General features: G+C 65.7%; 54 protein-coding genes, 1 tRNA gene and 1 pseudogene. 37 read left to right on the forward strand and 19 right to left on the reverse strand.

All coding sequences use genetic code 11. From position 1 onward, the window contains the following. On the reverse strand, positions 1-538 hold a 538-nt coding region (locus VW23_RS29520), incomplete at its 3' end, for a hypothetical protein (protein ID WP_244513611.1). A gap of 93 nt (positions 539-631) precedes the next feature. Between VW23_RS29520 and VW23_RS29525 the strand changes: the two are divergent. Both VW23_RS29525 and VW23_RS29530 read left to right on the forward strand, forming a co-directional pair. Continuing rightward, positions 632-1,057, forward strand: a pseudogene (locus VW23_RS29525) (GMC family oxidoreductase N-terminal domain-containing protein); the annotation flags it as partial. Positions 1,058-1,206: 149 nt separating this feature from the next. Further along, on the forward strand, positions 1,207-1,917 hold the full coding sequence (locus tag VW23_RS29530; protein ID WP_244513613.1) for a GMC oxidoreductase: 711 nt from the start codon (positions 1,207-1,209) through the stop codon (positions 1,915-1,917). Between the two features lie 17 nt (positions 1,918-1,934). Here VW23_RS29530 and VW23_RS15595 read toward each other — a convergent pair whose 3' ends face one another. The 6 genes from VW23_RS15595 to VW23_RS15620 all read right to left on the reverse strand — a co-directional run bounded on the left by VW23_RS15595 (position 1,935) and on the right by VW23_RS15620 (position 6,052). Next, positions 1,935-2,243, reverse strand: a complete 309-nt coding sequence (locus VW23_RS15595; protein WP_069910469.1) for a type II toxin-antitoxin system RelE/ParE family toxin — start codon at positions 2,241-2,243, stop codon at positions 1,935-1,937. Further along, on the reverse strand, positions 2,243-2,518 hold the full coding sequence (locus tag VW23_RS15600; RefSeq protein WP_176730417.1) for a ribbon-helix-helix domain-containing protein: 276 nt from the start codon (positions 2,516-2,518) through the stop codon (positions 2,243-2,245). The genes VW23_RS15595 and VW23_RS15600 overlap by 1 nt, the downstream gene beginning before the upstream one ends. Positions 2,519-2,676: 158 nt before the next feature. Continuing rightward, positions 2,677-3,114: a BA14K family protein gene (locus tag VW23_RS15605; RefSeq protein WP_069910471.1), complete on the reverse strand. Its 438-nt coding sequence runs from the start codon at positions 3,112-3,114 to the stop codon at positions 2,677-2,679. A 102-nt stretch (positions 3,115-3,216) separates the two neighbouring features. Next, positions 3,217-3,849 (reverse strand): outer membrane protein, encoded by a 633-nt coding sequence (locus VW23_RS15610; RefSeq protein ID WP_069910472.1) that lies wholly within the window; start codon positions 3,847-3,849, stop codon positions 3,217-3,219. Positions 3,850-4,028: 179 nt separating this feature from the next. Beyond that, positions 4,029-5,381 (reverse strand): sensor histidine kinase, encoded by a 1,353-nt coding sequence (locus VW23_RS15615; protein WP_069910473.1) that lies wholly within the window; start codon positions 5,379-5,381, stop codon positions 4,029-4,031. After that, positions 5,378-6,052 carry a response regulator transcription factor gene (locus tag VW23_RS15620; RefSeq protein WP_069910474.1) on the reverse strand — a complete coding sequence of 225 codons (675 nt, stop codon included), beginning with the start codon at positions 6,050-6,052 and terminating at the stop codon, positions 5,378-5,380. Before VW23_RS15620 ends, VW23_RS15615 begins: the two co-directional genes overlap by 4 nt. Before the next feature lie 234 nt (positions 6,053-6,286). On the opposite strand from VW23_RS15620, the gene VW23_RS15625 reads away from it, so the two are divergent. Beyond that, the gene (locus VW23_RS15625; protein WP_084646194.1) at positions 6,287-6,883 is read left to right on the forward strand and encodes an HdeD family acid-resistance protein; all 597 of its coding nucleotides are present in this window, start codon (positions 6,287-6,289) and stop codon (positions 6,881-6,883) included. Between the two features lie 147 nt (positions 6,884-7,030). Here the strand turns inward: VW23_RS15625 and VW23_RS15630 are convergent, their stop codons facing one another. Together VW23_RS15630 and VW23_RS15635 are read right to left on the reverse strand one after the other, a co-directional pair. Further along, positions 7,031-8,122 carry a fatty acid desaturase family protein gene (locus VW23_RS15630; protein ID WP_069910476.1) on the reverse strand — a complete coding sequence of 364 codons (1,092 nt, stop codon included), beginning with the start codon at positions 8,120-8,122 and terminating at the stop codon, positions 7,031-7,033. 23 nt (positions 8,123-8,145) lie between these two features. Beyond that, on the reverse strand, positions 8,146-9,135 hold the full coding sequence (locus tag VW23_RS15635; protein WP_141728355.1) for an aldo/keto reductase: 990 nt from the start codon (positions 9,133-9,135) through the stop codon (positions 8,146-8,148). Positions 9,136-9,245: 110 nt separating this feature from the next. Here VW23_RS15635 and VW23_RS15640 point away from each other — a divergent pair, with 110 nt between their 5' ends. From VW23_RS15640 to ilvC, 3 genes are all read left to right on the forward strand, one after another. Continuing rightward, complete coding sequence (locus VW23_RS15640; RefSeq protein WP_069910478.1) at positions 9,246-9,791, forward strand: isochorismatase family protein; 546 nt, start codon at positions 9,246-9,248, stop codon at positions 9,789-9,791. A gap of 140 nt (positions 9,792-9,931) precedes the next feature. Continuing rightward, the gene (locus tag VW23_RS15645) at positions 9,932-10,573 is read left to right on the forward strand and encodes a TetR/AcrR family transcriptional regulator (protein ID WP_141728356.1); all 642 of its coding nucleotides are present in this window, start codon (positions 9,932-9,934) and stop codon (positions 10,571-10,573) included. A gap of 45 nt (positions 10,574-10,618) precedes the next feature. Then, positions 10,619-11,638 carry a ketol-acid reductoisomerase gene (ilvC, locus tag VW23_RS15650; RefSeq protein WP_069910480.1) on the forward strand — a complete coding sequence of 340 codons (1,020 nt, stop codon included), beginning with the start codon at positions 10,619-10,621 and terminating at the stop codon, positions 11,636-11,638. A gap of 147 nt (positions 11,639-11,785) precedes the next feature. Here ilvC and VW23_RS15655 read toward each other — a convergent pair whose 3' ends face one another. The 4 genes from VW23_RS15655 to VW23_RS28625 form a co-directional block, all read right to left on the reverse strand. Further along, positions 11,786-12,418, reverse strand: a complete 633-nt coding sequence (locus tag VW23_RS15655) for a LysE family translocator (protein WP_069910481.1) — start codon at positions 12,416-12,418, stop codon at positions 11,786-11,788. 62 nt (positions 12,419-12,480) lie between these two features. Further along, positions 12,481-12,963 (reverse strand): DUF1003 domain-containing protein, encoded by a 483-nt coding sequence (locus VW23_RS15660; protein WP_084646196.1) that lies wholly within the window; start codon positions 12,961-12,963, stop codon positions 12,481-12,483. A gap of 138 nt (positions 12,964-13,101) precedes the next feature. Further along, positions 13,102-13,272, reverse strand: a complete 171-nt coding sequence (locus VW23_RS28295; RefSeq protein ID WP_084646198.1) for a YjiS-like domain-containing protein — start codon at positions 13,270-13,272, stop codon at positions 13,102-13,104. An 88-nt stretch (positions 13,273-13,360) separates the two neighbouring features. Next, on the reverse strand, positions 13,361-13,507 hold the full coding sequence (locus VW23_RS28625) for a DUF1127 domain-containing protein (protein ID WP_141728357.1): 147 nt from the start codon (positions 13,505-13,507) through the stop codon (positions 13,361-13,363). Positions 13,508-13,609: 102 nt separating this feature from the next. Between VW23_RS28625 and VW23_RS15665 the strand changes: the two genes are divergently transcribed. From VW23_RS15665 to VW23_RS15725, 13 genes are all read left to right on the forward strand, one after another. After that, a complete protein-coding gene (locus tag VW23_RS15665) occupies positions 13,610-14,083 on the forward strand; it encodes a GFA family protein (protein WP_069910482.1) in 474 nt (157 codons plus the stop codon). A 98-nt stretch (positions 14,084-14,181) separates the two neighbouring features. After that, a complete protein-coding gene (locus tag VW23_RS15670) occupies positions 14,182-14,694 on the forward strand; it encodes a heme-degrading domain-containing protein (protein ID WP_069910483.1) in 513 nt (170 codons plus the stop codon). A gap of 65 nt (positions 14,695-14,759) precedes the next feature. Beyond that, on the forward strand, positions 14,760-15,257 hold the full coding sequence (locus tag VW23_RS15675) for a heme-degrading domain-containing protein (RefSeq protein WP_069910484.1): 498 nt from the start codon (positions 14,760-14,762) through the stop codon (positions 15,255-15,257). 77 nt (positions 15,258-15,334) lie between these two features. Next, positions 15,335-16,222: a PhzF family phenazine biosynthesis protein gene (locus VW23_RS15680; protein WP_069910485.1), complete on the forward strand. Its 888-nt coding sequence runs from the start codon at positions 15,335-15,337 to the stop codon at positions 16,220-16,222. An 81-nt stretch (positions 16,223-16,303) separates the two neighbouring features. Continuing rightward, entirely contained in the window at positions 16,304-17,302 is a 999-nt protein-coding gene (locus VW23_RS15685) for an aldo/keto reductase (RefSeq protein ID WP_069910486.1), read from the forward strand. Further along, positions 17,302-17,880 (forward strand): TetR/AcrR family transcriptional regulator, encoded by a 579-nt coding sequence (locus VW23_RS15690; RefSeq protein WP_069910487.1) that lies wholly within the window; start codon positions 17,302-17,304, stop codon positions 17,878-17,880. Before VW23_RS15685 ends, VW23_RS15690 begins: the two co-directional genes overlap by 1 nt. Before the next feature lie 106 nt (positions 17,881-17,986). Beyond that, positions 17,987-18,412, forward strand: coding sequence for a hypothetical protein (locus VW23_RS15695; protein ID WP_069910488.1), 426 nt, complete (start codon positions 17,987-17,989; stop codon positions 18,410-18,412). A 24-nt stretch (positions 18,413-18,436) separates the two neighbouring features. Continuing rightward, complete coding sequence (locus VW23_RS15700; RefSeq protein ID WP_069910489.1) at positions 18,437-18,841, forward strand: hypothetical protein; 405 nt, start codon at positions 18,437-18,439, stop codon at positions 18,839-18,841. Next, positions 18,841-19,218 (forward strand): VOC family protein, encoded by a 378-nt coding sequence (locus tag VW23_RS15705; RefSeq protein WP_069910490.1) that lies wholly within the window; start codon positions 18,841-18,843, stop codon positions 19,216-19,218. Before VW23_RS15700 ends, VW23_RS15705 begins: the two co-directional genes overlap by 1 nt. A 338-nt stretch (positions 19,219-19,556) precedes the next feature. After that, complete coding sequence (locus VW23_RS15710) at positions 19,557-21,122, forward strand: 2-isopropylmalate synthase (protein WP_069910491.1); 1,566 nt, start codon at positions 19,557-19,559, stop codon at positions 21,120-21,122. 8 nt (positions 21,123-21,130) lie between these two features. Beyond that, complete coding sequence (locus VW23_RS29010; protein WP_069910492.1) at positions 21,131-21,907, forward strand: GNAT family N-acetyltransferase; 777 nt, start codon at positions 21,131-21,133, stop codon at positions 21,905-21,907. Then, the gene (locus VW23_RS29015) at positions 21,897-22,343 is read left to right on the forward strand and encodes a GNAT family N-acetyltransferase (RefSeq protein WP_069910493.1); all 447 of its coding nucleotides are present in this window, start codon (positions 21,897-21,899) and stop codon (positions 22,341-22,343) included. Before VW23_RS29010 ends, VW23_RS29015 begins: the two co-directional genes overlap by 11 nt. An 85-nt stretch (positions 22,344-22,428) precedes the next feature. Further along, a complete protein-coding gene (locus tag VW23_RS15725) occupies positions 22,429-23,373 on the forward strand; it encodes an endonuclease/exonuclease/phosphatase family protein (RefSeq protein ID WP_069910494.1) in 945 nt (314 codons plus the stop codon). Here VW23_RS15725 and VW23_RS15730 read toward each other — a convergent pair. Both VW23_RS15730 and rocF read right to left on the reverse strand, forming a co-directional pair. After that, a complete protein-coding gene (locus VW23_RS15730; protein ID WP_069910495.1) occupies positions 23,354-24,457 on the reverse strand; it encodes an ornithine cyclodeaminase in 1,104 nt (367 codons plus the stop codon). The genes VW23_RS15725 and VW23_RS15730 overlap by 20 nt on opposite strands. A gap of 43 nt (positions 24,458-24,500) precedes the next feature. Continuing rightward, positions 24,501-25,451, reverse strand: a complete 951-nt coding sequence (rocF, locus tag VW23_RS15735; RefSeq protein ID WP_069910496.1) for an arginase — start codon at positions 25,449-25,451, stop codon at positions 24,501-24,503. Positions 25,452-25,560: 109 nt separating this feature from the next. Here rocF and VW23_RS15740 point away from each other — a divergent pair, with 109 nt between their 5' ends. The 4 genes from VW23_RS15740 (at position 25,561) to VW23_RS29020 (ending at position 26,826) form a co-directional block, all read left to right on the forward strand. Next, positions 25,561-26,010 (forward strand): Lrp/AsnC family transcriptional regulator, encoded by a 450-nt coding sequence (locus tag VW23_RS15740; RefSeq protein WP_069910497.1) that lies wholly within the window; start codon positions 25,561-25,563, stop codon positions 26,008-26,010. Positions 26,011-26,084: 74 nt separating this feature from the next. Then, on the forward strand, positions 26,085-26,372 hold the full coding sequence (locus VW23_RS15745; protein ID WP_069910498.1) for a type II toxin-antitoxin system Phd/YefM family antitoxin: 288 nt from the start codon (positions 26,085-26,087) through the stop codon (positions 26,370-26,372). A gap of 1 nt (position 26,373) precedes the next feature. Then, positions 26,374-26,586 (forward strand): hypothetical protein, encoded by a 213-nt coding sequence (locus VW23_RS15750; RefSeq protein ID WP_069910499.1) that lies wholly within the window; start codon positions 26,374-26,376, stop codon positions 26,584-26,586. A gap of 63 nt (positions 26,587-26,649) precedes the next feature. Then, positions 26,650-26,826 (forward strand): hypothetical protein, encoded by a 177-nt coding sequence (locus VW23_RS29020; RefSeq protein ID WP_176730416.1) that lies wholly within the window; start codon positions 26,650-26,652, stop codon positions 26,824-26,826. 6 nt (positions 26,827-26,832) lie between these two features. Here VW23_RS29020 and VW23_RS15755 read toward each other — a convergent pair whose 3' ends face one another. Then, positions 26,833-27,933: a pyridoxal phosphate-dependent aminotransferase gene (locus VW23_RS15755; RefSeq protein WP_069910500.1), complete on the reverse strand. Its 1,101-nt coding sequence runs from the start codon at positions 27,931-27,933 to the stop codon at positions 26,833-26,835. A 160-nt stretch (positions 27,934-28,093) separates the two neighbouring features. Between VW23_RS15755 and msrA the strand changes: the two genes are divergently transcribed. Next, complete coding sequence (msrA, locus tag VW23_RS15760) at positions 28,094-28,738, forward strand: peptide-methionine (S)-S-oxide reductase MsrA (RefSeq protein WP_069910501.1); 645 nt, start codon at positions 28,094-28,096, stop codon at positions 28,736-28,738. Between the two features lie 55 nt (positions 28,739-28,793). Here the strand turns inward: msrA and VW23_RS15765 are convergent, their stop codons facing one another. Next, positions 28,794-29,663 carry a mechanosensitive ion channel family protein gene (locus VW23_RS15765; RefSeq protein WP_069910502.1) on the reverse strand — a complete coding sequence of 290 codons (870 nt, stop codon included), beginning with the start codon at positions 29,661-29,663 and terminating at the stop codon, positions 28,794-28,796. Between the two features lie 126 nt (positions 29,664-29,789). Here VW23_RS15765 and VW23_RS15770 point away from each other — a divergent pair. The 4 genes from VW23_RS15770 to VW23_RS15785 all read left to right on the forward strand — a co-directional run bounded on the left by VW23_RS15770 (position 29,790) and on the right by VW23_RS15785 (position 33,419). Further along, positions 29,790-29,865: transfer RNA gene (locus VW23_RS15770), tRNA-Lys, on the forward strand. Between the two features lie 264 nt (positions 29,866-30,129). Further along, entirely contained in the window at positions 30,130-30,828 is a 699-nt protein-coding gene (locus VW23_RS15775; RefSeq protein WP_069910503.1) for a TerC family protein, read from the forward strand. Positions 30,829-30,936: 108 nt separating this feature from the next. Then, positions 30,937-32,094, forward strand: coding sequence for a lipid II:glycine glycyltransferase FemX (locus VW23_RS15780; RefSeq protein ID WP_069910504.1), 1,158 nt, complete (start codon positions 30,937-30,939; stop codon positions 32,092-32,094). After that, a complete protein-coding gene (locus tag VW23_RS15785; RefSeq protein WP_069910505.1) occupies positions 32,091-33,419 on the forward strand; it encodes a lipopolysaccharide biosynthesis protein in 1,329 nt (442 codons plus the stop codon). Before VW23_RS15780 ends, VW23_RS15785 begins: the two co-directional genes overlap by 4 nt. A 5-nt stretch (positions 33,420-33,424) precedes the next feature. On the opposite strand, the gene VW23_RS15790 is transcribed toward VW23_RS15785, so the two are convergent. After that, a complete protein-coding gene (locus VW23_RS15790; RefSeq protein WP_069910506.1) occupies positions 33,425-33,991 on the reverse strand; it encodes a hypothetical protein in 567 nt (188 codons plus the stop codon). 177 nt (positions 33,992-34,168) lie between these two features. Here VW23_RS15790 and acs point away from each other — a divergent pair, with 177 nt between their 5' ends. The 8 genes from acs to VW23_RS15830 all read left to right on the forward strand — a co-directional run bounded on the left by acs (position 34,169) and on the right by VW23_RS15830 (position 43,000). Continuing rightward, positions 34,169-36,112, forward strand: a complete 1,944-nt coding sequence (gene acs / locus VW23_RS15795) for an acetate--CoA ligase (protein ID WP_069910507.1) — start codon at positions 34,169-34,171, stop codon at positions 36,110-36,112. A gap of 219 nt (positions 36,113-36,331) precedes the next feature. Next, complete coding sequence (locus tag VW23_RS15800) at positions 36,332-37,435, forward strand: glycoside hydrolase family 3 protein (protein WP_069910508.1); 1,104 nt, start codon at positions 36,332-36,334, stop codon at positions 37,433-37,435. Then, the gene (locus tag VW23_RS15805) at positions 37,419-37,919 is read left to right on the forward strand and encodes a cupin domain-containing protein (protein ID WP_069910509.1); all 501 of its coding nucleotides are present in this window, start codon (positions 37,419-37,421) and stop codon (positions 37,917-37,919) included. The genes VW23_RS15800 and VW23_RS15805 overlap by 17 nt, the downstream gene beginning before the upstream one ends. Positions 37,920-38,065: 146 nt before the next feature. Then, entirely contained in the window at positions 38,066-38,881 is an 816-nt protein-coding gene (locus VW23_RS15810) for a UDP-2,3-diacylglucosamine diphosphatase (RefSeq protein ID WP_069910510.1), read from the forward strand. 133 nt (positions 38,882-39,014) lie between these two features. Continuing rightward, positions 39,015-40,040, forward strand: a complete 1,026-nt coding sequence (locus VW23_RS15815) for a glycosyltransferase family 4 protein (RefSeq protein ID WP_069910511.1) — start codon at positions 39,015-39,017, stop codon at positions 40,038-40,040. A gap of 103 nt (positions 40,041-40,143) precedes the next feature. After that, the gene (locus VW23_RS15820; protein ID WP_069910512.1) at positions 40,144-41,361 is read left to right on the forward strand and encodes an MFS transporter; all 1,218 of its coding nucleotides are present in this window, start codon (positions 40,144-40,146) and stop codon (positions 41,359-41,361) included. An 8-nt stretch (positions 41,362-41,369) separates the two neighbouring features. Continuing rightward, positions 41,370-42,569, forward strand: a complete 1,200-nt coding sequence (locus VW23_RS15825) for an MFS transporter (protein WP_069910513.1) — start codon at positions 41,370-41,372, stop codon at positions 42,567-42,569. A gap of 50 nt (positions 42,570-42,619) precedes the next feature. Then, entirely contained in the window at positions 42,620-43,000 is a 381-nt protein-coding gene (locus tag VW23_RS15830) for a cupin domain-containing protein (protein WP_069910514.1), read from the forward strand. Between the two features lie 61 nt (positions 43,001-43,061). On the opposite strand, the gene VW23_RS15835 is transcribed toward VW23_RS15830, so the two are convergent. Then, a complete protein-coding gene (locus tag VW23_RS15835; protein ID WP_069910515.1) occupies positions 43,062-48,350 on the reverse strand; it encodes an apolipoprotein A-IV repeat region-like domain-containing protein in 5,289 nt (1,762 codons plus the stop codon). Between the two features lie 409 nt (positions 48,351-48,759). Between VW23_RS15835 and VW23_RS15840 the strand changes: the two genes are divergently transcribed. Further along, positions 48,760-49,003, forward strand: a 244-nt coding sequence (locus tag VW23_RS15840; RefSeq protein ID WP_141728359.1) for an Hpt domain-containing protein, incomplete at its 3' end; no start/stop codon positions are given.

Here is a 49,003-nt window from a genome sequence, read left to right on the forward strand (position 1 = left end):
GCCCAAGCTGGGCGCGGCGATTGCCGCCGATCTCAGCGCGCTGCCGGCTGACTTCGCCAGCAGCACCAACGCAGAAAAGGACACCGCTCTCGCTGGCCTCGGCGCGCCCGGGTGGTTCCGCGAACTCTGCGAACTGGTGGCCGAGGGCGTCTATGCCGATCCTGATAATGGCGGTAACCCGGATGCTGCGTCGTGGCGGATGCTTGGCTACGAGCACGGCCTGCCCGAGGGGCCGACCGGGCCGGCAGCTCGCGACGGACAGTCGCCGCAGCCCTTCTCCGGCACGCTCGACTATGACGTGATCATCGTCGGTGCCGGTGCAGGCGGCGGCGTCGCGACAGGTGTGCTCGCCGAGGCCGGCAAGCATGTGCTGCTGCTCGAGCGGGGGCTTGAGCGCAACTATGCCGATAGCGGCCACCGCGATCACCTGCGCAACCATCGCCTGGCGCTCTATGGCCACAACACCGGCCCGGACCTCTACGGCAATCCGCGCGTGCTCGTCGGAGCCGATGGCATCGAGCGCGTGTTGCGCCCGCATGAAAACGGCTACCAAAACCTAGCGGCGGCGGTCGGCAGCGGCACGCTGGTCTATGGCGCCCAGGCCTGGCGCTTCCACCGCGATGATTTCCGCATGGCCAGCCTGTACGGCGTGCCCGAGGCCTCGTCGCTCGTCGACTGGCCGTTCGGTTACGACGAACTGGCGCCATGGTACGAGCGCGCCGAGTGGGAGATCGGTGTATCGGGACAGGGCAGCGCCCATAGCCATGAGGGCCCGCGGGCCCGCGATTATCCGATGCCGCCATTGCCGGACAGCCCGGCCACCTCGGTGCTCAGGCGCGGCGCCGCGGCGCTCGGCATCTCGACCACACGCCCACCGCTCGCCATCAACAGCCAGCCGCGCCACGGCCGCGGCGCCTGTATGGGCTGCGGCACCTGTGTTGGCTTTCCGTGTCCGAGCGATGCCAAGAACGGCACCCAGAACACCATGATCAAAAGGGCGCTCGCCACCGGGCGCTGCCACCTCGTTACCGGCGCCATGGTGCTGCGGGTCGAGACCGACGCCGCCGGCAAGGCCACCGGCGTACGGTTCGCTGACAGCACTGGCGCCGAGCATTCGGTCGCGGCAAGGCGATCGTCCTCGCCGGCGGCGCCATCGAGACGGCGCGGCTGCTGCTCAACTCACCCTCATCACGCGAGCCGGATGGCTTGGGTAACGGTCACGACCTCGTCGGCAGGAACCTGCAGGGGCATGTCTACGCCACGGCTTATGGCCAGTTCGACGCGGAGGTGCATGGCTCGCGCGGGCCGGGTGTCAGCATCGCCACCACGCAATACAACCACGGCAATCCAGGCTTCATCGGCGGCGGCATGCTGGCCGATGATTTCGTCCAGCCGCCGATCATCTTCTGGAAGAACGTGCTGCCGCCGGGGCTGCGCCGCTGGGGGCAGGGCGCCAAGGATTTCATGCGCGACAGCTTCCACCACGTGCTGCGCATCGCCGGCCCGATCCACGAGATCCCCGATCCAACCGCCCGCGTTCGGATTGCCGGGCACGTCCGCGACAAATGGGGCTTGTCGGTGGCGATGCTGTCAGGCCGGGTCCATCCGGAAACGGTGCGGACCGCGGGGCATGTGCATGGGAGAGCCCACGAGTGGCTCGCCGCCTCCGGCGCCAGCAGCACCTGGGGCGCCGCGCCCAATCCCGGACTGTCAGGCGGCCAGCATCAGGCCGGCACCTGTCGCATGGGCACCGACCCGTCGAACTCGGTGACCGACTCCTATGGCCGGATCTGGGGCCACGACAACCTGTTCGTCTCGGATGGCGGTCTGCATCCGACCAATGGCGGCTTCAACCCGGTGCTGACCATCATGGCGCTGGCGTTCCGCAACGCCGATCATCTGGCTCGGTCGCTGTAATGGGGCGCATCACCATGTCAGCCGCGTAGAATGGCTTCGTAATCTCGCCCGCCATAGAACACGTTGACGATCTCGACGCCGGCATCAAGCACTCGATAGGCGATGACAGCCGAACGTTCAAACGGCGCAATGCGGATGGCCGGACCTAAATCCGGTCGTGCCGGGTAGCCTTCAGGCAGTTCGCCGATCGCCTCACATCGCTTGCGGATGCGGTCGACAAACCCCAGCGCCACGCCAGGGTCGGCGCCCTGCTCGATGAGATAGTCGAGAACCTCGACCAGGTCGGAAACAGCCTCCTCGCGGAACCGGACCGACAGGCGATGCATCAGCGGGCAATGGGCGTGCGACGCGCTTGGGCTTCGAGGCGATCAAAGACATCGGCGGAAGATACCGCAGGCCGGGGATCAGCCAGCGACCGGCTGATGCGCGCCCGGATGGCGGTCAAACGCTCGGCGTGCTCTTCCTCGTCGCGCATCCAGGCCCTCATCGCCACGCGCAGCACCTCGCTGGTCGAAGCATAATGGCCGGCCTCGACCTGCTGCTTAATCAGAGCGACCATCTCCGCCGGGAGCGTGATGCTGAGTTTTTCCGACAATTCCACAACCTGCGCATTTTGGACGTTCTCAAGGTAGGATAAAATCCTACCACCGACAAGGCGAAAACCTGTTGCGCGGCGCAAACGAGCGCCACCGCACTTGGCAGGCTGTCGGCTTGGGAGCGAGCGCCGGCCCGGATTGCTCCGGACCGGCCGGACGCCGCTCACCGGCAAACGTAGCGACGTCCGTTGCTGGCCCGATAAGTACCGGTTTCCGGGTCGAAGCTGCGGTACTTGCGACTGCAGTAATCGAGCCAGCGTTCGTATTCGGCGTCATAGCGATCGCGCTTGCTGCGCTCCTTCTCGGCCGAGCCGGCGATGATGGCGCCGAGCGTGAGGCCGATAATGCCCGCGCCGATCGCAGCGCCGATATCGTCGTCATTGTTCTTCTTCTTGTCCGGGCGACCGCCCCAGTGGTCGCGCTCGCACCGTTCGCGCTCGCGCCGGTTGTCGATGGCGCTGCAATTGGCCCAACGCTGGTCATCGGCCTGGGCGAGGTGGATGCGGTTATCGGCCGGCGACTGCGCCAGAGCGGGCGAAATCGCTGATAGGGCAAGGCAAGCCGTCATGACGACGGCAGTCAGGGTTCTGGCGAGAGCCATTTTGCTTTCCTCGGGGGTGTGGATGGGCGGTCCGGGTGGCCGCGGGCCGCCCTGGGGACCGACGGAATGGGTGACAGGTCCGTCGATCCCGATACGATATGGTTAGAAGCGGAAGTTGAGGCCCGCCTTGACCGCATGGTTGGTCAGGTCGTCGGTGCGGTGGATATTGCCGGTAAGGGTGGAGTCGACGTCGTTGAAGCGGGCCTGGGTATATTCCACTCGGGCCGACAGGCCATTGCCGAAGCTCTGCTCGAGCCCGGCCCCCCACAACACGCCGCCAACCCACTGGTCGTCCGAGACGACGTTATTGCCGGCGTCGAGTCGCGCCACAGCGTAGCCGGCCGTGCCGTAAACCAGAGTGCCACCAAGGGCGAGACCACCGCGGACCTTGGCGGCGCCGCTCCAGTTCTGCTCCAGCTCGCCATTGCCGACGCCATAGACGATGCCGCGGGCATAGGTGCCCTCGAGTTCGGCGCCAATCACCGCGGGCCCCAGCTGCATGGTGTAGCCGGCCTGCACGCCGCCCACGAGGCTCGAGTCCTTGAAGATGTTGAAGTCGGATGCTTTGGGCGCGAGGCCACCGTGGATACCGGCGTAGAAGCCGGTCCATTCCGAGGCCGGCGCCGGTGCGTAGGGCTCGCTCCAGCGGCTGTCCTGCGCGTCAGCCGCAGTCGCCGGCAGCGCGCCGAGCAGCAGGGCGGCGACCAGGCCATAGGAGGAAAACTTCGAGAACATGGGAACTCCGCGAAAAACGAGGCCCCGCAACCAGGGAGGTGGTTGCCGGGCAGTGGAGGATGCGCCGGCATGCACCTTGCAACCGGACGAGGTCAGTCACTGACCTCGCGGTCATTCATTGACCGCATCGCCCATTTTCACTGTCGGGATTGCGCGAGCATTGCGCGGCGTCGAAATCGCTATCGCGCGACAGCGGCAGGCAGTTCGACGCGGAAGCACACCCCGCCGAGATGGCTGGGCAGCACGGAGATATTGCCGCCGTGCTGGCGCACCACTTCGCGCACCAGGTTCAGCCCGAGCCCGGCGCCGCGATCCAGCGGACGGATGCGATAGAACGGCTCGAAGATCTTCTCCCGATGCTCCGGCGCGATGCCGGGTCCGCTGTCGTGCACCTCGAACACCCCGTTGCCGGCGATCTCGATCTCGATGGTGCCCTGGTTGCCGCCATGCACCACCGCATTCTGCGTCAGGTTCGCCAGCAGCCGCTCGATGGCGCCGCGATCGCCCAGCACCCAGGATGACGGATCGGGCGCCCTGAGCGAAATGTCGTAGCCGGCCGAGATGGCAAGCGGCGCATGGTCGGCGACGACGCGCTCGGCCAGCGGCACCAGGTCGATCGGCTGGAAGTCGATCTGCGATTGGGCCAGTCGCTGCAGGTCAAGCAACTGCTCCGCCATTGCCGCCAGCCGCGCCGTATCGGTGAGCAAGCGGGTCCGCTCCGGGCCGGTATCGAGATTCTCCACCCGGGTCTGGAGGATGGCGATCGGCGTCTTCAACTCGTGCGCCGCATCGGCGAGGAAGCGGCGATGCCGCTCATAGCCTTCGTCCAGCCGAGTGAGGGCCTCATTCATTGCCGTCACCAGGCCGCGGACCTCGTAGGGTACCTTGTCGAGTGGCAGCCGTGTACCGTGCTGGTCGAAGTTGATGCTGCGGGCCTGCACCTCGGCGGCGTCCAGCCCGCGCATCACCTTGCGGACGATCAACGGAATGGCGATCACCGTGGCGATGATCAGCATCAGCAGCAATGGCAGGATGAAGATATTGCCGACCAGGATCGCGGCGAAGATGGTGCTGACGAAGGCGCCCCCTCCCGCCAGCACATAGAGCTTGCCGATCGGTGTATCGCCGCTGTGGAATGCAGCCGCCAGGTCTTCTTCACCACCCGAGTCGCGAATGTCGACAAACCACAACCGGTTGAGGCTGGCGGCCATCTCGCTGTAAGCGGCGGGCACTGGGCCATCCTCGAACGTGTGCCCATGGTCGTCGGTCACGATCATCCAGACCGTAGGCGACTCAGTCCTATAGCGGTCGAGATCGGCGTTGCGGCCGAGGATTAGCTCGCCGTTTGGTCCGCGTTGCATTGCGGCAGCCACCGCCTCGGCCAGCGAGCTGTCGACGATCTGCTCGCCCGGATTGAGCTGCAGGATGAGGATGGTGAGGAGCGCGGATGCCAGCGATAGCGTAATGGTCTGCAGCAGCACCAGGCGCCAGGCAAGGCGCCGGCGGAGCGAGTGGGGGCGCCAGAACTTCATGCTGCGGCCTTGATCAGGTACCCGACACCGCGAATGCCGTGGATCTCGACACCAGACCTCGCGTCGGCGAGCTTACGCCTGAGCCGCGAGATATGGGCATCGAGCGAGTTGGACTGGATCTCGTCGCCATAGCCGTAAACTGCGTCTTCGAGCGAGGTGCGGAGCACGGTTCGACCGGCCCGCCGCAGCAGGCACTCGAGCACCAGCAGTTCGCGCCGCGGCAGTTCGATGGTGCTGTCGCCGACCCGCGCCTCGCGGCTGTCGAGATCGAACGACAGCGCTCCCAGCTGGACCGACTCCGGCGCCACCTGCATCGGCCGGCGCAACACCGCACGCAGCCGCGCCAGCAGTTCCTCAACGGCGAAGGGTTTTGGCAGGTAATCATCGGCGCCGGTATCGAGCCCCTCGATCTTGTCGGCAATCGAGCCACGCGCCGAGATGATGATCACCGGCACGCCGGCATGCCGCTTGCGCAGCAGCGGCACCAGGTCGATGCCATCACCATCGGGGAGCTTCCGATCCAGCAGCACTGCGTCATGCGCGTGGCTGAGGATCGCCTCCTCGGCGATGAGCTTGGTGCGGGCATGATCGACCACCGTGTCATAGCGCAGCAGCACGGCGCTCAGCGCCGCGGCCATCTCCGGCTCATCTTCGACTAGTAGCAATCGCATAGAGGAATCCCCGCGCCACGATTTGCCATATGCGACATGCATTGCGCCAGGATTGCGCCGCGGCCGAGCGGCCCGGGGCCGGCCGAATGAGGCCGGAACGGCTAACTAACCCATTAGATATTCGAGCCATTTCGGCCCGAGTTTGGCTTTTTCGGCGCCCCGGGACTCTGTTACTGTCATTGCGGGAGCTCTCGGAGGTTCCGGAGCTTTCCCGCGCAACAGTGGAGAAGCATGATGGCCGAGACAGAGACTTCTACGCCTTCCGATTTTCCCGCGGGGCTCCGCGCCATGCTTGGCGACAATTGGTGGTTGCTGCTGCTGCGCGGCATTGCCGCCATTGCCTTCGGTGTGCTGGCCATCTTCTGGCCTGCCATCACGCTCATCTCGCTGACCCTGCTCTGGGGCGCCTATACCCTCGTCGACGGCGTCTTCGCGCTGTGGGCGGCGATCTCGGGTCGTGCCAATTCGCCGGCCATGGGGCCGCGCTGGTGGATGGCGATCAGCGGCGTGGTCAGCATCCTCGCTGGCCTTGCCGCCTTCTTCTGGCCGGGCATGACGGCTTTCATCCTCGTCATCTTCATCGGCATCTGGGCGATCATCATCGGCGTGTTGACCATCTGGGGCGCCATCCAGGCCCGCAAGGAGATCGAGGGCGAGTGGGTGCTTGGCCTGTTCGGCGCGCTCAGCATCCTGTTCGGCCTGCTGCTGCTGTTCCAGCCGGGGGCAGGGGCGCTGTCACTGGTCTGGACCATTGCCGGCTACTCGATCTTTGCCGGCGTGCTGCTGATCATGCTGGCCTTCCGGGTGCGGAAGTTCAAACGGCCAGCCTGAAGCTGGAACCAAGCGAGGCAAGCCACGTTCAAAGGGCAAGGTGAAAGCGCCGGTAAGAACGCGAAGCCCTCTGTTCAATGCCCCGGCTCCACTGATGGACCGGGGCATTTTCTTGCCCGCGATCTTGCTGGGAAGGCCTTCCGTTACCTACTCCGCCGCTCCCGCGCCACTCATCGGCGCATCGACCTGCAGGTCTTCGCGATAGGGCTTGGCCGACGGCGGGAGCTCCTTACGCAGGAAGATGTCTTCGCCCCGGAGCTGGCGCAGCCAGATCGGGATCATCTCCCGATAGCCGGCGATGATCGACGGGGTCGGCGGGGGCAGGTCGTGCTTGATGGCCTCGTGCAACCTTTCGAGCGCATGGTAGGGCACCACCGGAAACATGTGGTGTTCGACGTGGTAGTTCATGTCCGAATAGAGGAAGCGGCTGATCGGGTTCATCAGTACGGTTCGCGTGTTCAGCCGATGGTCGGTGACGTCCTCGGCCAGCGCGCCATGCTGCAACAGCCCCACCATCACCATGTGCCAGCAGCCGTAGAGGCGGGGTAGCCCGATCAGCATGAACGGCAGGATCGACTGCATGGCGATGGCAACCACCGCCGTCGCCGCGTAGATCGCTACCCAGATGCGCGCTACGCGCACCACCTTGGGCCACTCGCCCTTGGGAATGAAGCTCTTCTCGGCATCGCTGACATTGCCCAGAGCGTTCCGCACCATGTCGCCCAGGGCGTACCAGACGTCGACAATGCCGACGAAGCTCAGGATTACCCGCGCCAGCACCGGCGGTCGCATCACCGCGATCTCGACGTCGCGGCCGACGATGATGGTGTCGGCGTGGTGGCGAGCGTGGCTCCATTTCCAGGTTGTCGGGTTACGGATCAGCATGAAGCAGGCGATCTGGTAGATCACCTTGTTCATCCACGCTGTCTTGAACGCCGTGCCGTGCCCGCACTCATGCCAGCGGCTATCGCTGGCCGAACCATAGAGCACGCCATAAACGAAGAAGAACGGCACGCACCACCAAGTGCCCCAGAACGCGATGCCGCCAATGCCGGTGACCAGCAGCAGGCCAAGCCAGATCAGGTTGTCGCGAATGGCCGGGCCGTCGGAGCGTTGCATAAGCTCCTTCATGACGGCGCGTGGCACCTCGGTGTGATACCACTCGGCTGCCGCGAGGCCGCGATCGATGGCGCGCTGCGCCTCGGGCCCGGTGATGCTGTAGTCGCGCTTCGTGATCATCGGCTCCCCCCTCCGACGTGCACTTACGGCCTGACCGGCCCCTGACCGGCGCCGGTGGCGCCAATAGTGCCGGCGATGGCGTCGAGATCGGCGGCATCGAGCTCGATGGTGGCCGCGTCGATCCAGCCATCGACCTGCGCCGGCGAGCGGGCGCCGACGATGGCGGCGCTGAGGCCCGGCCAGGCCAGCACCCAGGTGAGGGCGATGCTGGAGATCGAAGTGCCGTGTTTGTCGGCCACCGGCTTCAAAGCCGCCGCGAGCGCGAGGTTGCGGTCGAGCCGCTCGCCGGTGAACTCCGGGTTGGTCTTCCGCCAGTCATTGTCGGCGAGGGTTGCGGCGCGCTCTTTGGTGAAACTGCCGGTAAGCAGACCCGCCTGCATCGGGCTGTAGCAGATGACGCCGGTGCCATGTGCCGCGCACCACGGCAGGATCGCCTCTGCGGTCTCACGCTTGATCATCGAAAACGGCGGCTGCAGCGTCTCGACATGGCCCATCGCCTCGGCCCGCGCCAGCTGCTCGGCATTGTGGTTCGAGAGCCCGATATGCCGAACCTTGCCCTCGGATTTGAGCTCCAGCATCGTCGCCCAATAGTCCTCGAGCGGCACGTCGTCGGCCGGCCAGTGCACCTGGTAGAGGTCGATCGCCTCCACCTGCAGGCGCTTCAGCGAATTCTCAAGTTCGTTGCGCAGGCTCTCCCGATTGGCGAGGCGGCGTGGGTTCTGCCCGTTGGCGTCGCGGATCACCCCGCCTTTGGTGAAGACGAACGGCCGCCGATCGGCCGGCAGCGCCTTCAGCGTCTGGCCGATCACCTCCTCGGAATGGCCGACGCCATAGGCCGCCGCGGTATCAATCCAGTTGATGCCGAGCTCGATGGCGTGACGGATCGCGGCATCGGAATCAGCGTCGTCCTGCGGCCCCCACATATTGCCGCCCATCGCCCAGGCGCCGACGCCGAGACGGGTGATCTCCATGCCGGTCTTGCCAAAGGCGCGGGTGGGCAGCGACGTCTTCATGTTCATCCTCCAACTTTGGGGTGCACCATGCCTGCCGCGCCATTCGTACGCACCCCCGACATCAGACTTATCCCGATTGCCGAAACCGCGGCCACGGCTAAAGTGCCGGCATGAACCAGCCCTCCGCGCAAGCCCCAGTAATCGTCGTCGATCTGCAGACCGGCATGTTCGACGGCAAGGTAGCGCCCCCACTGCTCGATGCCGATGGCATCGTCGCGCGGGTCAGAACGATCCTTGAGTGGGCGCGCGTTACCGGCCGCAAGGTGGCCTTCATCCGGCAGAACAGCCCGGTGGGCGATCAATTGGAGCCCGGTGCCCCGGGCTGGCACATCTGGCCGGCGCTCGGCCAGGCCGCCGACGAACGAACGTTCGACAAGACCGTCACCAACGCCTTCAGCAATCCCGATCTGCTGTCGTGGGTCCGGGCGGCGAGTGCCGGCGACGTCATTGTCGTTGGGGCGGCTACTGGCCATTGCGTAGCTGCGACGGTTCGGGGCGCCGCAGCCCTTGGCCTCGCCGTCACTGTAGTCGCCGACGCGCACAGTACCGGCGATCGCGACGGCGCGGCGGCACTGATCGCCGACCACAACCGCGCTTTTGCTGCCGAAGGTGCCACAGTCATCACAACTGCCGAGCTGACTGGCGCCGCCCCATAGCGGGCAGAAGTTGATGCCGTTCGCCCAGACTTCACCGACCCGCGGGACATCGTTGTTCGCGGTGTGGCATCCCGTCTCAAAATCCCACTTGATCCGAACCGTACGGTACGGTACGCCTCTTTCACGAAACGCAGGGGATGATGGTGGCGTCTGCCGTTGCCAATAGCGAAGAGGTGTTCACGCCGCGTCAGCAGCAGGTGCTGACCGCGGCGCTGGATCTGCTCGTCGAGCAAGGCGACCGGCTGACCATGACTTCGGTGGCGCGCCGCGCCTCGTGCTCCAAGGAAACGCTCTACAAGTGGTTCGGCGATCGCGACGGACTGCTCACCGCCACCGTGCAGTGGCAGGCCGCCAAGGTGAAGGCGCCGCAGGTCGATCGCTGGCGGCTCGATGCCGCCTCGCTGCGCCAGAGCATCGAGCAGTTCGCCCGCGACCTCCTCGGCACCATCGTCGGCGATGTCTCGGTGACGCTCAACCGTCTCGCCATCGGCCATGCCGGGGCCGAAAAGCACGGGCTCGGGGCGATCGTCCTCGAGAACGGTCCGCTCGCCATCCGCAAGCGGCTGAAGCCGGTGCTGGAAGCCGGCAGGGAGGCGCGGTTGCTGCGCTTCGACAGCTCCGAGGAGGCCTATCGCAGCTTCTTCGGCCTCGTCGTGCGCGACGCGCAGATCCGCCTGCTGCTCGGCGAAACCTTCACCCCCGCCGAAGCGGAGATCGCGCGCGACGCGGCCCGGGCGACGGAACAGTTTCTTGCCATCTACGCGGTCCACCAGGCCGCCTGAGTTCAAATCGGCCGCACCGGCCCAACGCACAAAGAGGAGACTTCCATGCGCGTCTATTACGATCGGGATGCCGATCTCAACATCATCAAATCCAAGAAGGTCGCGATCGTCGGCTACGGCTCGCAGGGTCATGCGCACACGCTGAACCTCCGCGATTCCGGCGTGAAGGACATCGTGGTGGCGCTGCGTCCCAACTCGCCGTCGGCCAAGAAGGCCGAGGGCGAAGGCCTCAAGGTGATGTCCGTCGCCGATGCCGCCAAGTGGGCCGACGTCCTGATGATGCTGACACCCGATGAGCTGCAGGCCGACATCTACAAGAAGGACATCGAGCCCAATATCCGTGACGGCGCCGCCATCGCTTTCGCGCACGGCCTCAACGTGCACTTCAACCTGATCGAGCCCAAGAAGACCGTCGACGTGATCATGATCGCGCCGAAGGGCCCGGGCCACACCGTGCGCGGCGAATACCAGAAGGGCGGCGGCGTGCCGTGCCTGATCGCGGTGCATCAGGATGCCTCGGGCAATGCCCATGACATCGCGCTGGCCTACGCCTCGGGCGTTGGCGGCGGCCGCTCGGGCGTCATCGAGACCAACTTCCGCGAGGAATGCGAGACGGATCTCTTCGGTGAGCAGGTTGTGCTCTGCGGTGGCCTGGTCGAGCTGATCCGCGCCGGCTTCGAGACGCTGGTGGAAGCCGGCTACGCTCCGGAAATGGCCTATTTCGAGTGCCTGCACGAAGTGAAGCTGATCGTCGACCTGATCTACCAGGGCGGCATCGCCAACATGAACTACTCGATCTCGAACACCGCCGAGTGGGGCGAGTATGTCTCGGGTCCGCGCATCATCACCTCGGAGACCAAGGCCGAGATGAAGCGCGTGCTCAAGGACATCCAGTCCGGCAAGTTCACCTCCGAGTGGATGCAGGAATACAAGGGCGGCGCTTCGCGCTTCAAGGCGACCCGTCGCCTCGCCGACGAGCACCAGATCGAGGAAGTCGGCGAGAAGCTCCGTGGCATGATGCCGTGGATCAAGGCCGGCGCCCTCGTCGACAAGGCCAAGAACTAAGCGGGGCCTTGCTCCACGCTTAGTCTGAGGCGCGCTGGCGCGCCGCCGTGATCAAGGCCGGCGCGCTGGTCGACAAGGCCAAGAACTAATCCAAAGATCCTTCGCAGGATGTATGCGCAGAGGGGCCTCCGGGCCCCTTTGTCGTTTCTACCGACTGCTGTCGGTGGCCATACGGATGGCGAGGAAGCCGAGCGCCGTGCCCATCAGCCAGCGCTGCAGCCGGGCCCAGAACGGCCGGCCGGTGAAGAACAGCGCCACGGTGCCGGCGGTGACGATGAAGATGGCGTTGACCGTCATGCTCACGGCAATCTGCGTGGCGCCCAGCACCAGCGTCTGGCCGAGCACATTGCCGGCCGACTTGTCGATGAACTGCGGCAGCAGTGACAGGTAGAGCGCCGCGACCTTGGGGTTCAACAGGCTGGTGAACAGGCCCATCGCGTAGAGCCGCTTCGGCGAATCCGGCGGCAGGGCGCGCAGCTCGAACGGCGAATGCCCGCCCGGCCGCAACGCGTTCCAGGCCAGCCAGCCGAGATAGAGTGCCCCGGCGATGCGGATCGCGTCATAGGCGAACGGCACCGCGAACAGCAGCGCCGTGAGGCCGAGTGCTGCGGCCAGCATGTAGACGATAAAGCCAGTAGCAACGCCGAGCAGCGAGATCAGACCGGCGGTACGCCCTTGGGCGATCGAGCGCGACACCAGATAGGCCATGTTCGGGCCAGGTGCGATCACCATGGCAAAGGCGACGCCGGCGAAGGCGAGAAGGGTGGTGAGCGCGGGCATGACGGGTCCCCGATTGGCTGTTCATCTGCATGCCACGGGCGATGAACTTCCGCCAGCCGCTCCTACGCCTTGTCGCCGCCCTTCTCCATGCGCTCGCGGGTGAGCATCTCGAGCAGGCCGACCAGCCGGGTGATGTCTTCCTGGCGGAGCAGGTCGATCTTCTGATGCAGGGCCTCGATGTCGAGTTCGGCACGCAGGTTCACATCGTAATCGAGCTGCGCCTTCTGGCGATCGATGGCGGACTGGCGGTTCTGCGCCATCATCAGTATCGGGGCGGTGAAAGCGGCCTGGAAGCTCAGCACCAGATTGAGCAGAATGAACGGGTAGGGGTCCCAGTGCTGGACCCAGGCGACGACGTTGAGCACGATCCACAGCGCCAGCAACACCGATTGCGTGATGATGAAACGCCATGAGCCGACAAGCGCCGCGATCTGGTCGGCGAGGTACTCGCCATAGGTGCGGGGGAGGCTGACCGGCTTGGCCTGTCGCAGCGTGAATCGCCGCGCCATCTCGGTGCCGTCGTGGTGGGGTTTGGTTTCGCTCATCGCCGCCTCTTACTGGCCATGCCATGCGGCGGTTCTATCAGGTCCGGCGGTTGGCGCCGATCGGCTGTGGTCAGCCTCGAATCAAAAGGGCCCCGATCATCTCGGGGCCCTCAGTTTGGGATATCGCCTACCGCGGGATCATTCATGGCCGCGGGAGGGCGAGGCGTGGTGGCGGCCGGCGCGCATCGCGGCGAGGTCGCCACGGGTGAGGCCGATATCGCGCAGCAGATGGTCGTCGAACTTCATCAGGTCGGTGAGGACCCGCTTCCGCTCTGCGCGACGGAACATGGACGTCAGGCTGAAAGCCATTTCTCATCTCGTCAGTTGGGTGGTGCCGGGATCGGCGGAGTGGGCTTATGCCCACGGATCGATGAATGCCGGATGAACCGTTTCGCCTTTAGCGGGGCTTGCGGCCGAACCAGGTCTTCTGCTTCCTGAGCTCTGCGCGCGTCATCCCGATATCGGCCAGCAGGCGGTCTTCGATCTGCTGGTTGGGGGTACGGGCACGCAGGTGGTCCGACAGTAGTAGCAATTCGGGGATCATGTTGGGTTCCTTGGTTTGGGAGCCGGCTCGTTCCGGCGTTGCGGCGCTCAATGACCGAGGACGGTTGAACCGGTTCTGAACGAGGGCTTCAGGGAGAAACCAATGACTGAAATCGCGCTGCCGGCATTCCCGGTCGAGGGAGGCTGCATCTGCGGCGCGGTGCGCTACCGCATCACCGGCGCGCCGCTTGCCGTCTACAACTGCCACTGTCGCGACTGCCAGCGCCTGAGCGGCGCCACGCACTCGATGTCGATGCCGATCGCCCGCGACCGGCTGCAGCATCTGCGGGGCGAGCTCGTCGCCCATGACAAGCCGGCCGATAGCGGGCGGACGGTGCGCATGCTGGCCTGCGCTCGTTGCGGCACCAAGCTCTGGAATGAGCCACTCGCCTCTCCGGCCATGCTGGTGGTCAAGCCCGGCACGCTCGACGACCCGAGCTGGGCCCTGCCTATCGGCAACATCTGGACCGCCAGTCGCCTGCCATGGGCGGTGATCGACGAGACGCAGGTCAATTTCCCGGGCCAGCCGCCCGACCGCCAACCGCTCTATGACGCCTGGAGCGCGGCGACGACCTGAAGCCGCCCATCGCAATTTGCCGGAAGGAATCGCTGCGCTGCCGGAGGGAGCGGCACGCCGTGTCGTGCTAGCAGAGGGCCAAATGCCTGGAGGGGATGATGAGTTTCGACAGTGATATCGCGCTGGTGGCCGAGCAGGAGCGGCAGCTGGTGTTCAGCCGGTTCGACGAGGCCACGGCGCTGCAATTGGGCGAGGATATTCGTGAGCTGGCGGTGGCGGCCAAGGCGGCCCTGGTGATCGACATCCGGTTCTGGAACCGGCCGCTCTACTACTATGCGATGGCGGGGACCGGTCCCGACAACTTCGAGTGGGTCCGCCGCAAGAGCAACTGCGTGCGGCGCTTCAATCGCGCCTCCTATGCGCTGACCCTGCGCCAGCAGCGCGACAAGCGTGGTTTCGCGCCGGACGACAATGTCGACCCCACCGAGATTGCGGCGCATGGCGGCTCGTTCCCGATCCGCATCGAGGGGGTAAGCGTCGTCGGCACGATCACCGTGTCGGGCGTCCCCGGCAGGCACGATCATGGCTTCGTCGTGACGGCGATCGCTCGGCATCTCGGGCTCGATCCGACCCCGCTCATGCTGCCGCATGAGGAACCGACCGCCGACTGACGGCCCGGCTTGCGGCGGCACCGCACCGCTGGCTATATCGCCCGCGACCACAGGGAGCGGACGATATGGCTACGGCAGACGACATCGCCAAAATCATCGAGCAGGAGCGCGGGCTCGAGTTTACCGAGTTCAACGAGAACGTAGCGTTCTCGATCGGCGTAAGGGTGCGTGAGCGCGCCCTGCGCGAAAAGCTCGGGTTGGTGGTCGACGTTCGTACCTGGGACCGGCAGATGTTCTACGCCGCCATGCCCGGGACCACGGCCGACAATCCGAACTGGGTGCGCCGCAAGATCAACACCGTGCAGCGCCTGCTCAAGTCGAGCTATCGCGTGGCGCTGGAGCAGAACCGCGAAGATCGGCTGTTCGCGCCGAATCGGGCGCTCGACGGTGCGGACTTTGTCCTCGCCGGCGGCGCCTTCCCGATCCGCATGAAGGGCTTCGGCCCCATCGGCTGTATCACCATTTCGGGCCTACACGAGCGCGACGACCACCAGGTTGGAGTGGACGCCGTGGCCGAAGAGCTTGGGCTCGACAAGGCGGCTTTCGCGCTCGCCAAGATTTAGTTCGAGGCGCCCCACGGAGGCGGCTTGACACCACGAACCGGGCTGCCGCAACTGCTGCCCGGTTGCGGAGCCCGATTATGAAACTCAACTACATGCTGCTTGATGTTTTCACCACCGAGCGGCTGAAGGGCAATCCTTTGGCCGTCGTGCTTAAGGCCGATGGCCTGCTCGACGATCAGATGCAGGCGATCGCCGCCGAGTTCAATCTGTCCGAGACGGTGTTCATCCAGAAGGCGCAATCGGAGCGCCACGCGGCGGCCGTGCGTATTTTCACCCCGACCGTGGAGCTGCCCTTTGCCGGCCACCCCACCGTTGGCGCCGCCGTCGTGCTCGGGTTGCAGAATCGCAGCACCGCGGTGCGGCTCGAGGAGAAGGTCGGCGTCATCACCTGCGTGATCGAGCGCGTCGAAAAGGATATCGGGCTCGCCCGCTTCGCCCTGCCGCGGCTGCCCGAAGAGATCGGCAAGGCGCCCTCCGCCCAGGCAATCGCCGCCACCCTCGGGCTCGAGGCCGACGATATCGGCTGTGGTCCCTACCAGCCGGCGCTGTTCTCTGCCGGTGTGCCCTACTACCTGTTGCCGGTCCGCGACGCGGCGGTGCTGAAGCGGATCCGGCTCGAGCGGCGTGGTTGGGACGAGACCTACCCGGAGGGGCGCGGCTCCATCTACGTCTTCACCCAGACGCCGGAAGAGCACGACAACGACTTCGCCGCGCGCATGTTTTCGCCTGGCATGGGCCATGGCGAAGATCCAGCCACCGGCTCGGCTGCCGCCGCGCTCATCGGCCTCCTGGCGCGCCACAGCGATAGCGGCCAGCACGAGTTCCGCCTGCGCCAGGGGCACGAGATGGGCCGCCCAAGCCTCATCTCGATGCAACTGCGCAAAGACGACGACAAGCTCACTCACGGCGGCATCGGCGGCCATGCGGTGATCGTCGGCGAGGGCACACTCAATCTCGGCGACTAGTGCCAACAGATATCAACTGACAGACTTGTAATTCTGTCAGCAGCCATCCACATGAGCAGTCTCACCACAAGGAGACTGGTCATGGATCATCGCACGCTTGGAACATCGGGCCCCGTCGCTTCCGCCCTCGGCCTGGGCGCCATGGGGATGTCGGGAGCCTATGGGCCGTCCGATCGCAGCGAGAGCATCGCCACCGTGCATGCGGCGCTCGAGGCCGGCATCACTCTGATCGACACCGGCGATTTCTACGGCATGGGCCACAACGAAATGCTGCTCGGCGAAGCGCTGAAGGGGCGGCGCGACAACGCCGTGCTCAGCGTCAAGTTCGGTGCGCAGCGCGGCCCGAACGGGGCGTGGTTTGGCTTCGATGGTCGTCCGGCAGCGGTGAAGACGGCGCTGGCCTACACACTCGAGCGCCTGGGCGTCGACCACATCGACATCTACCGGCCGGCGCGCCTCGATCCGAACGTGCCGATCGAGGAGACGGTCGGCGCCATCAAGGACATGATCGACGCTGGCTACGTCCGCCATCTCGGTCTCTCCGAGGTGGGGCCGGAGACGATCCGCCGCGCCAATGCAGTGCATCCGGTGGTCGACCTGCAGATCGAATACTCGCTGATCTCGCGCAGCATGGAGCGCGCGATCCTGCCGGTGACGCGCGAACTGGGTATCGGCATCACCGCCTATGGCGTGCTGTCGCGCGGCCTGATCAGCGGCCATTGGAGCAAGGGCGGTCTCGCCGCCGGCGATTTCCGCGGCCACAGCCCGCGCTTCAGCGCCGAGAACGTCGATCACAACCTGCAACTGGTCGAAAAACTGCGCGACATTGCCGCCGACAAGGGCATCAGCGTCGCCCAGCTGGCGATCGCCTGGGTGCTGGCGCAGGGCAGCGATATCGTCCCTGTCATCGGCGCGCGCCGGCGGGATCGGCTCACCGAGGCGCTTGGTGCGCTCGATGTGGTGTTGACGGAGGCCGATCTGTCGGCCATCGAAGGAGCGGTGCCACCCGACGCGGCGCGCGGCGAGCGTTACCAGCCGGCGCAGATGGCGATGCTCGACAGCGAGCGAACTGGAGCCTGATGAACGAGGTCTTGACCCGCGAACGCATTCTCGAAGCGGCGGAACAGGTGTTTCGCCGCTTTGGTCCGCATAAGACCACGGTGGTCGATGTGGCGCGGCTGCTTGGGGTCAGCCACGGCAGCGTCTACCGGCATTTCGACAGCAAGATTGCGCTGCGCGACGCCGTGGTCGAGGGCTGGCTGAAGCGCACTTCGGATCCCCTGGCGGCAATCGCAACCTCCGGGCAAGCGCCGGCGCAGCGGCTGCGCCTGTGGTTCAGCACGCTGCTCATGCTGAAGCGCGAGAAGGTCAAGGGCGATCCGGAGCTGTTCTCGGTATCGCGCACCATCTTCGCCGAGGCACGCGAGGTGGTGGCCCGGCATGTCGACACTCTCGTCGGCCAGCTGGAGACCATCATTGTCGACGGTATCGCCAGCGGCGACTTCCGGCCGGTCGACCCGCGAGCCACCGCGCAGGCGATGTTCGACGCCACCGCCCGCTTCCACGACCCGGCCCACGGCGCCGAGTGGAGCGCGCCCGATGTCGATGCAGGCTTCGAGCGCGTTTATGCGCTGATTACCGCCGGCATAGTGGTCTAGACTTGGGCCCACGCCCGCCTTCACAATTGTACCCCGTCGCGCGCCGACGCTAGTGCCGCGTGCCCAACTCAGCTAGCCTTCCCCTGGGCATTTGGAGGGCTAAGCCGTGTACGTTGTCACACTTCTGATTTTCTTCATCCACATCGTCGCTTTCATCGCCGGCGGCGCCAATCTGGTGCTGATGCCGATCGTCGGCGCCAAGTTGCCGACCGCCACACCGGAGCAGCGCGGCCTCTTATTCTCGATCATCGAGGGCTTCGCCAAGGTTGGCAAATACGCCTTTGCGACGCTGCTGGTCACCGGCATTCTGACGCTGTGGCTGAAATGGAACTGGGTCGTTCCGAACGGCTGGTTCTGGCTCAAGATGCTGGGCATCCTCGGGATGATCGTGTTCATCAGCCTCAACGAGGTGAACCGCAAAAAGGCCATCGCGGGCGATGCCGAGGCCGGCAAGCGCTCGAAGATGTTCGGCCAACTGACCGGCGTCGCCTTCCTCGTCGTGGTGTTCTCCGCCGTATTCGCCTTCAACTGAACTACCCCTGCAACTGAGGTCAGCTTGGACGTCGCCTTTTCGCTTCTGCTCATCGCCCATCTTTTCGGTCTCATGCTGGTCGCAGCGGCGTTCCTGCCGCTGCTGGGGATGATGGGGCAGGGCGGGGCGGCGCCCCAGACCAACCGGCTGCTGACCCGCTTCGGGCACTACGGCATCATCGTGCTGCTGCTCAGCGGACCATTGATGATCTGGCTGCGCAATGGCGGCTTCGAGGGGGTCAGCCATTGGTTCTGGGCCAAGATGGCGTTCGTCGTGTTGCTTGGCGCCGGGGTTGTCATGTCGGCCATCTCGGCGCGAAAGATGCGCGCCGGCGACGCCGCGGCCACCGTCCGGGTCCGGGCGGGCCGCATCATTGCCGTCGTTTCACTGCTGGCGATCGTGGTGTTCGCGGTCCTGGCGTTCAACTGATGCCACGGCTCGACCATATCAATATCGACGTGTCGGACGGCGCCCGGATGGCGCGGTTCTTCGCCGAGGTGCTTGGCGCTGAGGATGGCTTTCGTCCGCCCTTCGATTTTCCCGGCCACTGGATCTATGTCGATGGCCATCCCGCCATCCACCTGAACGTTGTGGCGAGACAGAGCGATTTCCCGCGCGGCATGGTCAATCATGTGGCCTTCGGGGTCTATGAGTTCGAGCCAACCAGGGCCCGCATCGAGGCGGGCGGATGGCCGTACCGGACCACCGGCATCCCCGATTCGGAGATCGGGCAGTTCTTCGTAGAAGGTCCGGAGGGGCTGCTGCTCGAGGTGCAGTTTCGCCGCGAGCGGCCCGCGCGCGGCTAGGGTCGCTTCACCTTCCGTTAGCCGCCGCTGCGCAAAGGCTTGCGCAAGCGGCGGAATTCGCGCAGTATTTGCGCCGTAGCAAGTTTTGGTCTGACGAATGCAGCGCAACCGCGCCATTGCCATAGCCGCCGCCCAGCAGAAGGCTCGTGAGAGCCGGCTGATGTTTGCGGCCGCTTTGCTGCTGCTTCCGGCCGCTCTGCTCCTCCTTCTTATCAGCCCCTGATAACCGACAGCTCGTCCAGCGAGCGGGTGGTCAGGGGAGCGCGCAGGTTAACCGAACAACGATTTGTCCGGTCGCGACGGTTTTCGAACCCCGGCCGTTTGATAGGAAAACAGCAATGAGCACCCAGGCAGCGGCAGCGAGCAACAAAGACCGCGTATTTATTTTCGACACGACGTTGCGTGACGGCGAGCAGAGCCCCGGCGCCACGATGACGCTGGAGGAAAAACTCCAGGTCGCCGAAGCGCTGGACGAAATGGGCGTCGACATCATCGAAGCCGGTTTCCCCATTGCCTCCAACGGCGACTTCGAGGCGGTGGTCGCAGTGGCCAAGCAGGTGAAGAACTCGGTGGTCGCCGGCCTCGCTCGCGCCATTCCTGGCGATATCGCCCGCGCCGGCGAAGCGGTGCGTCACGCCAGGCAGGGCCGCATTCACACCTTCGTTTCCACCTCGCCGATCCATCTGGCTCACCAGATGAAAAAGACCGAGGAGCAGGTGCTGGAGATCATCTCGGCCACCGTGGCACAGGCCCGCAACCTCATCGACAATGTCGAGTGGAGCGCGATGGACGCCACCCGCACGCCGATCGACTATCTGGCGCGCTGCGTCGAACTCGCCATCAAGGCGGGCGCCACCACCATCAACCTGCCCGATACGGTCGGCTATGCCATTCCGGCCGAGCACGAGGCGATGTTCCGCTCGATCATCGAGCGCGTTCCCGGCGCGGACAAGGTGATCTTCTCGGCCCACTGCCATAACGATCTCGGCCTCGCCGTTGCCAACTCGCTGGCTGCCGTCCGCGGCGGTGCGCGCCAGATCGAGTGCACCATCAATGGCTTGGGCGAGCGCGCCGGCAACGCGGCGCTCGAAGAAGTGGTGATGGCGCTGCGTACCCGCGGCGACGCCATGCCCTATGACACCGAGATCGATTCGACCCACCTGAGCCGCGCCAGCAAGGTGGTCTCGGCCGCCGCCAACTTCCCGGTGCAGTACAACAAGGCGATCGTCGGCAAGAACGCTTTCGCGCATGAAAGCGGCATCCATCAGGATGGCATGCTGAAGAATGCCCAGACCTACGAGATCATGACGCCGGCCTCGGTCGGCATCAAGGAAACCACCCTGGTGATGGGTAAGCACTCAGGCCGCGCCGCCTTCAAGGATAAGTTGAAGGAACTGGGTTATGACCTTGGTGATAATGCCTTCCAGGAGGCATTCGTCCGCTTCAAGGACCTGGCTGATCGCAAAAAGCATGTCTATGACGCCGATATCGTGGCGTTGGTCGATGACGAGGCGGGCTCGGTCGGCGATCGCATCAAGCTGGTCGACATGGAGGTGATCTCCAAGACCGGCGGCGTGCACCACTGCGACCTCGTCATCACCATTGACGGCGTCGAGGTGAAAGCGTCGTTCGACGGTACCGGCTCGGTCGATGCGATATTCAATGCCATCAAGCAAGCGGTCGGCAAGGACCCGCATCTGGTGCTCTACGCCATCGATGGCGTCACCGGCGGCACCGACGCGCAGGCCAGCGCCCATGTGCGGCTCGAAATGAATGGCCGCATCGTTTCCGGCAACGCCGCTGAGCCCGACACCCTCGTCGCCTCGGCCCGCGCCTATATCAACGCCTATAATCGCCTGCTGCTCGAACGCGGCGCGGCGGCGCAGGGCGCCCTCGCCGGCTAGCGGCTGCAATGGGGCGGGCGGGCATAGCGGCCAGCAAGGCCGACCGTGACCGCATCGCCCCGCTGCGGCGAGATTTCATCGCCGAAGCCGGGCACCAGGTTCGCTACTACGCCGTGTACGAGCGTGGCAGGTGCGACGCCTGGCTGCTCGAGGCAGCAGGTGAGCCCACTGGTTATGGCCTCGTCATGGATGGGGCGACCGCCGGAATGCGCGACACGCTGTTCGAGTTCTACCTGCGGCCAGAGCATCGGCGGGACCCCGCTGCGGCGATGACTGCGCTGCTTGACGCGTCCGGCGCGCAGCATATCGCGGCGCAGAGCAATGATCCGCTGCTCGCCGGCCTGCTGCTCGAACGCACCACGGACATCAGCGCTACGGCGATCCTGTTCGGCGCCGGTGCGCCGGCGAACCACCAGTATGACGGCGTGGTGCGGCCGCGACAGCAGGACGACGCGGTGTTCTCCCACAGCTATGAGCCGGCCGGCGACTTCGTGCTCGATACGCCGCGCGGCATCGTCGCCACCGGCGGCTGGCTCACCCACTACAATCCGCCCTATGCCGACCTCTACATGGAGGTCGCGCCGCACGCCCGGCGTGAGGGCGCCGGGCGCTACATGGTACAGGAGACGCTGCGGTTGTGCCGCGCGACGGGCTTGGTCCCGGCGGCGCGCTGCGACGTTGCCAACCTCGCGTCGCGTGCGACACTGCTCTCGGCAGGGCTCGCCATCTGCGGTTATGTGCTTGGTGGGCGGTTGCGAGCCCGGGGAGAACACGATGCGCTATGAGCTGCGGCGCGCCGAGACGGCTGAGGAACTGGCGGCCATGCACCGGATGCGGCGCGACGTCCTGTTCGCGGCGAGGGGCCGGGCCGGGGTCTACAACGATGCGCATCCGGACGATGCGGCCTCCAACCACCTGAAATTCCTGCTCATGCTGGATGGCGAACCGGTCGGCACAGCGCGCCTCGACCTGGTGCAGGGTATGGGCAAGCTAAGGCTCGTCGTCATCGTGCCGGAGCACCAGCGCCGAGGCCACGGTGCGGCGATGGAGCAACTGATCGCCGAGCACGCCTATGGGCTCGGCATCACCACCTTGCTGGTGAACTCGGCACCGGACGCGGTGGGGTTCTACGAAAAGCGCGGCTGGCAGCGCGAGCTGTGGGATGCAGGCGAGTTGCAGGGTATGGCCAGCGACTGCGTCCAGATGGCGAAGTACCTCTAGCCATCGTACGAGTCGTGACGTCGCGGGCTTGGACCGGCCGCCGCTCGCGGCTAGGCTCACGCCGAATCGAACAGCTGGAGCGCCGATGCTGCGAGAACTGAGGGGTGGGCTTTCCGCCCTGGCCCTGGTGGTTGTCGGCGTGCTGCTCGCGGTCAGCGTCGACCTGGGCATTCCCGGGCAGGCCCTGCTGCAGTCGTTGCGCTTTCACATCGCCGCGGCACTGCTCGGCCTCGTGCTGCTGTTGTTCATCGGCGGGGCCTGGCGCCGCGCGTTGCTGTTCCTGCTGGTCTTTGCGGTGAGTGCCGGGCAGGGCGCCGCAATCGTCTACCGCCAGCAGGAGGCGCGCAGCGTGCTTGCCGCCGCCCCGGGCAAGCCGCTGTTCAAGCTGCTGAGCTTCAACCTCCTGACGGGCAACCAGAACGGCGAGAACATCGCCCGTTTCATCGCCGGATCGGGCGCTGACGTGGTTACCCTGATGGAGGCGTTGCCGATCGCTGCGCATGCCGGGATCCTGCGCGCCGTCTATCCCTATTCCGCCGGCTGTGAAGACGGTTCGCCCTGCGGTGGCGTGGTTATCCTGTCGCGGACGCCGCTCGCCGATATCACGGTCCAGTCGATGAGCGGTGCGTGGCAGAATCGCCTGGTGACCGCCAACACGACGATCGGCGGGCAGAAGCTCAACATCGTGGCGGCGCACCTGGTGAAGCCGTATTTCGACGAGTTTGCCGCCGAGGAAGTTGCCAGGCTCGGCGCCGTTATCGGTGGGCTCGAAGGTCCGCTCGTGCTGGCCGGCGATTTCAACGCCTCGGCCTGGTCGGAAAGCCTCGATGGGCTGATGCACCGGCAGAGCCTGCTGCCCGGCTCGTCTTACCCTGCCACCTGGCCGGTACGGCTCGGCCCAGTTGGCGTTCCCATCGACAACGTCTTTACCCGTGCCCCGCTGGTCATCACCGAGGTGAATGCCCTCGGCGACTCCATGGGCTCCAACCATCGAGGCCTGCTGGCCGAGATCAGGCTGGCAGCAGACTAACGTCGGTCGAAGCGTTCGCGCTGGTCGGATCACCCGGTGCCGGTGCATCTCCAAGGCGCGGGGCCAGTCTCTGGCTCTGAGCCGCCAGCAGCCCGAACAGGTCCTTGGGGTCGTCGAGATCGGGGATCAGGTCGATGTCGCGGATCTCGGCCCGACTGAGGTCCCGAACGTAGCGAAGCGTCGAGAAATCCTCGATGGCGAAGCCGACCGAGTCGAACAGCGTCACCTCGTCGGCCGAGCTGCGACCTGCCGCCTTGCCGGCGAGCACCTGCCATAGCTCGGTCACCGCGAAATCCGCCGGCAGCTGCTGAATCTCGCCCTCGATCCGCGTCTGTGGCGTGTATTCGGTGTACACCGCAGCTCTGGCGACGATGTCCGGATGCAGCTCGGTCTTGCCCGGGCAGTCGCCGCCGATGGCGTTGAGATGCATGCCGGCTACGACCAGATCTGGGGTCAGCACGTACGCCCGCGTCTTGTCGGCGGTGCAGGTGGTGACGATGTCTGCGCCATCAACGGCTTCGGCGACTGAGCCGGCGCGACGAATGCGGAGACCACTGGCCGCGAGGTTGAGGCAGAACTTGTCCATCGCCTCGCTGTCGATGTCGAACACCCGCACCTCCTCGACCCCAAGCAGCGCCTTGAAGGCGAGGGCCTGAAACTCCGACTGGGCGCCGGCGCCGATCAATGCCAGCACCCGGCTGTCGCCACGGGACAGGGCGCGCGCCGCAACGGCAGACGTCGCCGCGGTGCGGAGCGCGGTGAGGATGGTCATCTCCGACACCAGCACCGGGTACCCGGTCGCCACATCGGCGAGCACGCCGAAAGCGGTGACGGTCAGCTTGCCGGCCGCGGTGTTGCCGGGATGCCCGTTGACGAACTTCATGGCGTAGAGCTCACCGTCGGAGGCCGGCATCAACTCGATCACGCCATTGCAGCTGTGGCTGGCGAGGCGGGCGGCTTTTTCAAAGCTCTCCCAGCGGCGGAAATCGGCCTCGATAGATCCGGCGAGACCGGTGAGGAAGGGCTCGATGCCGGTACGCCGGAGCAGGGCGCAGATGTCGCTGGTGCCGATGAATTGGGTCATTTGGGCCTCTTACTTTGGGAAGCAGGCAGGCTTCGGTTGGGTGTCAGGCAGTCGCCAGGTCAGGAAGTCTTGCCAGCCGCGTCGCCGTCGCGGCTTCCCCGAACAGCCGGGCGGCGAGATCAACCATCAGGTCGGCGCTCTTGCCGTAACGGTCGAGAACAGGGTTGAGCTCGACCAGGTCGAGCGAGCCGACGCGACCGCTGCGGTGCAGCATCTCCATCACCAGTCGGCCCTCGGCGAGCGTCAGCCCGCCGGGCACGGTAGTGCCGACGCCGGGCGCGAGGCTGGGGTCCATGGCATCGACATCGAGCGACAGGTGCAAGTGACCGTTCGCAGCCTCGACGCGATCGAGGAAGTGGCGGAGCGGTGTGGCAACGCCGGCGATCCGGACGGCGTCCATGTCCACCACCTGCACGCCGCGCGCCTCGATCAACTGCGCTTCTTCGCAATCGAGCGCCCGGGCGCCCAGAATCATCACGTTGGCGGGATCGACTTCGGCAAACCAGGCAGCGTCATTGGCAAAACCCGGCTCGCCGCAAAGGCGCGCCAGCGACATGCCGTGGATGTTGCCGGTCTCGGTAGTGGACCAGGTGTTGAAATCACCATGGGCATCGAACCACAAGACGAACAGCGGCCGGCCGGCATCGCGGCAGTGCCGGGCGACACCCGCCACCGAGCCCATCGAGATCGAATGATCGCCGCCGAGGAATACCGGCCGCGCGCCGTTCTCGAGGCTCTGATAGCCGGCCTGGCTGGCGCCGATGGCCAATGCCTCGATCTCGGCAGCGGCGGTAAGCCGACGGTCCACATTGATATCGCCAAGGTCGGCGACGGCATAGCCGAGGCCCGCCAACCGTTCGGCGAGGCCCGCCGTGCGCAGATCGTCCGGGCCGAGCGCGGCGCCACGGCAGGACGCGCCGGCATCGGTCGGCACGCCGATCAGGTCGATACGGTTACCGGCAGCAGGGCGGCGGGCGCGGGCGTCGTGGAGCATCTCGGGGGCCTCGGTTGTAATCCGCCTTATGTGAGGGCGGGCCGCTGCTGACGAAAAGCCGGAATAGTGATAAGAATGCGCAGCAGAGTGTACAAAATGGCGGCAAGGAATGACGAATAGTACGCCGGGTCTCGACGATCTCGACTACCGCCTGATCGCCCTGCTGCGTACCGACGGGCGGATGCCGGTCGCCAAGCTTGCGGCTCAGCTCAACGTCTCACGCGCTACAGTGACGGCGCGGATGGAGCGGCTGCAGCGTTCCGGCGCCATCGCCGGCTACACCGTGGTGGTGCAGGCGCAGGGTCGCGCGGATGCGGTGCGGGCCGTCACCATGGTCGAGGTCGACGGCAAGAACTCCGAGCAGATCATCCGCCGCCTTGCCGGTTTCCCCGAGATCCGCGGTCTCTACACCACCAATGGTCGCTGGGACGTGGTGGCCGAGATCGAGACGCCCACTCTGCGCGAGTTCGACGAGCTGCTGCGCAAGGTCCGCCAGATCGACGGCATCGCCAACACCGAGACCAGCATCCTGCTGGGTGCGCGTAAGGAGTTGGGGTAGCACGCAGCGGACTTGCGCATCTGGCGTAGATTGCCTATGTTACGGAACATGTGCAGCCGGGATGGAGTTCTGCTATGGCAACGGTGAAATCCTCCGAGTTTCAGAAGAACGTCGGTTTGTGGCTGGACAGGATCCATGAAGGGCCGGTCAGGATCAGTAAGTATGACCGTCCAGCTGCGGTTTTGGTGTCGGCGGCTCAGTACGACGAGTTGGTGTCCAACTTCCGCAAAGTGACGACGCCAATGCAACTGACAGACGTAGAGGTGGCGATGATACGCGAAGCGCGAGTCATGTCGGACAATCCTTTTGATCTGGATGATATCCCAGACTTCATCGAGCCGCGCCTGCCAGCAGGGGCCTAACTTGAAGATACCTGCGGTTCCGCCCGTCGGTTTCGTGCTTGCCTACGAATACCTGTGGTCGTCGCAGGCTGCGGCGCGAGAGGACGGGATGAAGACCTATCCAGCCGCTATCATTCTCTCCCGCGACATCGGCGCCGCCACCCCGGTGGCCTATGTCGTGGGCATCTCTCACAAGGCACCGACCGAGGGCGAACGGGCGATCGAGGTCCCTTGAAAACTGGCGAGATATCTCGGTCTCGATGAAGAAGCTTGCTGGGCTTACACGGACCAGCTGAACGTGTTCTCCTGGCCAGGCCCGGACCTTCGTCCAGCCGACCGGCTGTCATCCCGCCCAACCGCCGCCGGCACCTGCGTTATCGGTCAACTGCCCACCGACTGGTTCGAGGCGTTGAAGGCCGATGTGCTGAAGAACCGCGAAATCGGTCTGTTGAACGCGCAGAAGCGCAATGAATAGCCGCTCTCAGTCCGCTCCCCGCAACGCCCCCGGCAGTTCCGCCGCGACGACATCGAGCTCTTCGTCTCGTCCGACGCTGATGCGGACGTGCCGGTCGAGCCCCGGCGCCATCGGTTTGCGGACAAACACGCCACGCGCCTCCAGCGCTTTCAGCACCCGCATGGCGTAATCGCCGTCGCGGCCACAATCGACGGCAACGAAGTTGGTGGCGGAGGGCACGGCGGCAAGGCCACTCCCGGCCGCGATGGCATGGATCCGTTCCCGTCCGGCAGCGACCTTTGCCACCACCTGCGCCAGCCAATCCTGATCGGCCAGGGCCGCCATCGCCGCGATCTGGCTCAGCCGGGTGACCCCGAAATGGTTGCGCACCTTGTCGAACGCCTTGATGAAACTCGCCTCGCCGATGGCGTAGCCGACCCGCATGCCGGCAAGCCCATAAGCTTTGGAGAAGGTGCGGGTCCGGATCACGTTGGGGCGGTCGATGTCGAGCGCGGGCAGGGTGTCCGCCGGCGCCGTCTCGCAATAGGCTTCGTCGAGGAGGATCAGTGTCTCCTCCGGAACCTCGGCGATGAAGCGCTCGATCTCCGTGGCGCTCCACCAGGTGCCCATCGGATTGTCCGGATTGGAGAGGTAGATCACCTTGGCCCGCTCGCGCCGCGCCGCCTCGGCGAGTGCGCCCAGGTCCTCGTGGTGACCGGCATAAGGCACGGTGACGATCCGGCCGCCGAAGCCGGCCACATGATAGTTGAAGGTCGGATACGCCCCGAGCGAGGTGACTGCGACATCGCCCGGCTCGGTGATCAGCCGGGCGATCAGCCCATGCAGCCCGTCAATGCCTTCGCCAATCGCGACATTGGCCGCGGGGATGCCGAGATGCGCAGCAAGCGCTGCCTTGAGGTCGTGCACCTCGGGGTCGCCGTACATCCAGACCCCACCTGCGGCTGCCGCGATCGCGGCGATCACCTTCGGCGAGGGGCCAAAGCCGCTCTCGTTGGCGCCGACCCGCGCCCGGAACGGCACGCCGCTGCGCCGCTCCAGCGCTTCGGGGCCGGTGAACGGCACGGTGGAGGGCAGGGACTGGGCGAGGGGGGTGAGAATGGGGCGCATGGTGCGGCGAACTTAGCGCGCCCGTCGTGCGCTGCAACTCCATCCCTTCGCGCCACGTATCTCAATGGTTACATTCCCCGGCAGCACGTTAGTTTGTGTTGTGCGTGACACGGGCGCGGGACAATCATCGACCCAATCAGAACCTTCGGGGTGAACTTTCATGATCAAGAACAAGCTGGCGCTCGCGGTGGCAATCGTGGGCGCGCTCGGGATGACCGGGGCGCAGGGCGCCGAGACGGCGACGGCGATCTTCGCCGGCGGTTGCTTCTGGTCGATCGAGAGCGATTTCGACCACGCGCCGGGCGTCATCTCGACTACCTCGGGCTATATCGGCGGGCACGTCGACAACCCGAGCTACGAGCAGGTGGTCACCGAAACCACCGGGCACCGCGAGGCGGTGAAGATCGTCTACGACCCCACGGTCACCAGTTACGACAAGCTGGTCGACACCTTCTTCCACCTCATCGATCCGATCGAGACGCGTGGCCAGTTCTGCGACTACGGCGAGAGCTACACCACCGCGATCTACGCCGGCACCGATGCCGAGCTGAAGGTCGCCGAAGCCGGCAAGGAAGCCACTGCCGCAGCGCTCGGCAAGCCCGTGGCCACCATCGTCGCCATGGCCCCGACCTTCTGGCCGGCCGAGGACTATCACCAGGATTTCTGGAAGGGCAGCGAGATGCTGCAGAACGGCCTGACCCGCGCCCAGCACTACGCCCGCTATCGCGTCGGCTGCGGCAAGAACGGCCAGGTCGAAGCCATCTGGGGCAAGGACGCGTTCAAGGGGCTCGACGGCCACGCCTGAGGGATTGCGAGTAGCGAATAGGGGGCTTCTACTCGCCATTCGCTACTCGCTTCTCCTACGTCAGATCCGGCGTCCGCTCCCCGGCGTTCTGCGTATGTGGATCCGCCGCCAACTCAACCTGGGCATGCTCGTCGCTGGCGGAGAGCAGCTTGTTGATCGCGAGCTTGGCTTTCTCGGTCAGGTCGCGCAGCGTCGGCAGGTATTCCGGTGTCGGTACCCAGGCGCGCAGCTGCAGCATGATCTCGTCGCCGACAAAGCTCTCGACATGCACCGTCGGCGGCGGATCGACCTGCACCCGCTTGTCTGAAGTGGCGATTTTCAGCATGGTCCGGCGCGCCGCGGCGACGTTGATCGTATCGGGTACCGTGATGTTCACGTCGATGCGCCGGCGCGGCTCGCGGCTGTGGTTGGTGATCGCCGACGACCAGAGCTTCTGATTCGGGGTGAAGATGTAGAGCCCGCTGGTCGAGCGAAGCCGCGTGCCGAACAGGCCGATCTCCACCACCACACCCGCCACCCCGTCGCCGACGATGTACTCGCCGATGGCGATGGGCCTGAGCCACACCAGCATGATTCCCGCCGCGATGTTGGCGAGCGTGCCCTGCAGCGCCAGCGCGATGGCGAGACCGGCGGCGCCGATCACCGCGTAGATCGAGGTGCTCGAGACGCCGAGGAAACTCAGCGCCGTAACGATCGAGAAGATGATGATGCCGTAGCGGGTCACCTGCGCCAGCAGCGGGGCAAAATTCCTGTCGACGCCATATGCGCGCGGCAACAGGTTCCGCACCATGCGCGACAGCACGCGCGCCAGGTACCAGCCCCCGATCAGCACGACGAGCGCACTCAGGAGGGCCACGGAATTGTCGGCGAGCCACCTCAGCGGCAGGGAGACGGCTTGGGTCGCGTCATTGGGCAGGTCGTTCATCGACTCTTTATGGGCTGGTTCGCTGCGGGCGTTAACTTACCAATCTGGCAAAAGCAGGAAAGTCCACAGCGGCGCGAATAGGTGCTGGACAAGGTGGGGGACCCCTGATAGTCAGCCGCTCGGACAGGGTGCGTAGCTCAGATGGTAGAGCAGCTGACTCTTAATCAGCGGGTCCACGGTTCGAGTCCGTGCGCACCCACCAAGTCCCCTTAAAGCTTTGATATGGCGGCGTGAACAGGCATCGACCTTGTTCGGCCCATAGCCGATGCGGCCTTCTCCGTTCGAGGATGAAGCAACGGCGCCGGCCGCCGAATGGGTTTTCAAGTGTCCCGTCCCGCTGGCGGGGAACCGGTGATCGCGGGCGTACAAAGCGCCGCTGGGGTGAATTGATCTAATGGCGCTCTTCACAAGGCTCGCCACCCCGCTTACATAGCCGCAACACCCTTGCTCACGGAGATACCCCAGAATGCCCTTCGGCCTTGATGCTTCGGCTTTTGCGGCATTCTTTCAGGTTATCATGATCGATCTGGTGCTCGCTGGCGACAACGCAGTCGTCATCGGGCTTGCCGCCGCCGGGCTGCCGGCCGACCTCCGTCGCAAAGCCATCCTTATCGGCATCATCGCCGCGACGGTCCTGCGCATCTGTTTTGCGCTGATCACCACCCAACTGCTGGCACTCGGCGGCGGTCTGCTGATCGCGGGCGGCCTGCTGCTGCTCTGGGTGTGCTGGAAGATGTACCGTGAGCTGTCGGTCTCGCACGAGGACGAGCACGACGCCACCGAGGCGCTGGCGGATGCAGACCTCAACGCCGACGGTACCGTCTCGGGCAAGAAGAGGAAGTCGCTGAAGGCAGCCGTCTGGCAGATCATCATCGCCGACGTCTCGATGTCGCTCGACAACGTGCTGGCGGTGGCCGGCGCAGCGCAGCACCACGAAGTGGCGCTGATCTTCGGTCTCGGCCTCTCGGTGCTGCTGATGGGTGTCGCGGCGACCCTGGTCGCGGGCCTCTTGCACAAGTACCGCTGGATCGCCTGGCTCGGCCTCGTGATCATCCTCTATGTGGCGGTGAAGATGCTCTACGAGGGCGCTGACCAGCTGCTTGGCCACACCCTGCCGATGATCCCGCTGATCAAGGGCGCGCCGCCGGTTCCCGGGGTGCACTAACTCCAGCGTAACCACGGCCCGAGTTTCCTCGCATTGCGAGGCGGGCCGTAGGGATTTCCTCACGCGACAGACGATAGCGTCCGGCAGGTTGTCTGCCGGATTTCGTCCATGTCGCTTGCCGCCCTCTCGCTCAGCCCCGTTGCCCAGTTCGCTGTGCCGTCTCGGCCGGTTGCTTCCAGCTTCGCCATGCGGCTGGTCGAGCCCGAAACCTGGGACGATGCGATCGCCGATTTCGAGGGGGTCTGCCAGGAGCAGCTCGCGACCTTCGCCCGCACCCGCTGGCCAGGTGTCGCGCTCGAACCACAGCTGTTCACGCTGGCCGGCGAGGTGGTCGGCGGCTGCCTGATCATGGTGCAGCCGTTGCCGCTCGGGCTTGGATCGATCGCCGTGGCCAAATGGGCGCCGATGTTGCGGCGCACCGAGACGGCCGACGCCAATGCCATTTACGCCCGCATGGTCGAGGCGCTGTCGGGGGAATACGCGGTGCGTCGGCGCATGATGCTCTCGGTACTGCCGCGCGCCGCGCTGAGCGCCGCCAACGCCGAATACGAACAGCTGCTCGGCCGCGGCTTTCACCAGGGCGCCAAGCTGCTGTTCCCGGATCGCTACATCGTCAACCTCAGGCTGAGCGACGCCGAGCAGCGTCAGAGCTTTCACCAGAAATGGCGCTATCACCTCAACAAGGCCGACAAAGCCGGGCTGAGCTTCGAGCCCGCCGGAGCCGAACGGCGTCCGGAGTTCGATGCGCTCTACGAGCAGATGGTCGACCGCAAGAAATTCCCCGACCATTCGGCTTACGGCACCGTGCCGGCGCTGCTGGCGATGGACAACCCGACGCTGAGGCCCGAGCTGTTCTTCGTCAGACACGCCGGTGAGGTGGTCGCCGGGGCGATCATCTTCAAAGCCGGCGACCGCGCGGTCTACCTTTACGGCGCCACCAGCGCCGCGGCGCTCGAGTTGCGCGCCGGCTACTTCCTTCACTGGCACATCATCCGCTGGCTGCGCGACAATACCGCCGCCCGCTGGTACGACCTCGGCGGCACCGATGGGTTCCAGGGGCTGCACCAGTTCAAGAAGGGCATGGTCGGCGAGCGCGGCGTCATCACTCCGGTCCCGCCCGTCGCCAACTATGCCGCGCACTGGTGGCCGCGCCTCGTCGGCGAAGGCGCCTTCGCCGGCCGCGAGATTGCACACGCGCTCGGCCGTTATGTCGATCGGCTGCGACCTGATCGCGCCAAGCCGGATCAGCAGCGGAGCGCCGAATGAGCCTCCGGCAGCGTCTCGTTTCACAATCGAGCGTGATCTTCGGCGCCCGGCTGTTCGGCGCCGGCGTGATCTTCCTCGCCCAGGCGGCCATCGCTCGTTTCTGGGGGGCCGATATCCTCGGCGAGTACCTCTTGATCATCGCCACGGTGAACATCGTCGCCGTGGTGATGCCGCTCGGTTTTGAGACCATCGGCACCTATTTTGCCGCCGAGTACCGCTCGAAGGGCGAAGGCCGACTGCTGCGCGGCTTCATGCTGCGCGCCTACGGTCATGTGGCCGTGACGTCGCTGATCCTGCTGTTCCTGGGCTACCCGTTGGCCGGGCTGTTCGGCGAGCCGGGCAGGGTGCTCATCGTCCACTGGCTGCCGGCCTGCCTGATGGCGCTCGCTACCGCCGTCGTCTACTGCAACAGCGCGCTGCTGGTCGGGCTGAAGCGCCCGTTCGCCGGCTTCTTCGCCGACACCATCTTTCGCCCGCTGCTCATCGTCCTCTGCTTCACGTTGGCCGCGATGGCGGGCGATGCCGAAGCAAAATTCGCCGAGCTGATCTGGCTCCTCGCCATCGGTTTTGCCGTGATTGCCGCCGCTCAGTTCGCCTGGGTGCTGCGCGCTGCCAGACAGGTGCCTGAGGCTATGCCCGCTACCGCAGCTGAGCAGAAGCGCTGGTGGCGCTTCGCGCTGCCGTGGGTGGTCATCGCGCTCGCCACCGATTTCTTCTTCGATATCGACGTGTTGATCCTGTCGCACTTCCTCGATCGCGAAAGCCTCGCGGTGTTCGGGGTCTGCACCCGAGTGTTCTCGCTGGTGGCGTTCGGCGTCTCGGCGGTTTACGCGGTGACGCTGCCCGAAATGTTCGAGCGCAATGCCGCCGCCGACCGCACCGGTTTCATCAAGCAGATCGGCGAGGCCAACCTCGTCGCCTGCGTCATTTCGGTGGCGCTGTTCGCCATCGTGGTGCTGACCGGCCCGTTGCTGCTGATGCTGTTCGGGCCGGAGTTCGAGGCCGGCGTGGTGCCGCTCGCCGTGCTTTGCCTCGCGCTCTGCGTCCGCTCGCTGCTCGGTCCCGCGGCGCTGGTGCTGTCGATCCACGATCGCCCCTATGCGACGCTGCCCGCTATCGGGCTCGGTATGGGCGTGCTGGTTGGAGCCAATATCCTGCTGGTGCCGGTGCATGGGCTGATGGGCGCCGCGGTCGCGGCGCTGGCGGCACAGACCTTCTGGTCGGCGGCAATGTGGCTGACGGCGAAGCGGCTGGCCGGGATCGACGTGTCGATCGGGCCGCGGCTGAGAGAAGTGCTGGCGGCGCGGCGGGTGAAAGACGTCTAGCGCCGTCACCGCCCCAGCAGCATATCCACCCGCGCCTTGAACCTGGCGATACGACCCATGCTCATCCCCGAGTCATAGTCCTCGGTGACCTTGGTGTAGAACTTCTCCATCACCACGTAGTCCTGCCCAAAAATCTGCTGGCGCAGCAGCGCCGCCTGCTCGTAGCCGTAGCGGCGGAGCAGGGCGAGGGCGACTTCGTTCTCCGGCCGTACCCAGGTGAAGGCCTTGTGGAACTTGCCGTTGTCCCAGTGCTCGTCGAACACCCGCATGCCGTAGATGCCGAGCCGGCTCTGCCGGTGCGAGGGAAAGATCCAACTCCAGTAGCGGAAGATCGAGCCGGTTTCAGGTCCGGAAACCAGGCCGCCACCGGGCACGCCATCCTGGGTGAGGATGATGACGTGAAACGGGTCCACACGCTGCAATGCGCGCAGGAACCCCTTGGTCAGGCGAGCTTTCTCGTGCTCCTTGAAGCGCTCCGAGTAGTGGGGCGACTCGTCGATCACCGCCATCAGTTCGGCGTGGATCATGTCGAGTTCGTCCGGTCGCGCGGCGTGATAGCCGAGTTCGGGCATCGAAGCCTCCAAATGGTATTGCGGGCATTGTCGCGTCAAACCGCCGAGAAAGCGTTTACGGCAAGGGTTTCCGAAGGGTTTCAGTGCGTTCCACTAGGCCGAAAGGCGGCAAGTGGTCTGCTTGCCCGGCCCTCGGGGCTTGGTTAGAACGGTTCGCAAAACCCGGGAGGATTAGCGATGAGCGAGAGTTTGGTGTTCGCCCCCAGCGCGGCGGCGATTGCGCGGACGCGGACCACGGCGGCGCAGTACGAGGAAATGTACGCCCGCTCGCTGAGCGATCCGGATGGCTTCTGGAAAGAGCAGTCCCAGCGCATCGACTGGATCAAGCCCCCGACCAGGATCAAGAACACCAGCTACACGTACCCCGACATCTCGATCAAATGGTTCGAGGATGGGGTGCTGAACATCTCCGCCAACTGCGTCGATCGCCACCTCGCGACCCGCGCCGATGAGACGGCCATCATCTGGGAAGGCGATATTCCCGGCACCGACGACAAGGTCACCTACCGGCAGTTGCACGAGCGGCTCGGCCGCTTCGCCAATGTGCTGAAGGCCAATGGCGTCAAAAAGGGCGACCGGGTCACCATCTACATGCCGATGATCATCGACACCGCGGTGGCGATGCTGGCCTGCGCCCGCATCGGTGCGGTGCACTCGGTGATCTTCGGCGGCTTCTCGCCCGACTCGATCGCCGGCCGCATCAACGACTGTGATTCGAAGATCGTGCTGACCGCCGATGAAGGACGCCGCGGCGGCAAGACCATTCCGCTGAAGAAGAACGTCGACGAAGCGCTGCTCAAGACCCCGGGGGTCGAGCGCGTCATCGTGGTCAAGAACACCGGCAATGCGGTGGCGATGCAGGCCGGTCGCGACGTCTGGTACGCCGACGAGGCCGCCAAAGTCTCCGCCGACTGTGCCCCGGAGCCGATGAACGCCGAGGACCCGCTGTTCATCCTTTACACCTCGGGCTCCACCGGTAAGCCCAAGGGCGTGCTGCACACCACCGGCGGCTACATCGTCTGGGCCTCGCTCACCCACGAGCGCGTCTTCGACTACCAGCCGGGCGAGATCTACTGGTGCACGGCCGACGTCGGCTGGGTCACCGGCCACAGCTATATCGTCTACGGGCCGCTCGCCAATGGCGCGACCACGGTGATGTTCGAGGGCATCCCGAGCTATCCCGATGCCGGCCGCTGCTGGCAGGTGGTGGAAAAGCACAAGGTCAACATCTTCTACACCGCGCCCACCGCCATCCGTGCGCTGATGGGCGCCGGCGCCGACATCCCCGACCAATACCCGATGCCGTCGCTGCGGCTGCTCGGCTCTGTGGGCGAGCCGATCAACCCGGAGGCCTGGCTCTGGTATCACAAGCACGTGGGCAAGGAGCGCTGCGAGATTGTCGACACCTGGTGGCAGACCGAAACCGGCGGCATCCTGATCTCGGCGCTGCCCGGCGCGATCGCCGCCAAGCCCGGTTCGGCCACCAAGCCGTTCTTCGGCATCAAGCCGATCGTGCTGTCACCTGAGGGCAAGCTCCAGGAGCAGACCAAGGCCGAAGGCGTGCTCTGCATCGCCGACAGCTGGCCGGGCCAGATGCGCACGGTCTATGGCGACCACGCACGGTTCGTGTCGACCTATTTCGAGACCTACAAGGGCTACTACTTCACCGGCGACGGCTGTCGCCGCGACGAGGACGGCTACTACTGGATCACCGGCCGCGTCGATGATGTGCTCAACGTCTCCGGCCACCGCATCGGCACGGCCGAGGTCGAGAGCGCGCTTGTGGCGCACCCCAAGGTCGCCGAGGCGGCGGTGGTCGGCTACCCGCACGACATCAAGGGGCAGGGCATCTACTGCTATGTCACCCTGATGGCCGGCGAGAAGGGCGACGACGCGCTGAAGACCGAGCTCCGGAACTGGGTGCGCAAGGAAATCGGCGCCATCGCTTCGCCCGACCTGATGCAGTTCGCCCCCGGCCTGCCCAAGACCCGCTCGGGTAAGATCATGCGCCGCATCCTGCGCAAGATCGCCGAGAACGATTATGGCGCGCTCGGCGATACGACCACCCTCGCCGATCCCGGCGTGGTAACGGACCTGATCGAGAACCGGCAGAACCGATAAGGTCGACTGAAGCAGACGGCCCCCTCCCATCCTCCCCCATGAAGGGGGAGGTGCACCGCTGGTTCATTTGGAACGATCGAAGACAGAGCCTCGACTCTTCACCTCCCCCTTCATGGGGGAGGCCGGGAGGGGGCCGTCTCTATCAGTCCGCCCCGACCAGCTTTTGCCGCACTCCTAGGCCACAAGCCCAGGCCCATTAGTCCCGAGAGACCCTCCTTCATGCGCCTCGCCACGATGCTCCTCGCGACGCTTCTCCCCCTTGCCGCCTCGCCCGCCTTGGCCCAGTCGCTCGAGCAGATGGCTGGGCAGATGATCGTCGTCGGCTTTGTCGGCAACGGTGTCGACGACAAGGGTGTCGCGGCGCTCAGGGCCGAGATTGCGGCCGGTGATATCGGCGGGGTCATGTACCTCAAGACCAACGTCGCGAGCCGCAAGGCGGTGGAAGCGATGAACACGGCGTTCCGCGAAGCAGCTCCAGCCGGGCTCCCGCCATTCATCACCCTCGACCAGGAGGGTGGGCTGGTCGAGCGCCTCGATAGCGCTGCTGGCTTCAAGGAAATCCCCGATGCGGCCTCGGTCGCGGCGAAGAACACACCGGCCGAGGCCCGCGGCATCTATGACGGACAGGCGCAGGGCGTTGCCGCCTGGGGCTTCAACGTCAATTTCGCGCCGGTGGTTGACCTGTCGGTCAACCCGAACAACCAGGTGATCGCCAAGTACGGCCGCGCCTTCGGCAAGGACGGCAAGCTGGTGGCCGAGTACGCCGCCGAGGTGATCGCCGCCCACCATGCGGCCGGGCTGCTGACCTCGCTGAAGCATTTCCCCGGGCACGGCTCATCCACTGCCGACAGCCACGAGGGCTTTGTCGACATCACCAAGACCTGGAAGGACAGCGAACTCGAGCCCTATCGCGAGCTGATCTCAGGCGGCTACGACGACATGGTGATGATCGGCCACCTGATCGACACCAATGTCGATCCCTCCGGCATGCCGTCGAGCCTGTCCAAGCCCTGGATCGAGGACGTGCTGCGCGGCAAGCTCGGCTTCAAGGGGGTGGTGATCACCGATGACCTGGAGATGGGCGCCATCCGCGACCACTTCAGTCTCAAGGAGACGGTGCTCAACGCGGTGCGGGCCGGCGTCGATGTGCTGCTATTCTCCAATACCGCCTACCAGCGCGCCACACTTGGTGACGAGGTCCGCGCCATTCTTCTCGCCGAGGCCGAGGCCGATCCGGCGTTCAAGGCGCGTATCGAAGAGAGTTTTGCGCGCATCGTCGCGCTGAAATCGCGCATCGGAGCCGAAAATGTCCAGCCTCAGTAAGGCCGAGGTCATCGCGTCGCTCGGGCTTGGCGGCCATTTCGAGGGCGGCTATTTCCGCGAGACCTTCCGTCCGACCCATCGCGAGAAGCTGGAAACGGCACGCGGCCGACGCGGCACCATGACCAGCATCTACTACATGCTGACCGATGATTCCCCAGTGGACCACTTCCACACCAAGCACTCGGACGGCATCCAGTTCCACCATTTCGGTGCGCCGCTGACCTATCACATGATCCACCCCGACGGCCGTTACGAGGCAGTGGTGCTGGGGCCGGACCTGGCGGCGGGGCAGGTGCCGAGCCTTGCAGTCGCCGGCGGCGTCTGGAAGGCGGCCGAGCTGCCCGCCGGTGAGTATGGCCTCGTCAGCGAAGTGGTGGCGCCAGGTTGGGAGATGGAGGACATGATCCTCGTCTCGCGCGCCGAGCTCTTGGCCCGTTTCCCTCAGCATGCCCAAGTGATCACCCGGCTCACCCCGGCGCCGTAACGCCGTCGCGGGGTTGTCGCGGTGGTGCTGCTTCATCTATGAGGGCCCGAGTTTTCCCCACCTGAGCCGGGGCGGGCGTCGAAAGCGCTCCCGTCCCATAGCTCAAATGGGCTAAACTCCGGTTCCCGAAGGCGAGAGGTTTTGGCATGAGCGAAGAGGGCAGGGAGGTGCGGCGGGTACGTGCGCTGTTCATCTCCGACGTGCATCTCGGCATGCGTCCCACCCGCATCACCCAGCTGATTGATTTCCTGCGCTGGCACGAAGCCGAGACGATCTATCTCGTCGGCGACATCGTCGATGGCTGGCGGCTCGCCAAGGCCTGGCACTGGCCGGCGGAATACCACCAATTGGTCGAGATCTTCCTCGACAAGGCGCTCAGCGGCACCCGCATCGTGGTGCTGCCGGGCAATCATGACGAATTCCTGCGCGAGTATCTCGGCACCTATTTCGGCGAGGTCGAGTTCGTCGATCGCACCGTGCACACCACGGCGCAGGGCAAGACCTACGTGGTCATGCATGGCGACCAGTTCGACGTCGTCGTCGCCCATGCGAAGTGGCTGGCGCATGTCGGCGACTGGGCCTACCGCGCTGCGCTCCGGCTCAACATCGCGGTCAACTGGGTGCGCCGCCGTATGGGCCTCACCTACTGGTCGCTCTCGGCCTGGGCCAAGCACAAGGTCAAGAACGCCGTCAGCGTCATTGGCCGCTTCGAGGAAGCGCTGACGCTGGAAGCCCGCGAGAGCGGCGCCGACGGCGTCATCTGTGGCCACATCCACTACGCCGACATGCACGAGCGGCTGGGCATCCACTACGTCAACACCGGCGACTGGGTGGAAAGCTGCACCGCCGTGGCCGAGACGCACGAAGGCGTGCTCGAACTGGTCCGCTGGACCGAAACCCCGCTGCCGCGCAAGCCACGCCGGCTGCGGCTCAGGCGAGCGCCGGCGGTTCCGGGGCAGTAAAGCTCACATCCCAGCTCCGTCATTTCCTGTGTGACAGTCGGCCCTGTCCGTCATCGCACCGTCACACCCCATTCGCAGCCCTGTCACCCGACTCTCGTAAACCCACGCCATCGCTTGCCGATGGATGGGTCCGATGCGCAAGGTCTTGATCGTCACCGATGCCTGGTTGCCACAGACCAATGGGGTGGTGCGCTGCCTCGAAGCGGTCGGGCGGGAGTTGATGGGGCGGGGCCACGAGGTCAGCTACCTCACCCCCGAGGGGTTCTGGACCTTCCCGATGCCGACCTACCCCGAGATTCGGCTGTCGCTGGTGACCCCGATGACCATCGGGCAAGTCATTGCCCGCGAGGCGCCGGACCATATCCACATCGCCACGGAAGGCCCGCTCGGCCTGCTCGCCCGCTTCGTCTGCCTCGAGCAGGGATTGGCCTTCACCACCAGCTACCACACCCGCTTCCCTGAATATGTCGCGGCGCGCATGCCGATTCCGACTGAATGGACCTATGGGTTCCTGCGCTGGTTCCACGGCTCCGCCGCCGCAACGCTGGTGCCCACTGCCTCGATGCAGGAAGAGCTTGCCTCGCGCCAGTTCGGCCATGTCCGCCTCTGGACCCGCGGCGTCGACCACTCCTGCTTCTCGCCGGGACCGAAGAGCGAGTTCCTCGATCTGCCCGGCCCGCATCTGCTCTATGTCGGCCGCGTCGCGGTGGAAAAGAACGTCGAGGCGTTCCTCAAACTCGATGTCCCCGGCACCAAGATCATCGTTGGCGACGGGCCGGCGCGGGCCGAGCTCAAGGCGCGCTACCCCGATGCAATGTTCCTCGGCCTGAGGACCGGCGAGGAGCTGTCGCGGCTCTATCGCTCGGCTGACGTCTTCGTCTTCCCCAGCCGCACCGACACCTTTGGCAACGTCATGATCGAGGCTTTGGCTTCTGGCGTCCCAGTGGCCGCGTACCCGGTCACCGGCCCGCGCGACATTCTTACCGACCCGGCCTGCGGCGCACTCGACGAGGACCTCGGCTTCGCCGTCATCCGTGCCTTGACCCTCAGCCGCGAAGCAGCGCGCGCCCACGCGCTCGGCTTCACCTGGGCCCGCTGTGCCGACCTCTTCCTCGAGGCGCTGGTCCCGGTGCGCGAAGCGGCAGCCAAGGCGGCATAACAGCACCAGGTAACGCGCATTAACGCGGAGCCCGTTGATCTTTCCCCTGGCGCTCTGCACTGTCCGGCGGTGCGGCGGATTCTCCCGCCGGGAGCACACCCGGATGTCGTCGACCACCATCGCCCCGCGCATCTCGCCCGAGCTGCGCGCTGCGATCTATCATTTCACCGTCTTCGGCAGCACCGGCGTAGCGTCCGTCTATCTGGGCATCTGGCTGATCAACCACGGCATCAGCGCCGAGGAGATCGGCATCATCAACGCCGCGCCGCTGGTCGCCATGCTGCTGGTCAACCAACTGGTGGGGCGCATCGCCGATCGCATGCCGGACTGGCGCGGCGTCATCATCGTCCTGTCGCTGATATCAGGGCTGGTGCCGATCGGGTTGTTCTTCGTCTCCGGCTTCTGGGGCATCCTCGGCATCTGGATATTCTCGGTGATGCCGGCCTTCGCGCTGGTGCCCGTCGTCGATGCCGCAACACTGCGGATGACGCAACGGCGGGGCACCGATTTCAGCGCGGTGCGCGCCTGGGGCACCGTCGGCTTCATGGTCGCAACGCTCTGTAGCGGCCCACTGATCGCCTGGCTCGGCGACGCGGCATTTGTTCCGGTGTTCGTCGCCTTCGCGCTGCTGCGTGCCGTGCTGGCGTTCCAGCTGCCGCAATTCCGGTCCGGCGAGGATCGCGCCGCCACGAAGAAGGGCGCCAGCCATCTGCGCGAGGTGTTGAAGCCGTGGTTCGTGATGGGGCTGCTTGGCCTCAGCATTCTCTATTCGACCCATAGCGCGATGACTGCCTTCGCCGCGATCCTGTGGACCGAGCAGGGCATCTCGCCGGGGCTGATCGGACCGCTTACCGCCACCATGGCCGCTGCCGAAGCGGTGATGATGTTCGTCTGGAGCCGGCTGAAGCTCAAGGTTTCGGCGCGCCATATCATCATCTTCGCCTGTCTGGTCGCCGCCCTGCGCTGGACCGCGATGGCATTCTCGCCGCCGGTCTGGGTGCTGTTCGCGCTGCAGCTTTTGCACTCGATCACCTTCGCCATGGGCTATCTGGGCGGCATCTACTTCATCGCCAACTGGACCAGCGACGACATTGCCGCCGAGGCGCAGGGCTTCTCCTATGTGCTGCAACAGGCCATGTCGGTGGTGATCATCCTCGCCATGGGCTGGTTCGTGGCCGCCTTTGGTCCAATGGCGTGGTTGTTCGTCGCGGCCTATGCCGTTCTCGGAGCGCTTTGCGTGGTGCTCTCGCTGAAGCTGCAGCCCCCATCCGCGCACCCGATCACGTCGGACCAGCTGACCGTAGCCGATCCGGCCCCCTGAGGTTTGATATGCCTGCCAAATCGGCCAGCGAGCCGTTCATCACGCCCGAGCTGCGCGCCACGGCGTTCTACTTTTCCATCTACATGGCGGGAGCGGCGTTCAACGTCTATGGCGGCATCTGGTTCGCCGACAAGGGTCTGAGCTCCGAGCAGATCGGCATCATCAACGCCGTACCGGTGCTGGTGACGCTGCTGCTCAACATCGTCGTCGGCCGCGTCGCCGACAAAGCCTCCGACTGGCGGCAGGTGATCGTCTTCGGTTGCGGGCTCGGTGCGCTGATCCCCATCGCGCTGTTCTACGTCCACGATTTCTGGGGCATCCTGATCATCTGGACGCTGGCGCTCCTGCCCATCAATGTCATCGGTCCGGTCGTCGATGCCGCCACCATGCGGATGACGCGGCGGCGCGGCACCCAGTATGGCCCCATCCGCGCCTGGGGCACTGTCGGCTACATGGTGACATTGTTCGCCGTCGGTTGGGTGATCAGCCAGTTCGGCGGCGGCATCTTCCTGCCGATGTTCGTGGGCCTATCGATTCTCCGCGGCCTCGTCGCCTTCGGCCTGCCACGCTTCCGCGGCGGCGACGGCGAATTGAAGCCGCCGGTAACGGGCGCGACGCATCTCGGCGCGGTGATGAAGCCGTTCTTCCTGCTGCCGCTGGTCGGCTTCTCGATGGTCTACGCCACCCACATCGTGCTCAACGCCTTCCAGGCATTGCTGTGGATGGAGCAGGGGTTGTCGGCTGACCTGATCGCGCCGCTGCTCGCGCTCGCGGCCTTCGCCGAGGCGGCGATCATGTTCGCCTTCGGCCGGATCGCCCGGCGCTTCTCCGCCCGCAGCCTGATCCTGCTCTCCGCTGCCACGGCGGTGTTCCGCTGGATCTGCATGGGCTTCCAGCCCGGTCTCGAGTTCCTCATCCCCCTGCAACTGCTGCACGCCTTCACTTTTGCGCTGGGCTTCATGGGCTGCGTCAACTTCATCGCCAACTGGACCAGCGACGAGATTGCGGCCGAGGCGCAGGGGTTCTTCCAGATGCTGCAGCAGGCGATGAGTGTTGTCGCGCTCGTTGCCTTCGGCTGGCTCACCGGCCTGATGGGCGCCCAGGCCTACTTCGTCGCCGCGGCCTTCGCCTTTGTCGGCGCCGTGCTGATCTGGCTGTCGATCACCATGCAGGGCCCCAAGCGCCCGGCCGAAGCCAGGCTGGGCTAGCAAAGCCGACGCCGCGCTCTATCTCTCCTGGGTAACTCCAGGAGAGACCGATGAACGATGCACCCAAATCCTATCAGCCGATCAACTTCGCCCAGAAATACGGGCTGTTCGCCGAGCAGTGGCAGCCCAAGGTGGTGGCCGAGCTGAACGACTATCAGTTCAAGCTGGTGCGCATCGAAGGCGACTTCGTCTGGCACGACCATCCCGATACCGACGAGGCCTTCATCGTGCTCGAAGGTGAGCTGCGCATCGATTTTCGCGATGGTGCGGTGACGGTGAAGCCTGGCGAGATGTTCGTGGTCAAGCAGGGCGTCGAGCACAAGCCCTATGCAGCTGGCGAAGTGAAGATGATGCTGATCGAACCGCGTGGCGTCACCAATACCGGATCAGCGCCGGGCGAACGCACGGCTCAGAACGACGTCTGGATCTGACGCATAAGAAAAAGGCCCGCGGTGTCCCGCGGGCCCTCAGTCGAGGTCAATGTCGTGCGCCTCAGCCGAGGCGGCCGCTGGCATGGGCCAGCATGGTGTAGACGCGGCCGCGATCGCTGAGCAGGTACTCGCGGGTCTCGCCGGCCGGGTTCGATCCGGTGGCGGCGCGCTTCAGCAACTGCTCGAACTCGGCCATGTAGGTGGCTGACGTCTTGGCGAAGTCGCTGTCGCGCTGGATGCGCTTGCGCACTTCGTCATAGGTCGCCTGGCCGCCCAGCGTGTAGATGCGGCGCGAGAACACGTTCTGCTCGCCGGCCTGGTAGCGCTGCCACGCGTCGGCCAGCGCCGCGGGCTCCATCGCCTTGGCGATTTCCTCGGTGAGGGTCGAGAGGTTCTGCGGCTCGGCGGCGGGAGCCGGCGCCGGAGCAGCTGCCGCAGGGGCAGGGGCTGCCGCGGCAGCCGACGGACCCGACGCATTACGCAGCACGTCACGCAGCCAGCCGCCACCTTCCTCGGTCTTGGGCGCAGCCGCAGCGGGCTTGGCCTCGGCCACCGGCTGCGGGCGCGGCGCGGTGACCACCGGAGCCGTCACCTCAGGCATCGCCGTATAGCGCGGCTGCGTGCGGGCCGGCTCGGCCTTCGGCGGCTCGGCGGCGCGCACCGGCTCCGGACGCGGCTCGGGCCGCGACGGGGCTTCGTCACGCGGCGGGCGGCTGGACGAGGGACGACGCTCGTTGAGGTCGTGCGTCGCCGGCTGGGCGCGAACGATGGCGTTGAGTTCGGCCAGGGCCTCGATCTGCTCGGCCACGACACGACGCATCGCGGCAGCGCTCGACTTGGTCTCTTCCGGCAGCTCCATCACGCCGCGCGCCAGTTCGGAGCGGGTATTCTCGAGTTCCGAACCCACTTCCTTGGCGGTGGCGCGCATGGCGGTCGCGGTCTCGTTGAAGCGCTGCGTCGCGGCTTCGAGCGCCTGCTGCATCTCGAGGATCATCGTCGCCTGGGTCTGGCGCAGGGCATCGGCGGCGCGCTGGCTTTCGTTCGCCGCGGTATCGGTGAACGAGCCGAGCTGGGTCGCGACGCGGTGCGACGTGCCGTCCAGCGCTTCCTCGAGCAGATTGGTGCTCTTGCTGAGCACGGACTGCATCTCGGCGGTCGCGCTGGCGAGAGCGCTCTGCACCTTGTCGGTGGTGCCGGTAAGGGCCTGCTCCAGCTGACCAGTGGTCTCGCCGAGGGCGTTCTGCACGCGCTCGGCCGTGCTGCTCATCACCGACTCGAGCTGGTTGGTGGTCTCGCCCAGGGCGTTGTGGACCTTCTCGGCAGTGCTGTTCATCACCGACTCGAGCTGGCTCGTGGTGTTGCCCAAGGCGTTCTGCACCTTCTCGGCCGTGCTGGTGAGCACGGATTCGAGCTGGCCGGTGGTCTCGCTCAGGGCGGTCTGCACGGTCTCGGCGGTGTTGGTCAAGACGCTGTGCAGCTGGCCGGTGGTGTCGGCGAGGGCCGCATTGATGGTGCCCGAGGTCGCTTCCAGCGTCTCGGCGACGCCGGACGTGGTCGAGGCCAGGAGCTGCTCCATCGACTCGCGAGCGGCGACCAGGCGCTGCTCGGTCTCTTCGACGGTGTCGGAGATCGAGTGGGCGAAGCCGCGCATGCGGGTGTCGATTTCGTCGGCGCGGGCGGTAAAGGCCTGCGCCAGTTCGTCCATAGCCGACCGGCGCTCATCGAGGTTGGCGAGGGTCAGGGTGCCCGACGCCGAAAGGTTGTGCGCCGCGCTGTCGAGGCTCTTGGCCTCGGCGTCGAGGTTGCCGAGCATCGAGCCGAACTCGTTGACCATCGAGGCGATCGAAGCCTGCAGCGCCCCGACATGCTCGGTGACCAGACGCCCGGCTTCTTCGGTGGAGCCGATCGCTTCGCGTACCGTGGTCGAGTAGGTGGCGGTCTGCTGGGCCACCGAGTTCTCGAGGTTGGCGAGGTTCGCCGTCGAGGCGTCGAGCACCTTCTGCAGCAGCATGTTGGAATCGTTGAGCTTGCCCAGCGCCGTCGTCACATCGGTGAGGATGCGCGAGGTCGACTGGTTCATCAGGTCTTCGGCCTGCGAGGCGTTGGTGATCAGCGCCTGCGCCAGCACGTTGCCGTGGTTCTGCAGGCTCATCTCGAGCTGCGCCGAGCTGTCGGAGACCAGGGCCGAGAAGGCGTCGGTCTTTTCCGACACCACGCGGTTGATCTCGGCAACCTTGCCGCCAATGGCGTCGGCAGCGGCCACCGCCTTGATCGAGATCAGCTCATCGATATTGCTCGAGGCCTGCTGGAACTGGGCGAGGGCGCGGCCCACCGCCACGTCCATGCGGTCGGCGGTCGTGGTGACGTCGTCGGCAATGCCCTGCGTCGCCGAAACGATGCGGCGGGAGATAGTTTCCTCGATCCGATCGGCGCCGGCCTCGAGGTCGGTCATCGACTGCACCAGCGCGGTGTTGATCGCGGTGTTGAGCGAGGCCAGCCGCTCGGCCGTGATGTCGGCGCGGGCAGTGATCGCCTCCGGCAGGGTGCCCAGGCGCTGGTCGACCATGTCGGTAATAGCCTTGCGGGCCGAGTTGACGCCGGTTTCGATGATGTCGGCGGCCTTGCGGGCGCTCTCGCCCACCGTGCCGGCCGCGCCTTCGATGCGGGCGCTCACGCCGGCTTCGGCGTCAGCCATGCGCAGGATCGCCGTGTCGATGCCACGGCCGAGGCCTTCGCTGACCTCCGAGACCTTGGTTTCGATCAGGGTCGAGACGGCGCCGGCGCGTTCCGACATCACCTCGGTGACGTTGCGCAGGCTCGCGTCGATCCGGTCGCGAGCCGTCGTGCCCTGGGCGTCGATGGTGCGCGCCAGCTCGCTGGTGCGCTCGCCGATTGCCGCGGCGATGCCGACAGTATGGCTGCCGAGCGTTTCTGCCAGCTGCTGGGTGCGGGTATTGAGCGCTTCGGCGAGTTCGGCCGAGCGGGTCGACACCGTCGTCGCCAACGCCTGGGTGCGCTGGTCGAGGCTGTCGCCGATCTGCCGGGCGTGCTGCTGCAGCGTGGTGTCGATGGCCTGGCTGCGGCGGTCGAGACTGTCGCCGATCTGGGTCGCGTGCTGCAGCAAAGTCGTGTCGAGCGCGGCAGTCCGCTGGTCGAGGCTGTCACCGAGCTGCTGAGCGTGCTGCAGCATTGCGGCGTCGAGCGTGGCCGTGCGCTGGTCGAGGCTGTCGCCGATCTGCTGCGCATGCTGCTGCAGCGCCAGGTCGATCGCCTGGGTGCGGGTGGCGACCGATTGGTCGAGCGCCTGGGTACGGCTGGCCACGGCCTGGTCGAGTTCCTTGGCGCGGCCGGTCAGTACGTTGTCGAACTGTTCGACACGCGAACCGAGCGCCAGGTCGATCGCCTGGGCGTGGGTGATGATGTTGGTGTCCATGGCGCGGGCATGGCCGGCAATGGTCACGTCGAACGCTTTCACGTGTTCATCGAGCGCCGCGCTCAGCTCGCCATGACGGCTGCTCAGCGTCTCGCCCAGCAACTGCGTGCGGGTGTCGAGGGCGTCGGCGATGATCTGCGTGTGGCCTTCGAGCGAGTCCGAGATTTCCTGCGAACGGTTGGCGATCGCTTCGGTGATCTGCTTGGTGCGCTGGCCGAGCGTCTCGGTCATTTCGCGGGTGCGCTGCGAGACGATCTCGTTGAAGTGCTCGGACTTCTCGTCGAGCGCCATCTCCAGCACATTGGCGCGGGCGGCAAAGCTCGCATTGTTCTTGTCGAGCGCGGCGATGAGCTTGTCGCCCTTGTCGCCGATGACGCCGTCGAGGCTGGCGAGCCGGTTGTCGATCACCACCGCGATTTCGTCGAGGCGGGCGTCAAACTGCGCGAGGTTCTGCGAGCCGGCGCCAGTCAGGGTGACGCGGGCCCGTTCGGTGGTGTCGTCGAGGGCGCCGGAAAGCTCGATCATCGCCGACTGCAGGCGCGATTCCATCGAGTTGACCTGGATCTGCACCTGCTCGTCGAGCTGGTGGCTGAGTCCCGAAAGCAGCTGCTCGGCCTCGCGGGCGCGGCCGGTGATATCGGACGCGATGCGGGTGCCGATCATATCGAGGGCGCTCGACACTTCATGGCCGCGGTCGCGCAACTGGTCGAGCAGGGTAATGCCGCCCTGGCTGAGCAGCTTGGCCAGCGACGAGGTGCGGTTGTCGATGGCGTCGGAGAGCGTCACGGCGCGGCTGTCGAGCGCTTCGGTCAGCGACTGCATGCGGCCGTCGATCACCGCGCTCAGTTCCTGCGTGCGGTTTTCGAAGGCGCCCGAAATGGTGCCGGCGCGGTCTTCGAGCGTGATGTTGAGGCGCGAGGCGCTATCGTCGAGGGCCACCAGCAGGTGGCTGGTGCGCTGGTCGATCAGCGACACGAAGCTCTCGGTGCGCTCGCCGAACGCGCCGTTCAGCGAGTTGCCGGCGGTTTCGAGCGCCTTGGTCAGGTTGCCGCCGGATTCGACGATGGTGCCGGCGATGCGCTGCGAGATCATATCGAGGTCGAACACGAGGCCGGTATGGCTCTCGGTAATCGCTTCGCGCACGCGCTCGGTATTGGTAATGACGGCTTCGCGCTGGCTGGCCAGTTCCTGGATCAGCGCGCGCATGCGGGATTCGTTGTCGGAATAGGTGCGTTCGAGCGCGGTGACCTCGTTGTGAATCATCACTTCGAGCTCGCCGGCGCGCGACAGGGCGCGCTCGAGGCCATCGCCCAGCGCGTTCACTTCGCGGCGCACCGCCTGGCCGACCGACGCGACCTTCTCGGACGCAGTGGTCTCCGGCTCGGCAAGGCGGATCGCCGCCTGCGTCACGGCGGCCGCGGCGTTGCGCAGGTCCTGCGCGCGGCGGATCAGTGTCGCAATCGCGAAGATGCCGATCACCGGCACGATCGCGAGCGCCAAGAGGCCGATGAAATCGTTCGACCCCCAGAACGAGGCATTGCCCATGTCGGCGCCGTTGCGGATCATCGCCACCAGCGCGATCGCCACCACCCAGCCGAGCGCCACCAGCCCGCCTACCATGGTCGGCGCGCCGGACGATTTCGACTGCAAGCCGTAGAGAATTTTGGAAGAGGGGAAGCGGTCGTCATTGGCGACCGAACCGGTCTGCGCTGCGAACTTGTCGGCAGTGCGCTGACGCTCGGAGCGCGGCGAGTTATCGCGCGGCGGCAGCTTCGGCGCAGCCTTCTCGACCGGTGGTTCTTCCGCAGCCGCGGGCTGGTCAAGGTTCGCGAAAACCGAGTCCTTCAGCGCGTCCTCGACGGCCGAGAATGCGAGCGTAGCAGGATCGTTCTGGGGTGTTGCGGTCTTCTTGGCCATAACTCTTTACAACTCTCGCATCGGCACATGGCGGGCGATCAGAGCCTGCATTGGACCACTGCCGGGGTTCCGGTTAGCCGTCCAAATTGGGTAAAATGCGATTCAAATGCCCCGCAGTCGACCCATGCCCCACGCCGCCGCACGCTAGGTGGACCTCAAACATACATACAATTTGAGGCAAACCGAACACGTTCTTAATGGAAGGTTAATTTCCGGTCGGAATGCGGCCGGTTAAGGGCATAGATAAGATTGTACCCATTGGTTTTGGCTGCCCTTCATCCGGTCTCGCTAGCTTCCTGCCATAGCCCAGGTCCGGGCGGTAGGAAGGGTTGCGGGGATGGTTAGGAATACAGCAGTCAAAGCCGGGGCAGGGTCTGCCTCCCGGGACGTTTCCCATGCTCCCATCGACATGGACCATCTCGACCAGCAGTCGCTCGGCGATCCGGGGCTGCGCGACGAAGTCCTCCGGCTCTACGCCCAGATGTCGGGTGTTTACCTCGGCCGTATCGAGGAAAGCACCTCGATCCCGCTGCTGCTCGAGCACCTGCATACGTTGAAAAGCGCTGCCGCCGGGATCGGCGCCTGGGGCGTCCGCGACCTCGCCAAGCGCGCCGACGACGCGCAGCGCCTCGGCGAGCCGGTCACTCCCGAGC

The organism is Devosia insulae DS-56 (assembly GCF_000970465.2).
GTDB lineage: Bacteria > Pseudomonadota > Alphaproteobacteria > Rhizobiales > Devosiaceae > Devosia_A > Devosia_A insulae.

Excerpts from the sequence above, each read along its gene's own strand:
- VW23_RS15595 (WP_069910469.1), bottom strand. The coding sequence starts at position 2,243 with ATGCATCGCCTGTCGGTCCGGTTCCGCGAGGAGGCTGTTTCCGACCTG.
- VW23_RS15605 (WP_069910471.1), bottom strand. The coding sequence starts at position 3,114 with ATGGCTCTCGCCAGAACCCTGACTGCCGTCGTCATGACGGCTTGCCTT.
- VW23_RS15610 (WP_069910472.1), bottom strand. The coding sequence starts at position 3,849 with ATGTTCTCGAAGTTTTCCTCCTATGGCCTGGTCGCCGCCCTGCTGCTC.
- VW23_RS15615 (WP_069910473.1), bottom strand. The coding sequence starts at position 5,381 with ATGAAGTTCTGGCGCCCCCACTCGCTCCGCCGGCGCCTTGCCTGGCGC.
- VW23_RS15620 (WP_069910474.1), bottom strand. The coding sequence starts at position 6,052 with ATGCGATTGCTACTAGTCGAAGATGAGCCGGAGATGGCCGCGGCGCTG.
- VW23_RS15625 (WP_084646194.1), top strand. The coding sequence starts at position 6,287 with ATGGCCGAGACAGAGACTTCTACGCCTTCCGATTTTCCCGCGGGGCTC.
- VW23_RS15630 (WP_069910476.1), bottom strand. The coding sequence starts at position 8,122 with ATGATCACGAAGCGCGACTACAGCATCACCGGGCCCGAGGCGCAGCGC.
- VW23_RS15635 (WP_141728355.1), bottom strand. The coding sequence starts at position 9,135 with ATGAAGACGTCGCTGCCCACCCGCGCCTTTGGCAAGACCGGCATGGAG.
- VW23_RS15640 (WP_069910478.1), top strand. The coding sequence starts at position 9,246 with ATGAACCAGCCCTCCGCGCAAGCCCCAGTAATCGTCGTCGATCTGCAG.
- VW23_RS15645 (WP_141728356.1), top strand. The coding sequence starts at position 9,932 with ATGGTGGCGTCTGCCGTTGCCAATAGCGAAGAGGTGTTCACGCCGCGT.
- ilvC (WP_069910480.1), top strand. The coding sequence starts at position 10,619 with ATGCGCGTCTATTACGATCGGGATGCCGATCTCAACATCATCAAATCC.
- VW23_RS15655 (WP_069910481.1), bottom strand. The coding sequence starts at position 12,418 with ATGCCCGCGCTCACCACCCTTCTCGCCTTCGCCGGCGTCGCCTTTGCC.
- VW23_RS15660 (WP_084646196.1), bottom strand. The coding sequence starts at position 12,963 with ATGAGCGAAACCAAACCCCACCACGACGGCACCGAGATGGCGCGGCGA.
- VW23_RS28295 (WP_084646198.1), bottom strand. The coding sequence starts at position 13,272 with ATGGCTTTCAGCCTGACGTCCATGTTCCGTCGCGCAGAGCGGAAGCGG.
- VW23_RS28625 (WP_141728357.1), bottom strand. The coding sequence starts at position 13,507 with ATGATCCCCGAATTGCTACTACTGTCGGACCACCTGCGTGCCCGTACC.
- VW23_RS15665 (WP_069910482.1), top strand. The coding sequence starts at position 13,610 with ATGACTGAAATCGCGCTGCCGGCATTCCCGGTCGAGGGAGGCTGCATC.
- VW23_RS15670 (WP_069910483.1), top strand. The coding sequence starts at position 14,182 with ATGAGTTTCGACAGTGATATCGCGCTGGTGGCCGAGCAGGAGCGGCAG.
- VW23_RS15675 (WP_069910484.1), top strand. The coding sequence starts at position 14,760 with ATGGCTACGGCAGACGACATCGCCAAAATCATCGAGCAGGAGCGCGGG.
- VW23_RS15680 (WP_069910485.1), top strand. The coding sequence starts at position 15,335 with ATGAAACTCAACTACATGCTGCTTGATGTTTTCACCACCGAGCGGCTG.
- VW23_RS15685 (WP_069910486.1), top strand. The coding sequence starts at position 16,304 with ATGGATCATCGCACGCTTGGAACATCGGGCCCCGTCGCTTCCGCCCTC.
- VW23_RS15690 (WP_069910487.1), top strand. The coding sequence starts at position 17,302 with ATGAACGAGGTCTTGACCCGCGAACGCATTCTCGAAGCGGCGGAACAG.
- VW23_RS15705 (WP_069910490.1), top strand. The coding sequence starts at position 18,841 with ATGCCACGGCTCGACCATATCAATATCGACGTGTCGGACGGCGCCCGG.
- VW23_RS15710 (WP_069910491.1), top strand. The coding sequence starts at position 19,557 with ATGAGCACCCAGGCAGCGGCAGCGAGCAACAAAGACCGCGTATTTATT.
- VW23_RS29010 (WP_069910492.1), top strand. The coding sequence starts at position 21,131 with ATGGGGCGGGCGGGCATAGCGGCCAGCAAGGCCGACCGTGACCGCATC.
- VW23_RS29015 (WP_069910493.1), top strand. The coding sequence starts at position 21,897 with ATGCGCTATGAGCTGCGGCGCGCCGAGACGGCTGAGGAACTGGCGGCC.
- VW23_RS15725 (WP_069910494.1), top strand. The coding sequence starts at position 22,429 with ATGCTGCGAGAACTGAGGGGTGGGCTTTCCGCCCTGGCCCTGGTGGTT.
- VW23_RS15730 (WP_069910495.1), bottom strand. The coding sequence starts at position 24,457 with ATGACCCAATTCATCGGCACCAGCGACATCTGCGCCCTGCTCCGGCGT.
- rocF (WP_069910496.1), bottom strand. The coding sequence starts at position 25,451 with ATGCTCCACGACGCCCGCGCCCGCCGCCCTGCTGCCGGTAACCGTATC.
- VW23_RS15740 (WP_069910497.1), top strand. The coding sequence starts at position 25,561 with ATGACGAATAGTACGCCGGGTCTCGACGATCTCGACTACCGCCTGATC.
- VW23_RS15745 (WP_069910498.1), top strand. The coding sequence starts at position 26,085 with ATGGCAACGGTGAAATCCTCCGAGTTTCAGAAGAACGTCGGTTTGTGG.
- VW23_RS15755 (WP_069910500.1), bottom strand. The coding sequence starts at position 27,933 with ATGCGCCCCATTCTCACCCCCCTCGCCCAGTCCCTGCCCTCCACCGTG.
- msrA (WP_069910501.1), top strand. The coding sequence starts at position 28,094 with ATGATCAAGAACAAGCTGGCGCTCGCGGTGGCAATCGTGGGCGCGCTC.
- VW23_RS15765 (WP_069910502.1), bottom strand. The coding sequence starts at position 29,663 with ATGAACGACCTGCCCAATGACGCGACCCAAGCCGTCTCCCTGCCGCTG.
- VW23_RS15775 (WP_069910503.1), top strand. The coding sequence starts at position 30,130 with ATGCCCTTCGGCCTTGATGCTTCGGCTTTTGCGGCATTCTTTCAGGTT.
- VW23_RS15780 (WP_069910504.1), top strand. The coding sequence starts at position 30,937 with ATGTCGCTTGCCGCCCTCTCGCTCAGCCCCGTTGCCCAGTTCGCTGTG.
- VW23_RS15785 (WP_069910505.1), top strand. The coding sequence starts at position 32,091 with ATGAGCCTCCGGCAGCGTCTCGTTTCACAATCGAGCGTGATCTTCGGC.
- VW23_RS15790 (WP_069910506.1), bottom strand. The coding sequence starts at position 33,991 with ATGCCCGAACTCGGCTATCACGCCGCGCGACCGGACGAACTCGACATG.
- acs (WP_069910507.1), top strand. The coding sequence starts at position 34,169 with ATGAGCGAGAGTTTGGTGTTCGCCCCCAGCGCGGCGGCGATTGCGCGG.
- VW23_RS15800 (WP_069910508.1), top strand. The coding sequence starts at position 36,332 with ATGCGCCTCGCCACGATGCTCCTCGCGACGCTTCTCCCCCTTGCCGCC.
- VW23_RS15805 (WP_069910509.1), top strand. The coding sequence starts at position 37,419 with ATGTCCAGCCTCAGTAAGGCCGAGGTCATCGCGTCGCTCGGGCTTGGC.
- VW23_RS15810 (WP_069910510.1), top strand. The coding sequence starts at position 38,066 with ATGAGCGAAGAGGGCAGGGAGGTGCGGCGGGTACGTGCGCTGTTCATC.
- VW23_RS15815 (WP_069910511.1), top strand. The coding sequence starts at position 39,015 with ATGCGCAAGGTCTTGATCGTCACCGATGCCTGGTTGCCACAGACCAAT.
- VW23_RS15820 (WP_069910512.1), top strand. The coding sequence starts at position 40,144 with ATGTCGTCGACCACCATCGCCCCGCGCATCTCGCCCGAGCTGCGCGCT.
- VW23_RS15825 (WP_069910513.1), top strand. The coding sequence starts at position 41,370 with ATGCCTGCCAAATCGGCCAGCGAGCCGTTCATCACGCCCGAGCTGCGC.
- VW23_RS15830 (WP_069910514.1), top strand. The coding sequence starts at position 42,620 with ATGAACGATGCACCCAAATCCTATCAGCCGATCAACTTCGCCCAGAAA.
- VW23_RS15835 (WP_069910515.1), bottom strand. The coding sequence starts at position 48,350 with ATGGCCAAGAAGACCGCAACACCCCAGAACGATCCTGCTACGCTCGCA.